The organism is Nocardiopsis sp. NPDC007018, assembly GCF_040635075.1.
In the GTDB taxonomy this organism is placed as follows: Bacteria; Actinomycetota; Actinomycetes; order Streptosporangiales; family Streptosporangiaceae; genus Nocardiopsis.
Map to the genome: position 1 here is coordinate 1 of NZ_JBEYHA010000036.1, position 57,671 is coordinate 57,671.

Annotated in this window: 48 protein-coding genes (1 of these 48 running past the window's edge); 22 read left to right on the forward strand and 26 right to left on the reverse strand. The window is 72.7% G+C overall.

From position 1 onward, the window contains the following. Positions 1–327 precede the first annotated feature (327 nt). From menD to menB, 3 genes are all read right to left on the reverse strand, one after another. The gene (gene menD, locus ABZ635_RS18815; protein ID WP_357766581.1) at positions 328–2,046 is read right to left on the reverse strand and encodes a 2-succinyl-5-enolpyruvyl-6-hydroxy-3-cyclohexene-1-carboxylic-acid synthase; all 1,719 of its coding nucleotides are present in this window, start codon (positions 2,044–2,046) and stop codon (positions 328–330) included. Positions 2,047–2,232: 186 nt separating this feature from the next. Next, positions 2,233–3,219, reverse strand: coding sequence for an o-succinylbenzoate synthase (locus ABZ635_RS18820; protein WP_357766584.1), 987 nt, complete (start codon positions 3,217–3,219; stop codon positions 2,233–2,235). Beyond that, complete coding sequence (gene menB / locus ABZ635_RS18825) at positions 3,216–4,055, reverse strand: 1,4-dihydroxy-2-naphthoyl-CoA synthase (protein WP_357766587.1); 840 nt, start codon at positions 4,053–4,055, stop codon at positions 3,216–3,218. The genes ABZ635_RS18820 and menB overlap by 4 nt, the downstream gene beginning before the upstream one ends. Before the next feature lie 264 nt (positions 4,056–4,319). Between menB and ABZ635_RS18830 the strand changes: the two genes are divergently transcribed. The 3 genes from ABZ635_RS18830 (at position 4,320) to ABZ635_RS18840 (ending at position 7,919) form a co-directional block, all read left to right on the forward strand. Next, positions 4,320–5,507 carry an AMP-binding protein gene (locus tag ABZ635_RS18830; protein ID WP_357766712.1) on the forward strand — a complete coding sequence of 396 codons (1,188 nt, stop codon included), beginning with the start codon at positions 4,320–4,322 and terminating at the stop codon, positions 5,505–5,507. Between the two features lie 503 nt (positions 5,508–6,010). Beyond that, entirely contained in the window at positions 6,011–7,420 is a 1,410-nt protein-coding gene (locus ABZ635_RS18835; protein WP_357766590.1) for an RNA polymerase sigma factor, read from the forward strand. 145 nt (positions 7,421–7,565) lie between these two features. Beyond that, positions 7,566–7,919: a hypothetical protein gene (locus ABZ635_RS18840; RefSeq protein ID WP_357766593.1), complete on the forward strand. Its 354-nt coding sequence runs from the start codon at positions 7,566–7,568 to the stop codon at positions 7,917–7,919. A gap of 75 nt (positions 7,920–7,994) precedes the next feature. Here the strand turns inward: ABZ635_RS18840 and ABZ635_RS18845 are convergent, their stop codons facing one another. The 4 genes from ABZ635_RS18845 to ABZ635_RS18860 form a co-directional block, all read right to left on the reverse strand. Then, complete coding sequence (locus ABZ635_RS18845) at positions 7,995–8,411, reverse strand: hypothetical protein (protein ID WP_357766595.1); 417 nt, start codon at positions 8,409–8,411, stop codon at positions 7,995–7,997. Between the two features lie 70 nt (positions 8,412–8,481). Beyond that, positions 8,482–8,661: a hypothetical protein gene (locus tag ABZ635_RS18850; protein ID WP_357766598.1), complete on the reverse strand. Its 180-nt coding sequence runs from the start codon at positions 8,659–8,661 to the stop codon at positions 8,482–8,484. 491 nt (positions 8,662–9,152) lie between these two features. Next, complete coding sequence (locus ABZ635_RS18855; protein ID WP_357766601.1) at positions 9,153–9,533, reverse strand: GntR family transcriptional regulator; 381 nt, start codon at positions 9,531–9,533, stop codon at positions 9,153–9,155. A 314-nt stretch (positions 9,534–9,847) separates the two neighbouring features. After that, the gene (locus ABZ635_RS18860) at positions 9,848–10,237 is read right to left on the reverse strand and encodes a hypothetical protein (protein ID WP_357766604.1); all 390 of its coding nucleotides are present in this window, start codon (positions 10,235–10,237) and stop codon (positions 9,848–9,850) included. Positions 10,238–10,395: 158 nt separating this feature from the next. Between ABZ635_RS18860 and ABZ635_RS18865 the strand changes: the two genes are divergently transcribed. Then, positions 10,396–11,031, forward strand: coding sequence for a helix-turn-helix domain-containing protein (locus ABZ635_RS18865; protein ID WP_357766607.1), 636 nt, complete (start codon positions 10,396–10,398; stop codon positions 11,029–11,031). Positions 11,032–11,045: 14 nt separating this feature from the next. Here the strand turns inward: ABZ635_RS18865 and ABZ635_RS18870 are convergent, their stop codons facing one another. The 6 genes from ABZ635_RS18870 to ABZ635_RS18895 form a co-directional block, all read right to left on the reverse strand. Beyond that, positions 11,046–12,881: an ABC transporter ATP-binding protein gene (locus ABZ635_RS18870; RefSeq protein WP_357766610.1), complete on the reverse strand. Its 1,836-nt coding sequence runs from the start codon at positions 12,879–12,881 to the stop codon at positions 11,046–11,048. 13 nt (positions 12,882–12,894) lie between these two features. Then, positions 12,895–13,908, reverse strand: coding sequence for an ABC transporter permease (locus ABZ635_RS18875; protein WP_357766613.1), 1,014 nt, complete (start codon positions 13,906–13,908; stop codon positions 12,895–12,897). 245 nt (positions 13,909–14,153) lie between these two features. Further along, the gene (locus ABZ635_RS18880) at positions 14,154–15,962 is read right to left on the reverse strand and encodes an ABC transporter substrate-binding protein (RefSeq protein WP_357766615.1); all 1,809 of its coding nucleotides are present in this window, start codon (positions 15,960–15,962) and stop codon (positions 14,154–14,156) included. A 107-nt stretch (positions 15,963–16,069) separates the two neighbouring features. Beyond that, positions 16,070–17,095 (reverse strand): ABC transporter permease, encoded by a 1,026-nt coding sequence (locus tag ABZ635_RS18885; protein ID WP_357766618.1) that lies wholly within the window; start codon positions 17,093–17,095, stop codon positions 16,070–16,072. Positions 17,096–17,175: 80 nt separating this feature from the next. Continuing rightward, positions 17,176–18,396, reverse strand: coding sequence for an amidohydrolase (locus ABZ635_RS18890; RefSeq protein ID WP_357766621.1), 1,221 nt, complete (start codon positions 18,394–18,396; stop codon positions 17,176–17,178). Between the two features lie 42 nt (positions 18,397–18,438). Then, on the reverse strand, positions 18,439–19,839 hold the full coding sequence (locus ABZ635_RS18895; protein WP_357766624.1) for a DUF3100 domain-containing protein: 1,401 nt from the start codon (positions 19,837–19,839) through the stop codon (positions 18,439–18,441). Positions 19,840–19,985: 146 nt separating this feature from the next. Here ABZ635_RS18895 and ABZ635_RS18900 point away from each other — a divergent pair, with 146 nt between their 5' ends. Together ABZ635_RS18900 and ABZ635_RS18905 are read left to right on the forward strand one after the other, a co-directional pair. Beyond that, positions 19,986–21,470 carry a chlorohydrolase family protein gene (locus ABZ635_RS18900; protein WP_357766627.1) on the forward strand — a complete coding sequence of 495 codons (1,485 nt, stop codon included), beginning with the start codon at positions 19,986–19,988 and terminating at the stop codon, positions 21,468–21,470. A 28-nt stretch (positions 21,471–21,498) separates the two neighbouring features. Further along, positions 21,499–22,164, forward strand: a complete 666-nt coding sequence (locus ABZ635_RS18905; RefSeq protein WP_357766629.1) for a GntR family transcriptional regulator — start codon at positions 21,499–21,501, stop codon at positions 22,162–22,164. Between the two features lie 104 nt (positions 22,165–22,268). Here the strand turns inward: ABZ635_RS18905 and ABZ635_RS18910 are convergent, their stop codons facing one another. From ABZ635_RS18910 to ABZ635_RS18920, 3 genes are all read right to left on the reverse strand, one after another. Continuing rightward, on the reverse strand, positions 22,269–22,610 hold the full coding sequence (locus ABZ635_RS18910; RefSeq protein ID WP_357766632.1) for a hypothetical protein: 342 nt from the start codon (positions 22,608–22,610) through the stop codon (positions 22,269–22,271). Between the two features lie 207 nt (positions 22,611–22,817). Further along, complete coding sequence (gene pgi, locus ABZ635_RS18915) at positions 22,818–24,512, reverse strand: glucose-6-phosphate isomerase (protein ID WP_357766635.1); 1,695 nt, start codon at positions 24,510–24,512, stop codon at positions 22,818–22,820. 157 nt (positions 24,513–24,669) lie between these two features. Further along, positions 24,670–25,566 carry an ion transporter gene (locus ABZ635_RS18920; protein ID WP_357766638.1) on the reverse strand — a complete coding sequence of 299 codons (897 nt, stop codon included), beginning with the start codon at positions 25,564–25,566 and terminating at the stop codon, positions 24,670–24,672. A gap of 163 nt (positions 25,567–25,729) precedes the next feature. Between ABZ635_RS18920 and ABZ635_RS18925 the strand changes: the two genes are divergently transcribed. Continuing rightward, the gene (locus ABZ635_RS18925) at positions 25,730–26,035 is read left to right on the forward strand and encodes a hypothetical protein (protein WP_357766641.1); all 306 of its coding nucleotides are present in this window, start codon (positions 25,730–25,732) and stop codon (positions 26,033–26,035) included. Here the strand turns inward: ABZ635_RS18925 and ABZ635_RS18930 are convergent. Next, positions 26,013–26,711, reverse strand: a complete 699-nt coding sequence (locus ABZ635_RS18930; protein ID WP_357766643.1) for a FadR/GntR family transcriptional regulator — start codon at positions 26,709–26,711, stop codon at positions 26,013–26,015. The two genes, ABZ635_RS18925 and ABZ635_RS18930, sit on opposite strands and share 23 nt — an antisense overlap. 325 nt (positions 26,712–27,036) lie before the next feature. On the opposite strand from ABZ635_RS18930, the gene ABZ635_RS18935 reads away from it, so the two are divergent. From ABZ635_RS18935 to ABZ635_RS18975, 9 genes are all read left to right on the forward strand, one after another. After that, on the forward strand, positions 27,037–27,777 hold the full coding sequence (locus ABZ635_RS18935) for a (Fe-S)-binding protein (RefSeq protein WP_357766646.1): 741 nt from the start codon (positions 27,037–27,039) through the stop codon (positions 27,775–27,777). Beyond that, positions 27,774–29,201 carry a lactate utilization protein B gene (locus ABZ635_RS18940; protein ID WP_357766649.1) on the forward strand — a complete coding sequence of 476 codons (1,428 nt, stop codon included), beginning with the start codon at positions 27,774–27,776 and terminating at the stop codon, positions 29,199–29,201. The genes ABZ635_RS18935 and ABZ635_RS18940 overlap by 4 nt, the downstream gene beginning before the upstream one ends. Then, positions 29,198–29,872: a lactate utilization protein C gene (locus ABZ635_RS18945; RefSeq protein ID WP_357766651.1), complete on the forward strand. Its 675-nt coding sequence runs from the start codon at positions 29,198–29,200 to the stop codon at positions 29,870–29,872. The genes ABZ635_RS18940 and ABZ635_RS18945 overlap by 4 nt, the downstream gene beginning before the upstream one ends. Positions 29,873–30,026: 154 nt before the next feature. Continuing rightward, on the forward strand, positions 30,027–31,217 hold the full coding sequence (locus tag ABZ635_RS18950; protein WP_357766654.1) for an acetylhydrolase: 1,191 nt from the start codon (positions 30,027–30,029) through the stop codon (positions 31,215–31,217). Between the two features lie 122 nt (positions 31,218–31,339). After that, the gene (locus ABZ635_RS18955; RefSeq protein WP_357766657.1) at positions 31,340–32,137 is read left to right on the forward strand and encodes an SAM-dependent methyltransferase; all 798 of its coding nucleotides are present in this window, start codon (positions 31,340–31,342) and stop codon (positions 32,135–32,137) included. A gap of 219 nt (positions 32,138–32,356) precedes the next feature. Continuing rightward, complete coding sequence (locus ABZ635_RS18960; protein WP_357766659.1) at positions 32,357–33,634, forward strand: DUF2786 domain-containing protein; 1,278 nt, start codon at positions 32,357–32,359, stop codon at positions 33,632–33,634. 57 nt (positions 33,635–33,691) lie between these two features. After that, on the forward strand, positions 33,692–34,480 hold the full coding sequence (locus ABZ635_RS18965; protein ID WP_357766662.1) for an RNA ligase family protein: 789 nt from the start codon (positions 33,692–33,694) through the stop codon (positions 34,478–34,480). Further along, entirely contained in the window at positions 34,464–35,588 is a 1,125-nt protein-coding gene (locus ABZ635_RS18970) for an AAA family ATPase (protein ID WP_357766664.1), read from the forward strand. The genes ABZ635_RS18965 and ABZ635_RS18970 overlap by 17 nt, the downstream gene beginning before the upstream one ends. 388 nt (positions 35,589–35,976) lie before the next feature. Continuing rightward, positions 35,977–37,407 (forward strand): MFS transporter, encoded by a 1,431-nt coding sequence (locus tag ABZ635_RS18975; protein ID WP_357766666.1) that lies wholly within the window; start codon positions 35,977–35,979, stop codon positions 37,405–37,407. Between the two features lie 426 nt (positions 37,408–37,833). Here ABZ635_RS18975 and ABZ635_RS18980 read toward each other — a convergent pair whose 3' ends face one another. Together ABZ635_RS18980 and fxsA are read right to left on the reverse strand one after the other, a co-directional pair. Further along, positions 37,834–39,528 (reverse strand): ATP-binding protein, encoded by a 1,695-nt coding sequence (locus ABZ635_RS18980; RefSeq protein WP_357766669.1) that lies wholly within the window; start codon positions 39,526–39,528, stop codon positions 37,834–37,836. Between the two features lie 144 nt (positions 39,529–39,672). Further along, positions 39,673–39,846, reverse strand: a complete 174-nt coding sequence (fxsA, locus tag ABZ635_RS18985; RefSeq protein WP_357766672.1) for an FxSxx-COOH cyclophane-containing RiPP peptide — start codon at positions 39,844–39,846, stop codon at positions 39,673–39,675. A 265-nt stretch (positions 39,847–40,111) separates the two neighbouring features. On the opposite strand from fxsA, the gene fxsT reads away from it, so the two are divergent. Beyond that, on the forward strand, positions 40,112–42,706 hold the full coding sequence (gene fxsT / locus ABZ635_RS18990) for an FxSxx-COOH system tetratricopeptide repeat protein (protein WP_357766675.1): 2,595 nt from the start codon (positions 40,112–40,114) through the stop codon (positions 42,704–42,706). A gap of 39 nt (positions 42,707–42,745) precedes the next feature. Here the strand turns inward: fxsT and ABZ635_RS18995 are convergent, their stop codons facing one another. From ABZ635_RS18995 to ABZ635_RS19005, 3 genes are all read right to left on the reverse strand, one after another. Beyond that, positions 42,746–44,068, reverse strand: a complete 1,323-nt coding sequence (locus ABZ635_RS18995) for an HEXXH motif domain-containing protein (protein WP_357766679.1) — start codon at positions 44,066–44,068, stop codon at positions 42,746–42,748. Next, complete coding sequence (locus ABZ635_RS19000) at positions 44,069–45,238, reverse strand: FxsB family cyclophane-forming radical SAM/SPASM peptide maturase (protein ID WP_357766681.1); 1,170 nt, start codon at positions 45,236–45,238, stop codon at positions 44,069–44,071. 475 nt (positions 45,239–45,713) lie between these two features. After that, positions 45,714–46,199 carry a GNAT family N-acetyltransferase gene (locus tag ABZ635_RS19005; protein ID WP_357766684.1) on the reverse strand — a complete coding sequence of 162 codons (486 nt, stop codon included), beginning with the start codon at positions 46,197–46,199 and terminating at the stop codon, positions 45,714–45,716. Positions 46,200–46,417: 218 nt separating this feature from the next. Between ABZ635_RS19005 and ABZ635_RS19010 the strand changes: the two genes are divergently transcribed. The 3 genes from ABZ635_RS19010 to ABZ635_RS19020 all read left to right on the forward strand — a co-directional run bounded on the left by ABZ635_RS19010 (position 46,418) and on the right by ABZ635_RS19020 (position 50,475). Beyond that, a complete protein-coding gene (locus ABZ635_RS19010; protein WP_357766687.1) occupies positions 46,418–47,998 on the forward strand; it encodes a hypothetical protein in 1,581 nt (526 codons plus the stop codon). 120 nt (positions 47,999–48,118) lie between these two features. After that, positions 48,119–48,856: an SDR family oxidoreductase gene (locus ABZ635_RS19015; protein ID WP_357766690.1), complete on the forward strand. Its 738-nt coding sequence runs from the start codon at positions 48,119–48,121 to the stop codon at positions 48,854–48,856. Between the two features lie 227 nt (positions 48,857–49,083). Further along, positions 49,084–50,475, forward strand: a complete 1,392-nt coding sequence (locus ABZ635_RS19020) for a hypothetical protein (RefSeq protein WP_357766692.1) — start codon at positions 49,084–49,086, stop codon at positions 50,473–50,475. A 48-nt stretch (positions 50,476–50,523) separates the two neighbouring features. On the opposite strand, the gene ABZ635_RS19025 is transcribed toward ABZ635_RS19020, so the two are convergent. Then, the gene (locus tag ABZ635_RS19025; protein ID WP_357766695.1) at positions 50,524–52,008 is read right to left on the reverse strand and encodes a sodium:glutamate symporter; all 1,485 of its coding nucleotides are present in this window, start codon (positions 52,006–52,008) and stop codon (positions 50,524–50,526) included. A gap of 414 nt (positions 52,009–52,422) precedes the next feature. Then, a complete protein-coding gene (locus ABZ635_RS19030; RefSeq protein WP_357766698.1) occupies positions 52,423–54,366 on the reverse strand; it encodes a hypothetical protein in 1,944 nt (647 codons plus the stop codon). Between the two features lie 257 nt (positions 54,367–54,623). Between ABZ635_RS19030 and ABZ635_RS19035 the strand changes: the two genes are divergently transcribed. After that, the gene (locus ABZ635_RS19035; protein WP_357766701.1) at positions 54,624–55,955 is read left to right on the forward strand and encodes a hypothetical protein; all 1,332 of its coding nucleotides are present in this window, start codon (positions 54,624–54,626) and stop codon (positions 55,953–55,955) included. Positions 55,956–55,983: 28 nt separating this feature from the next. Here the strand turns inward: ABZ635_RS19035 and ABZ635_RS19040 are convergent, their stop codons facing one another. Both ABZ635_RS19040 and ABZ635_RS19045 read right to left on the reverse strand, forming a co-directional pair. After that, positions 55,984–56,400: a YchJ family metal-binding protein gene (locus ABZ635_RS19040; RefSeq protein WP_357766704.1), complete on the reverse strand. Its 417-nt coding sequence runs from the start codon at positions 56,398–56,400 to the stop codon at positions 55,984–55,986. A 344-nt stretch (positions 56,401–56,744) separates the two neighbouring features. Beyond that, positions 56,745–57,365: a histidine phosphatase family protein gene (locus ABZ635_RS19045; protein ID WP_357766706.1), complete on the reverse strand. Its 621-nt coding sequence runs from the start codon at positions 57,363–57,365 to the stop codon at positions 56,745–56,747. A gap of 193 nt (positions 57,366–57,558) precedes the next feature. On the opposite strand from ABZ635_RS19045, the gene ABZ635_RS19050 reads away from it, so the two are divergent. Next, positions 57,559–57,671 carry the 5' end (the start) of a class I SAM-dependent methyltransferase gene (locus tag ABZ635_RS19050; RefSeq protein WP_357766709.1) on the forward strand. It continues 619 nt past the right edge of the window, so the window shows 113 of its 732 coding nt (coding positions 1–113); the start codon lies at positions 57,559–57,561; its stop codon lies off the right edge, out of view.

Genomic DNA, 57,671 nt, shown 5'->3' on the forward strand with positions numbered 1-57,671 from the left:
CGTCACTGACTACCAGGGGTCTCTTCTTCCTGCCGCGTTGCGCCATGAGACCATCGTAACCAATTCTTCATCGAATTAACGACTCAGAACACTAGGGCGTGTTTTGTGGATGCTTTCGCCTTCTGGCGGCGGAGCCGCCAGCACCGCGAGCGGCCGCCAGGCCATCTCTCGCAAGACGATGAGCGAAGCTGCCCCCACTGTGCTCTGCTACGCAAGCTCCGCAGTGTCGCACAGCGGGGGCCCGCCCGGGTTTGGCTGTCCGAGCTCCATCGGCGCAGCGAGAGGCAGCCTGGCCACGCGAGCGCGGAATGATCCACAAAACGGGCCCTAGGGCAGGGCGCCGAGCGCGGTGTCCACCGCGTCCTGAACGCGGCGCCGCAGCGCCGCGCTGCCCGCCCTGGTCGTGCGGACCTCCACCATCCGCAGGCCCTCGCCGAGCAGCGCCTTGGGCAGGTCCGTGGCCCACTCGACCCGGGTGTAGGGCAGGTCGGCCACGGCCGCCACCCGCTCCATGGAGACGCCGTGCGGGGTGCCGAACACCCGCTCGAAGTCGGGGTGGCCCGCCTGCTCCAGTCCCGAGAAGATGCCGCCGCCGTCGTTGTTGACCACGATGATCGCCAGGTCCGGGCGCGGCTCGCCGGGGCCGATGATCAGCCCGTTCTGGTCGTGCAGCATCGCGAGGTCGCCCAGCAGCGCGTAGGCGGGGCCCTCGTCCCGCGTCTGGTGGGCCAGGGCCGCGCCGATCGCCGTGGAGACCGTCCCGTCGATCCCGCTCACACCCCGGTTGCCGACCAGGCGCACGCCGCAGCGGGCGAGCATCGTGGCGTCGAGGTCGCGGATGGGCATACTCGCCCCGGCGAAGAGGAGGGACCCGGAGGGCAGCTGGGCGACCAGGTCGCGGGCCAGGCGCGGCTCGGTCAGGGTCTCGTCGGCGTCCAGCACGCCGTCGATGGCCGCCCGGGCCGCCTCTTCGGCGCGTTCCCACGAACGCGACCAGTCGGTGCGGCGCGGGTGCGCCCACTCCAGACCTGCGGGCGGGGCCACCGCCGCGACCACGTCGGTGGCGGTGCGCGCGGGGTCGGAGAAGTCGTCGGCCAGGCTCGCCGCCGGGTCGCCCAGCGCTCGGGCGGTGACCACCACGTGGCGGTCGGCGCGGCGCAGGAAGGCCAGGACCTGCCGGGAGAGGTTGGGCCGCCCCACACTCACGACCAGCTCGGGCGCGTGCGCGTCGGCGAACCCCGGCGCCGCCAGGAGCTGGCGATAGGTGGAGAGCGCGCCCGATCTGCGGGCGTTGGAGGTGGGTTCGGCCAGCAGGGGCCAGCCGGTCACCTCCGCCAGCGCCAGCAGGGGCACGGGGTCGTAGTCGCCGTCACCGCACACGATCACCCCGCGCTCCACGTCCGGCAGAACCAGCGGCGCGGGTTCGGTGAACGGGCCGGGGCGGGAGATCCAGGGGCCGCCGTCCGGGCGGCCGTCCAGCGGCGCCGTCCAGGTCGGGGCCGCGGAGGGCTCGTCCGGAGTGAGGGGGTCGCGGAAGGCCACGTTGAGGTGGACCGGTCCGGGGCGGCCACCGGTCGCCGACGCCCAGGCGCGACAGGTCAGGGAGCGCCAGTACGCCACCATGCCCGGAGCGGGGTCCGGGGTTCCGACCTCGGCGAACATGCGTACCGCGCCGCCGTACAGGCCGATCTGGTCCACCGTCTGGTTGCCGCCGGTGCCGCGCAGCTCCGGGGGCCGGTCAGCGGTGAGCACCACCAGCGGCACCCCGCTCTCGTCCGCCTCCAGCACCGCGGGGTGGAAGTTGGCGGCCGCCGTACCGGAGGTGCACACCACCGCCACCGGTCGGCGCGAGGCGCGGGCCAGACCGAGGGCGAGGAAGGACGCCGAACGCTCGTCCACACGCACGTGGACCCGGACGCCGGGGTGGGCGACCAGGGCCAGCGCCAAGGGCGTCGAACGCGAGCCGGGGGCGACGACGGCCTCGACCATCCCGCAGCGGGCCAGTTCGTCGACGAGGACCCGAGCCAGGGCGGTAGACGGATTCATCAGAGTCTTTCGTTCGTCAAGGTATGTACCAGTATCCCCGGGCGAGGCGGCCCGGTCGAACGGGCCCGGTCCCCTCCAGTGAACCCCGTTCGGTTCCGATCCGCGAGCGAAACCGGCTGTGATCTCCTGCCCACCCGGGTCGGTCGCACGTCACCACGGGGCGCCGGTCACGGGTGCGGGCCGTGCTCAGGACGGGGCGGACGGGGTCCGACCGGCCGCTTCGGCGGCCTCGGCCCGCGCGTGCCAGGCGCCCGGGTCCACCTCGACCGACGCCAGCGCGGCCTCGTCCACCGCCACCGGCCGGACCGGGAGGAATCCGTCCGCGGGCAGGAGCGGGTCGGCGCAGACGTCGGCGGTCAGCATCTGCATGGTCGCCAGACCGCAGGCGTAGGGAAGCTCGGGCAGGCAGGCCGCCAGGGCCACCCCCGCGGCCAGACCCACCGACGTCTCCACGGCGCTGGAGACCACCACCGGCAGTCCGCAGGCCTCGGCGACCCGCAGCGCGGCGCGGACGCCGCCCAGGGGCTGCACCTTGAGCACCACGATGTCGGCCGCCTCGGCGGCACGCACCCGCAGGGGGTCCTCCGCCCGGCGGACGGACTCGTCGGCGGCCACCGGCACGTCCACCCGGCGGCGGACGGAGGCCAGCTCGTCCAGGGACGCGGAGGGCTGCTCCACGTACTCCAGGTCGAACCGGTCCAGCTCGCGCGTCATCCGTACGGCGGTGTCGACGTCCCAGGCGCCGTTGGCGTCCACCCGCACGCGTCCGGCGGGGCCGATCGCGGAGCGGACCGCCTCGACCCTGGCCACGTCCTCGCGCCAGTCCTGGCCCTTCTCCGCGACCTTGACCTTGGCGGTGGCGCAGCCGCCCGCCGCGACGATCGCGGCGGCGCGCTCGGGGTCCACCGCGGGCACGGTCACGTTGACGGCGACCCGATCGCGCACCGGCTCCGGCCACCCCCGGTGCGCCGCCTCAAGGCAGGCCGCCCACCAGCGGGAGGACTCGCGCGGCCCGTACTCGGCGAAGGGCGAGAACTCGCCCCACCCGGCGGGGCCGCGCACCAGCATGCCCTCGCGCACCGTGATCCCCCGGAAGCGGTTGCGCAGGCCGATGGCGAAGGCCCGCCCCCCGGCGGCGGCCGCCGCCGGGTCGGGCTCCGAGGGCCCGGTCACGGGCGACGCGGGAACTTGTCGAACTCCGGACGGCGCTTCTCCTTGAAGGCGTCCCGGCCCTCCTGGGCCTCCTCGCTCATGTAGTAGAGCATCGTGGCGTCACCGGCGAACTGCTGCATCCCGGCGGCGCCGTCGCTCACGGCGTTGATGGCGCCCTTGAGCATGCGCAGGGCCAGCGGCGACTTGTCCAGCATCTCGCGGGCCCAGGAGACGGTCTCCTTCTCCAGGTCCGCCAGCGGCACGACGGTGTTGACCATGCCCATGTCCAGCGCCTCCTGGGCGCTGTACTGGCGGCACAGGTACCAGATCTCGCGGGCCTTCTTCAGGCCGACCGTCTCGGCGAGCAGCCAGGCGCCGTAGCCGCCGTCGAACGAGCCGACCTTGGGGCCGGTCTGGCCGAACTTGGCGTTGTCGGCGGCGATGGTGAGGTCGCAGCAGACCTGGAGGACGTTGCCGCCGCCGATGGACCAACCGGCGACCATGCAGATCACGGGCTTGGGCAGGCGGCGGATCTGCACCTGGAGGTCGAGCACGTTGAGGCGGCCGATGCCCTGCTGGGCCACGGCGTCGTCGCCGATGTAGCCGTCGTCGCCGCGAATCTTCTGGTCGCCGCCGGAACAGAACGCCTGGTCGCCGGCGCCGGTGAAGATGATCACCCCGACCTTGGAGTCGTCCCGCGCGACGGAGAACGCCGTCTGGAGCTCGAAGAGCGTCTGGGGGCGGAAGGCGTTGTGCCGCTCTGGGCGGTTGATCGTGATCTTGGCGATGCCCTCCGCGGTCTCGTAGATGATGTCGGAATACTCGCCCGACCGCTGCCAGTCGATCACGCTGCTCACGGCTTCTGCTTCTCCTCACGGGGACGGGGACGGTGTGGGCGCGGCCGGGGTGACCGTCGCGCCCAGACGTCAACCCTACGCATTGTGCCAGGCGGGCCGGGACGGACGGGCACGCACCCGACACCCGGCCCCACCGGACGCTCCCCGTCCCGCTCGGGCGTACGCTGGGGCACCGTGGCACGAGCAAGCGAATCCCGGTCCCAGGTCCCCGCCGGTGGGGGCGGCCGCACCCTCCAGGCGGTGCGCGGCCTGGCCCCCGACGTCATGCACCGGCTGCTCTCGCGGGCCCTGGACGGTTCCGGACCCGCGCTGCTGCCCGTCCCCGACGGCACTCCCGAACCGCGTGTCCGGGCCCTGCTGTCGGCGCTGCGCCCGGCCTCGCTGCGCACCCCGGAGGGGGTCACGCAGGTGCCCGGCGGCGTTCCGGCGGGCCCGGACGCGGCGCTGGTCGTGACCACCTCGGGGTCGACCGGTGAGCCCAAGGGCGTGGAGCTGTCCGCGTCCGCGCTGCGCGCCTCGGCCCGCGCGTCCGTGGCCCGGATCGGCGCCGTCCCGGGCGACCGCTGGCTGTGTGTGCTGCCCGCCGGACACATCTCCGGTATCCAGGTGATGATCCGCGCCCTGGTGACCGGGGGCGAGGTGGTGCACGCGCCGTTCGACACCGCGACCGTCGCCGAACTCGCCCGGGACCTGCGGCCGCACGTGTCGCTGGTACCCACCCAGCTGCGCCGCCTGCTGGCCGCGGGGGTCGACCTGTCGCAGTTCGGCACGGTCCTGCTCGGCGGCGCCGCCGCCGAACCCCCGCTGCTGGAGGCCGCGCGAGCCGCGGGCGGGCGGGTGGTGACCACCTACGGGATGAGCGAGACCTGCGGCGGGTGCGTCTACGACGGTGTCCCGCTGGACGGGGTCGAGGTGCGCGTGGACGGCGAGGGGGCCCGCCCCGGCGAACCCGGCCGGATCGTGCTGGGCGGGCCGACGCTGCTCACCGGATACCGGACCCCGCCCGGAGCGGGGTCGGACGGCTGGGCCCGGGACGGGGGCGGTGCGGGCCTGGTCCGCGACGCGGACGGTCGGCCGTGGCTGCGCACGAACGACCTCGGCGCGCTGGACGGGCGGGGGCGCCTGCGCGTGCTCGGACGGATGGACGAGGTGGTCAACACCGGCGGCCACAAGGTGGTACCCGGCCAGGTGAACGCGATCCTGGCCGCCCGTCCCGAGGTCGCCGAGTCGGTGGTGGTGGGGCGGCCCGACCCCGAGTGGGGGCAGCGGGTGAGCGCGGTCGTGGTGCCCGCCGACCCGGGGAACCCGCCCACGCTGGAGGATCTGCGGGGGTGGGTCCGCGAGAGGCTGCCCTCCTACGCGGCCCCTCGGGAACTGGACCTGCGCACGGCCCTGCCGATGCTGGCGTCGGGCAAACCCGACCTGGTCGCGCTCCGCCGCCCCGCGGACTGAGCGGCGGACCGGACCGCTCCGTCGCGGCGTCGGTCGGACGCCGCCGCTGGTCGGAGCCGGGATGCCCGAACGGGGGGCCGGGGCACGCGTGTACCGGTGTGCTCCGCACACGTGGGACCCTGGCCGGGAGACCTTGTCCGGTTGGCGGGGAACTTCCGAAAGCTCCCTGGCGTCTACCTGAGTATCCGGTCTCTTCGGCCCCTCTCCCAAGGAGGTCCGCGGTTGGCGGCAGCCATCGACTCCATCGTCCGCTCCCCTGCGCCCTCCCCCGCGCCCGGAACGCCTGTCGCGCGGCGGTTCCCGTACCCGCGCCGAACGTGCGCCCTTACCCGCACGGGCCGGTCAGTCGCCACTCGTGACACAGTGATCCATGCCACCCTCTTCGATATCCAATCGAGACAGGGAACATTTGACTCGCCGACACGTTGGACATATTGGCGCGACCAGTCGGCGGGAACCCTCCGCCGCGCGCCACACGTCCTGGAAGGGAGGGAGGTGCCCACATGACGAGCACTGCCCTGACCGCTTCGGGCTCCGGGCCCGAAGTCCCCGACGGCAACGCTCCGAACGAGGGCCGGGCCGCCGACGCGGCCCTGACCGACCTGATCACCCAGGGGCGCGCCCAGGGACACCTGTCCCTCTCAGAACTACGTACCGCTTTCACCGCGGCCGGAGTCACCTCCAGTGACGGCCGCTCCATCCTGCGTGAACTCACCGAGAACGGGGTCCGGCTCGCCAACGGGGGCGACGACTCCGCGATGGTGGCCGACCCTGACGCCGAGGACGACGTGCTGGAAAACACTCTCATCGCGACGGTACCCGACACCGACGAGGCGCCCAAGACCGCGACCGGCAAGGCCGCCTCGCGCAAGGGCCCCTCCCCCCGGAGGAAGACCCGTACCACGCGGCGCAACAAGAAGGCCGAGACCAACCAGGCCACCACCGATCCGGAGACCGGTGAGGCCGACCTCGACGACCAGTCCCCCGCCATGGGCGACTCGGTCCACACCTACCTGAAGGCCATCGGGCGGCGGCAGCTGCTCACCGCCGAGCAGGAGGTGGACCTGGCCAAGCGGGTCGAGGCCGGACTCTACGCCGAGTACCGGCTCGGACAGCACGGCGAGGTCGACGGCTCCGTCGCGATGGCCGACGCCGAGCGCGAGGAGCTGGAGTGGGTGGCCGAGGACGGCCGCAAGGCCAAGTCCCACATGCTGGAGGCCAACCTGCGCCTGGTCGTCTCCGTGGCCAAGAAGTACAGCGACCGTGGCATGTCCCTGCTGGACGTGGTCCAGGAGGGCAACCTCGGCCTCATCCGCGCCGTGGAGAAGTTCGACTACACCAAGGGCTTCAAGTTCTCGACGTACGCGATGTGGTGGATTCGCCAGGCCATCCAGCGCGGGTTCGCCGACTCCGCGCGCACCATCCGCCTGCCCGTGCACGTCCTGGAGCTGCTGAGCAAGGTCAGCCGTCTGGAGCGCGACATGCACCAGGCGCTGGGCCGCGAGCCCACCCCCGAGGAACTGGGGCTGGAGCTGGACAAGACCCCGGCCCAGATCGAGGAGCTGCTGCGGGTCACCCGCCAGCCGATCAGCCTCGACTCCACCATCGGCGAGGACGGCGAGACCCGGATCGGCGACCTCATCGAGGACGTGGACGCCTCGGAGGCCTCCGAGGTGGTCGACCGCCAGCTGATGGCCGACCAGCTGCGCAACGCCCTGTCGGACCTGGAGCCGCGCGAGGCGACCATCATGTCGCTGCGGTTCGGGCTGATGGACGGCAGACCGCGCACGCTCGACGAGATCGGCAAGCACCTGGGGCTCACCCGTGAGCGCATCCGGCAGCTGGAGAAGCAGTCGCTGTCCAAGCTGCGCCACCCGAGCCGCGCGCAGCAGCTGCTGGACTTCGCGAGCTGACGCGCCGCCGCTCACGGTGACGCGTGGGGCCGCCCTCCCGAGGGGGCGGCCCTTCGTCATGTCCGTCTCAGGGACATCCCCGAACTTCCCCTGGAATCGGGGGCGGAGAGGGGCCGGACGCCCGCCCCGGTGCGACGATGGAGCGATGACGAACAACCCCCACCGCCACCAGGACGAGATCGCCGCCGCGCTGCGCGCCAGTCGAGAACTGGGCCCCGAGTACGACGAGGCGGTGGCCTCCTCACTCGTCGAGCGCGTCGACGCCACCATCGAGGAGCGCGTCAGGTTCCACGTGGCTCGTCAGAGCGGCGAGGACCGGGCCCGGTCCGGGGTGGCCTCCAACACCGTGCGCATGGTCCTGGCGCTGGTGTGCCTGGGGATCAGCCTTCCCATCACGGCCATCGTCGCCTCCCTCGTCGGGGGCGCCGTGTCCGTTCTCATGGTGTGGCTGGGCCTGATCGGCTTCTACCTCGTCGCGGTCCTCGGCCTGCGCCGCTGAGCCGCGTACGCGCGACCAGCGGGGGCGGGAACCCGGTGCTCCCGCCCCCGCTGGCCGTGTGCGGCCGACCACGCCCTAGTAGCCGCAGGCCTCCAGAATCATGCTCTGGGTGTCGGCCTCGAAGTTCAGCGCGTCGGCCAGGGTGTCGTAGTCGCCCTCGTCCAGTTCGACCAGGACGGAGTCGACGGCGTCGGCACGCTCGGCGGCGACGTCCCTGAGGTCTCCGCGCGCGGCGTCCTCCAGCTCCAGGACCACGTCCAGGTGATCCTCCAGCACGGCGCGGTGCTGGTCCTGGTAGGGGATGTCGTCGACGAGGATGTCCTGGTCGATGCCCTGGGCGGCCAGGTCGACCGCGTTCATGTCCCGGTCGATGTCCAGGCAGGCGGCGTCGATCCGCTCGCGGTCACCCGAACACGCGGTCAGGAGCAGGGGGGCGACGAGGGCGGCGGCCGTCAGGGACAGGGCGCGGGCGGGGGTTCGGGGGTGTGACACGGGTGGGTGCTCGTTTCCTTCTCGGGGTTCTTGCCAGGGGATCACGCGGACGCGAGCGGGGACCGCGGGGTCAGAGCAGCAGGGCGACGACCAGCAGGACGGCCAACAGGGCGACGACGGCCCCCAGGCATCCCAGCACCGCTCCCAGGCCGCCGCCGCGCGGGGCGAAGTCGGGGCCGTCGTGGTAGTAGTGGCGGTTCCGGCGGAAGTACCAGCGGTCGCGGGGGCGGCCGGTGTGCGCGGAGCCCACGACGTGGGTGTGGCGGCTGCGGTTGGGCCGGGGGGTACGCGACGGCCTCGATCCGCGCGAGGACCCTCCTCGGGAGGAGAAACCTCCGCCGGCGCGCGCCGCACCGCCACCGCCGCCACGCGAGCTGAAGCCGCCACCGGAGCGCCCGGCCCCGCCACCACCGCCACGCGAGCTGAAGCCGCCGCCACGACGGGCGGCGCCACCGCGCGAGCTGCCGCTTCCTCCGGACCGTCCGCCACCGGACCGTCCGCCACCGGACCGACCGCCTCCGGAACGGCCTCCGCCCGAGCGTCCGCCTGATGACCGTCCGCCGCCAGATCTCCTGCTCATCGGCGCCTCCTTGGGGGTTGTCGTTCGACGCCGCCGGGGGAGGGCAGCGCGCACCACGAGGGTAGCGCCGAACTCCGCAGTTCAGACGAATCGGGAGGGGTGGGGACCGATTGCGGTCATCACGTGCCGGAGAGGGAACCGCACGGTCCCCGTGCGCGTCGTCAGTGACCGGTGCCCGGAGAACCCTCCAGAGCCGCGCGCAGGATCTCGACGGCCTCGTCGTGTTCCAGACCGACGCGGGTGATGACCTCGGCGTAGGCGCGCGCGGCGGCCAGGGCCTCGGCGCGCTGGTCGTCCCCCGCGGCGGCGACGAAGGTGCCCGAGCGGCCCCGGGTCTCCACGACCCCGGCCTGTTCGAGTTCCCGGTAGGCGCGGGCGACGGTGTTCACCGCCACGGACAGGTCCTGGGCCAGGGCCCGGACGGTGGGGAGCCGGTAGCCGACGGGGAGTTCACCGTTGGCCGCGGCGATCGCGACGAGCGCCCTGATCTGTTCGTAGGGCGGGACCTTCGACGTTGGATCGATGCGGAGGAAGTCCGCCATGACCTTCTGTGCTCCCCACGTGAATCGCCGACACACACCCGGCGCGGACCGGGTGGTTGTCCAACCTACCGTTCGCCGTCCCCGCGCCGGACGCTCCGCGTCGCGGCGCCCTCCCTTCGGTCACCTTCCGGCGACCCTCGCACGACACGCTCCGCGCGGTTATCCCCGTTCCTCACCCTCCACCAACCCCGGAAAGGTCACGCTCCGCACACAGTTGGTCTCACCCGTCACTGGCGAACGCGGTGCCACTCGGGCCCCGGGCCCGGACACACGGAGGCCCCGCGGCGCGCGCCGCGGGGCCTCCGTGCCGGGGGTCAGACCGCCACGGAGCGGGGCACCTGCTGGATGCCGTGCAGCCGGTGCGCCTCACGGACCGTGAGCAGTTGCTCGGCGACCTCGGTGGCCCGCCTGACCTCGGGCCGGGCCAGACGCTTACGGCGCCTGATCCGATCCGTGTACCCCTTCGCTCCGACCAGGACGCGCTCCTGGGCGTAGGCGGCGCGCATGGCCTCGGTCAGCACGGTGTCGTACCGCACGCCGTGGTCGTGCAGCTCCTCGACCGGGGTGTCCTGTTCCCGGGCCCGGTCCAGGTCGCGCTTGGCCTCGGCCACCGACCTCAGGAGTTCGGGCAGCCTCCCGGCCCTCTCCTCGTCCAGGGCGAGTTCCTCCCTCGCCCGCGTCCTGTCCTGTTGGTCACGTCCCATGTCCGCTCTCCGGGGGTTGTAGCGTCAGCCCTGTCGAGGCAACTCTATGGGTGACGAAGGTCATCCGGCGCTCCGGACGGTGCGTCGGTGGTGGCGTCGCGGCGGCGGACCTGCCAGCTTGACTCCGTCGACCCCCCTGACCCCCGAAAGGCACCAGAGTGAGCAGGAACTACGCGGGTCTGAGCCGCGAGCGCATCATCGTCGAGGCGCTCCACATCATCGCCGGGCGGGGGCTGGGCGGGTTGTCCATGCGCCGTCTGGGCGACGCCCTGGACGTGGAAGCGATGGCGATCTACCACCACTTCCCCAAGGGCAAGGAACAGCTGTTCAACGCGATCGCCGCCTACGTGACCACCGCGCGGGTGGTCAGCGGTCTGGCCGAGGGGCAGGGCCCGCCCGGGGAGGCCGCCGACGACGAGGAGGCGGCCGGGACCGACCCGGTGGCGGCGGCCGGTGGCGGCGACCTTCCCTGGGACCGGCGGCTGAGCGCCTGGGCCGAGGCGTACCGGGGGCGCCTGCTCGCCTACTCCGGCGCGCTGTCCCTGCTCGTGCACCGGGCCCCGCACACCCTGGGCGAGGAGGACACGCGGGCCCTGCTCCACGGGGCCTTCGCCGAGGCGGGGCTGGCCGGGGACGCCGTGTCCCGGGCCTGCGACGCCCTGAACGCCTACTGCCTGGGCTCGGTCGCCCATCAGGTCCGGCACGAGGACCGCGAGGACGCGCCGCAGGACGCCGAGGCCCTGGCCGGGTTCCGGTTCGGTCTGGAGGCCCTGCTCCGGGGTCTGACCGGCTGACCAGCGCGAGCCCCTCACGCCCCCCGGGCCCGCATCCGCGCCCGTTCGGCGCGCAGGTCGCGGGCCTCGTCGGGGTCGAGCACCGGAGCGGCGGTGAGCAACTGCTTCGTGTAGTCGCTCCGCGGGTTCTCGTAGATGGTGTCGCTGTCACCGAGCTCGACCACCTCACCCTTGCGCATGACGGCGACGCGGTCGCTGACCTGGCGCACGACGGCCAGGTCGTGGGCGACGAAGATGTAGGTCAGGCCGAAGTCGTCCTGGAGCTCGGAGAGCAACCGCAGCACCTGGTCCTGGGTGGACACGTCCAGCGCCGAGACGGGTTCGTCGCACACGATGAGCCTGGGTTTGAGGATCAGCGCGCGGGCGATGGCGATGCGCTGGCGCTGGCCGCCCGAGAAGGCGTGCGGGAACCGGTTGTAGTGGCCCGGTTCGAGCCCGACGCGTTCCAGGAGTTCCTGTACCCGGGCGCGGATCTTCGCGCCGTTGCGCTCGCCCTGGACGCGCAGTGCCGTGCCGATGCTCTCGCCGATGGTCAGGCGCGGGTTGAGCGAGGAGTAGGGGTTCTGGAACACCATCTGCACGTCGCGGCGGAGCGGACGCAGCCCCCGCTCGGACATGTGCGTGATGTCCTGGCCGTCGAACTCCACGGTGCCCTCGGTGGGCTCCAGCAGGCGCATGACCATGCGCGACAGGGTGCTCTTACCGGAGCCGGACTCGCCCACGATGCCCAGGGTCTCGCCCTTGAAAAGGTCGAAACCGACCCCCTTGACCGCCCAGAAGTCCGTGGCCCGGCCCCACATGCCGCCGCGCACCTTGAAGCTCTGTGCGACGTCGCGGACGCGCAGCAGGGGCTCGCCCCGGTCCGGGGTGGTCGGGGCGGCGGGCGCGAAGGCGGAGAAGGGCTCGGGTACGACGGTCTCCCCCTCGTGCGCGTCCTCCGGCCCCGGGGCCCGGCGCTGCTCCCGCCGTGTCCTCTCGGCCCGGTCCGCGCGGTCGCGGGCGCGGCGTTCGGCGCGGGACATCTCCACGCGCGGTACGGCGGCCAGCAACGCCTGCGTGTACGGGTGCTCCGGCTCGGCGAGGACCCGGTGGACGCCCCCGCGCTCCACCGCCCTGCCCCCGCGCATGACCACGACCTCGTCCACCGAACCGGCGACCACCGCGAGGTCGTGGGAGACCAGGATCAGGGCCATGTCGAGGTCGCGGCGCAGCTCGTCCAGCAGGTCGAGGATCTGGGCCTGGACGGTGACGTCCAGGGCGGTGGTGGGCTCGTCGGCCAACAGCACCCTGGGGTCGCACATCAGACCCATGGCGATCAGCACGCGCTGGCGCATACCGCCCGAGAACTCGTGCGGGTAGGAGTTGATCCGCTTCGCGGGCTCGGGGATACCGACCCGGTCCAGTGACTCGACGGCCCGGGTACGGGCCTCGGAACGGGACACCCGGGGCCGGTGCACGCGCAGCGCCTCGATCAGCTGGTTGCCGATCGTGTACTGGGGGTGCAGCGACTGCATGGGGTCCTGGAACACCATCGCGATGTCGTTACCCCGCATCGACCGCAGCCTCTTGTCGCTGGCGGTGACGACGTCGGTGCCCGCGACCTCGATGCCCCCGGTGATCCGGGCACGGCTGCCCCGGTGCAGACCCATCAGGGCCAGCGAGGTCACACTCTTGCCGGAACCCGACTCGCCCACGATCCCGAGGGCGCCGCCCGCGGCCACCTCGAAGGAGAGGCCGTCCACCGCGCGGACGTCGCCGTCCAGCGTGGGAAAGGTGACGTGCAGGTCGTCCACGCGCACGACCGTCGGGGCGGAGGAACCGGCCGGGGGCCCCGGAGGGGTGTCGGTCATCGGAAGGCCTCTCTCAGTGGTGGATGCGCACGCGCGGGTCGATCAGCGGGTAGACCAGGTCGACCAGCAGGTTGCAGATGACGATGAAGAACGCGCCGAACAGGGTCACGCCGAGGATGACCGGCAGGTCGCTCTGGGTGATGGCCTGGACCGCGTACCGGCCGATCCCGTTGAGGGAGAAGACCTGCTCGGTCAGGACGGCGCCGCCGAGGACCAGGCCCAGGTCGAGGCCGAAGATGGTGACGATGGGGGTGAGGGTGGGGCGCAGCGCGTGCTTGAGCACGACCGTGCGCTCGCTCAGGCCCTTGGCCCGGGCGGTGCGGATGTAGTCCTCGTTGAGGGTCTCCAGCATGCCCGCGCGGGTCTGCCGCGCGTACATGGCCGCGTGCAGGAAGGCGAGGGTGAGCCACGGCAGGAGCATGCCCTGGGCCCAGGCGAGGGGGTCCTCGACGAAGGGCACGTAGCGGGGGGTGGCGAACAGGCCCCAGGAGTGGACCAGGAAGGCCAGGGCGAGCAGACCGGTGAAGAAGATCGGCAGGGAGACCCCGGCCAGCGCGACGCCCATGGCCAGGCGGTCGAAGAGGCTGCCCTTCCACACGGCCGAGACCACACCGACGGCCACACCGCCCACCAGCCAGATGATCCCGGCCCCCAAGGCCAGGGAGGCGGTCACCGGGAGGCGGGAGAGGATCTCGGGGAAGACCTCCTGGTAGGTCTGGAAGGAGTAGCCGAAGCAGGGCGCCGAGCATTCGATGGTGTCCCGGCCGAACTGGTACTGGGCACCGAAGAGGATGCCCCGCACGAACTCCCCGAACTGGACCGCGATCGGCTGGTCGAGGCCCAGGCGTTCGATGGTGGCCTGGATCGCCTCGGGGGTGGGAGCCCGGCCCACGTACATCGTGGCCAGCTGCTCGGTGGTGCGGCCCGCCCAGCGCGGGACGACGTAGAAGATGACGAAGGTGACCATGGTGACCACGGCCAGGAGCAGCAGACCGGCGCCCAGGCGGCGCAGGATGTAGGTCAGCAAGGCGTGTGCCTTCTCTCGTCAGGAGCTGGGGCCCGGGTCCGGGGTGGGGCGATTCCACCCCGGAGCCAAACCGTAACTCATGGCAATCACGCGATCACGCCACGAAGTCGGCGTGTACGCGGGGGTGTCGTGACCGCGCCGGGCGGCCACCACGCCGTGCGCGGCGGCCGCCCGCGGCCCGCCCGGGGGTCCGCCCCACGGGTGACGCCGGGTGCGGGCCCGGGGCCGGGCCGCACCCGCCGGGATCAGTTGTTGCTGGTCCCCAGAGCCATGTAGTCGTACATGCTGTAGCCCGAGTGGTAGTACACGTTGGTCAGGTTGGCCGGACGGTAGAGCACCGTCCGCTCGAACACCGCCGGGAGGATCGCGGCCTCCTCCATCGCCCGTTCGTCGATCTTCGTGTAGATCTCGGCGCGCTGGTCCGCGTCGGCGACCGAGACCACCTCGTCGAACCAGTCGTTGATCTGCGGGTCGTCCAGCTCGGAGATGTTCGAGTTGCCCGCCTGCTGGATCGCGTCACCGTCCAGGATCTTGCTCATGAACCCGTAGCCGCTGGCCCAGTCCGGCGCCCAGCCGTACACGGTCAGGCCCAGGTCGTTGTCGGCGACGAAGGACGGCGACCCCGCCTGCGTGTTGGTGTAGGTGTCGGACGGGTACTGCTTGATCTCGGTGTCGATGCCCACCCGGGCCAGGGCCTGCTGGAGCGCCTCGGCCGTACTGACGTCGGAGGGGCGGTCGGCGCGGGCGCCGATCGCGGTGGAGAAGCCGTCGGGCTGGCCGCACTCCTCCAGCTTCTCCCGAGCCTTGTCCAGGTCGCCCTTGTTGTCGTCGGACGGGTACGGGTCGAAGCCCGGGTCGGAACCGGGCAGCGCCGCGGGCATGATCTGCGTGGCGACGTCGCCGCCGGTGTCACCGCCCCAGGCCCGCTGCAGCGCGTCCCGGTCGGCCGCGTACATGACGGCCTGGCGACAGGCCGGGTCGTCCAGCGGCGCCATGACGGTGTTGATGTTGACGTAACGCAGGGTGTTGGTCTGCGGGTTGTCGACGTTGTGGCGCTGCCCCTCGTCGGTGATGACGGTGCCCTTCATCGCCGGGCCCACACCGGCACCGGCCAGGTCCACGTCGAGCTCCCCGTTGACCAGCCGCTGGTCGATCTCGTTCTGGTCCACGCCCAGCTCCACCTCGACGCGGTCCGGCAGCGCCTTGCGGGTCGGGTCGGAGGAGGCGTCCCACTGGTCGTTGCGTTCCAGGTTGAGGGAGACGCCCGGGCGGTAGTCGCCGTCGAACTTGTAGGGCCCAGAGGAGATCACGTGGCTCTGGTACTGCTCGCCCCGGTCCGCGTCGGCGGGCACCGGGGCGGTCTGCGGCTGGAGGAGCACGTACGGGAACTCGGCGAAGCTCTCCTTGAGGTGGAAGACCAGGGTGTGGTCGTCCGGGGTCTCGATGCCGTCGAACCCGGCCAGCGGGTCGCCCTCGTCCGCGTAGGGGCCCTCGTAGTCGTCGCTGTCGGCCAGCAGCCCCTGGAAGTACTTGGGCCCGTTGGGCAGGGCCTGGTCACCGAAGTTGCTGCGGGCGATGGCGTACTTGACGTCCTGGGCGGTGATCTCCGAGCCGTCCTCGTACTTCAGACCCGGCTTGATGCGCACGGTCCACTCGGTGGAGTCCCCGTTGCCCTCGGGCATCGCCTCGGCCAGGTCGGGCTGGAGCTCGATGCCCTGTTCACCGGGTGCCTCGGTGTAGGTGAGCAGGGTCCGCGCGTAGTAGCGGGAGAAGTTCCAGCTGAACGCGTAATAGGTGTTGCCGGGGTCGGGCGAGTCGAAGTCGGAGGAGATGGCGTAGCGCAGGGTGCCACCGGTCTCGTCGGACGGGTTGACGACGGTGGTCTCGCCCTCGTTGAACTCGGCGTCGGACTGTCCGCCGCCTCCGCCCCCGCCTCCGCCGCAGGCGGCCAGCAGGACCGCCGCGGCGGTTCCCGCGGCCATCGGCGCGACGGCTCGTCGGAGCGCACGGCACCGCCGGGGCGGTTCCTGGCGCGGGGAGTGATGGGTGGTCACCTGGGCCTCCTGGTCGGGTTCGCTGGTGGAACCGTGCGGCGCACGGTTCCGGATCGCCGAAGGGTTCGGCTGGACTGTGGGGCCGGGGGCGGGTCGGGCGGGGGCGGTCAGTCGGAGGAGCGCGGGTCGAAGGCGTCGCGTAGGCCGTCGCCGAAGAGGTTGAAGGCGAGGACGGTGACGAAGATGGCCAGTCCCGGGATGATCACGAAGTGCGGTGAGGTGGTGTAGAAGCGCAGGGCGTTCTCCAACATGCCGCCCCAGGTGGCCATGGGCGGGTTGATGCCCACGCCCAGGAAGCTCAGTGCGGCCTCGAAGAGGATGTTGGTGGGGATGAGCAGGGTGGAGTAGACGAGGATCGGCGTGACCAGGTTGGGCAGGATCTCGCGGAAGACGATGTGGGGACTGCCCGCTCCCAGGCTGCGCGCGGCCTCCACGAACTCGCGCTCCTTCAGGGTGAGGGTCTGACCGCGCACGATACGGCCGATGTAGGGCCAGTTGAAGAACCCGATGATGAACACCAGCACGCCGATGCGCAGGTTGTTGCCGGACAGTCCGAAGGCGCCGTCGGGGATGACGCCGACCAGGGCGATGGCGAAGAGCAGCAGCGGGAAGGCGAGGAAGATGTCCATGGTGCGGCTGATGACCACGTCCACCCAGCCGCCGAAGTAGCCGGCGAGCACGCCCAGGACGGTGCCGATGACCACGCACACCACGGTGGCGACGGTGGCGACCAGCAGCGAGGTACGGGCCCCGTAGACGATGCGGCTGAACAGGTCGCGGCCGTTGACCGGTTCGACGCCCAGCAGGTGCTGCGCGCTGATCCCGCCCCAGGGGTCCAGCCCCTGGGCGGGGTCGTCGGGATCACGCAGGACACCACCGGTGAGCGGGTCGACCAGGCCCTGGTTGAACTGGTTGGGAGGGTGACCCAGCCAGGCGGTGAGCAGGGGCGCGAAGATCGCGACGAGGATGAGCAGGACGACCACGACACCGCCGGCCATACCGACCTTGTCCTTGCGGAAGCGCTGCCAGGCGATCTGGCGCAGGGAGCGGCTGGCGGCGTTCCTGGCCCCGGCGACGACCGCTTCTGGCTCGGCGTGCTGGGACGACTCGGGCACGTCCATCGGCGCGGTCATGTACCCCTGCCTCCCGCTGTCTCTGCGTGTGGCCACACATCGCCATCAATGTGTGGCCACTTGACTACGCAGAGTTTGCCCTAGTGGAGTGGGGCGTTTCCACCTTCCGCGCCGACGAGGACACCGTCGCGGGCGACGACCGCCCCGGCCCTGAGCACGAGGTCGCGGGCGGGCACCTTCGCCACCGCCTCGGCGGCCGATCGGGCGCCGACGACCACCAGGTCGGCCGGGCCCCCCACCCGAAGGCCGTGGTCCTCCACGCCCAGCACCCGGGCGGCGTTGGTCGTCACGGTGTCCAGGGCGAGGAGCAGTTCGTCGTCGCACCGACTGGAGTTGCGGTAGGCGATGAGCATGGCCCGCCGCAGCATGTCGCCGTCGCCGAAGGGACCCCACAGGTCGTTGATGCCGTCCGTGCCGCCCGCGAGGAGCACCCCCCGCTCCGCACAGGCCCGCAGCGGCGGCACCGGGGCGTCGTAGACCGCCGCGCTCACCAGGGCGACGCCGACCTCCGCGAACCGTTCCAGGAGGCGCTCCCGGGTGGGCGGATGGGCGATGCCGAAGGCGTGCGAGACCGCGACGCGCCCGCCCAGGCCGTACTCCTCGGTCATCCGCGCGATCAGGCCCATCTCCCAGGCGCCCAGTGAGCCTCCGTCGTGCAGGTGGACGTCGATACCGGTTCCCGTGGACGCGGCCAGGTCGAAGACGGCGTCCAGGTGGGCGTTGGGGGCGTCGTCGAACCCCGCGGGGTCGAGCCCGCCGATCACCGAGGCCCCCGCGTCCACCGCGTCGCGCAGGAGGTCGAGGGTGCCCGGGTTGGTGATCAGTCCGCCCTGTGGGAAGGCCACCTGCTGGACGTCGATCACCCCCCGGTAGCGGCGCGCGACCTCCGCGACGGCGGCCACGCCCCGCAGACCGACTCCGGGGTCGACGTCCGTGTGGGTACGCAGGTGTGTGGTACCCGCCGCCACCATGGCCTCCACCAGGGCGGAGGCGTACTCCGTCGAGGGAAGCCCGTGGGCGTCCCGGTGGCGCCGTTCGTGGGCGACCCGCTCGGCCACGGTCTCCACCTGTGGCGCGGAGACCCACGGTCCCCCGAACAGGGTCTTGTCGATGTGGGCGTGGGCGTTGACCAGCCCGGGCAGGACGGTGCGCCCCGCCGCGTCGATGTCCTCTCCTCCCCCTCCGCCGGGCGGGGCGGGGACGTCGGACGCGTCCTCGATGGCGGTGATCCGGCCGTTCTCGAAGAGGATGGTGGCCGGGGCCGCCCGGCCGGGCAGGACGGCGTTCGTGACACGCGGCATGCGTGGGGTTCCCTTCCTCCGGTCGCGGGGACCGGACGCGGGCTAGAGGTGGATGAACAGCTCGGCGAGCGTGGCGGAGGCGACGATGGTGGTGGTGAAGGTCAACACCGCCGCGACGACGATCTTCCAGCTGAGCTGGGAGAAGGCCTGGCGGTCGCGGCCCATGGTCATGCCGACGAGCGCGAGCTGGGGCAGCCCGATCAGGAGTACGTTCAGGTTCTGCACGAGGTCGGCGATCAGCCCCGCGACCGGGGAGAGGGGTGTGGTCACGATCGTCGCGATCGCCAGGACCCACACCGTGGCCGGGATGGCCCTCACCTTGTGGGACAGCAGGATCGCGACCCAGGTCATCGCCAGCAGCACCGCCATGCCCACCGCGTCCCGCGGGTGGAAGGAGCCGGTGCCCAGCCAGTTGAGCAGCAGCCCGCTCACACCGGCGAAGGCGTAGGCGGCCAGGCCGGGACGCCAGCCCCGGGGGATGTCCGGGTCCCGAGGGCGCTCCGCCCCGGGCGTCGCGTCCCCGTCCTCCTTGGCGCGCACCGAGGCGTCGCCCTCGGGGACCCTGCCCCTGGCGACCAGCCGCGCCTCCTCGATCTCGGGGGCGGGGCGGCGGAAGACGCGGCACCAGAACCCGTAGAGGCGGCGGGCGACGGGCAGACCGATGAACACGCCCGCGTAGAAACCGACGATGTTCGTGACCAGGTTGGACAGCGCGGCCAGCGCGGCGATCTCGGCCGCCTGGTCGGGGTAGAGCAGGGCCAGCGCTCCCACGCCGCCGAGCATCATCGAGGTGGAGCCGACGCCGAGCGCCAGGGCCAGCGAGAGCGGGTTGTACAGCCCCGTACCCCCCAGGACACTGGTGATCAGGGAGATGAACACGGCGCCGAACATCGAGCCGATGATCCAGACGCCGAACACGCCCCGGTACTCGGGGGAGGAGGTCCCGAACCGGTCGATGGCGTAGGCCAGGTAGGACTCGCGGTCGATCGCCCAGGTGGCGCCGATGGCCGCGCGCCCCATACCGAGCAGGACGGCGATGGGCAGCGCGAGGATGATCGTCCCGAAGAGCTGGCCCACCTCCTGCATCAACAGGGCCGGACCGACCCGTTCGACCATGCCGATCGACGGCCCGATCCCCGTACCGAGCATCGCGAGGAAGAGGACCATGCCGACCGGGATGAGCGCCTCTCCGGCGGAGCGGGCGCCCCCGCGCAACGGCAGCCACCGCTGGAGTCCGACGACGGCGCCCAGGAGCACCACCCAGACCAGGGGGAACAGCACGATGGCGGCGGGGCCGACCCGGAACTGGTGTTCTCCGACCAGGACGGCCGCGACACTGATCAGCAGGCTCGCGCCGACCGCGACCACCCAGTCGCCGCGCCCGACCGAACCGCGGTCCGACGCGTCCGCGCGCGTCTCCGCCTGCTGCCTTCTTGCCCTCATCTGGGATACCAATCAGTGAGCCGCTGTATTTTTGAGGAGCCTATGGTTGGCACAAAACCGCTTTCAAGAGCGTTATGAACCCAGTTTCCGCACTCCTCGCGACCGCGAACATTCAACGTTCACACGTGAGTGGTATACAAGTTCTCATGGATCAGGTCATCAGGGCACGGTACGTGCTGGCGCATTCCGAGGGTTCCCACGTCTGGCTGGAGAACGGCTACGTCGCCCACTCCGACGGAGTCGTCACGGAGGTGGGCACCGGAATCCCCGCCTCCACCGCCCCCGTACTGGACCTGGGCGACACGGTCCTCACCCCCGGCCTGATCGACCTCGACGCCCTGGTGGACATCGACCACCTCATCCTCGACGCCCACCACTCCACCGAGCACGCCCGATCCCTGGTGGGCTCCGTCGAGCACTGGCGCGACCGCCCCGCCGACGTGCTCACCCCCCGGCAGCGCGACACCCTGCGCCGCTTCGGCCTCGCCCAGCTCGCCCTGCACGGCATCACCACGTACATGCCGATCGCCTCCGAGATCCACCTGGAGTGGAACGAGTCCGCCGACGAACTCCGACGACTCGCCGACCTCACCCGGGAGTGGGGGCTCCGCGGCTACCTGGGCCCCTCGTACCGCTCCGCCGTGGGCGCGCTCGACGACGACGGGCGCACCTTCGTCGAACGCCCCGAACGCGGCGAGGCCGGACTCGACGCGGCACTGGAGTTCGCCGACGAACTCGCGGAGAACGACGACGACCTGGTCCGTCCGGTCCTGCTCCCCTGCCGTATCGAGACGCTCACGCCCGAACTGATGGAGCGCACCGCGCGCGAGGCCGCCCGGCGCGGCCTCCTGGTGCGGCTGCACTCCCTCCAGCAGCCGTGGGAGCGCGAGGTCGTGCTCCAGCGGCACGGCGTCACCCCGCTGGACCTCATCGAGCGCACCGGCCTGCTCAACGACCGCCTGCTCATCCCGCACGCCCTGTGGACCGACCGCAACTCCCAGCTCACCGGGCCGGGCGGTGTCGACCTCGCGCGGCTGGCCGGGGCGGGCGTCAGCGTCGTCCACTGCCCCCTGACCATCTTCCGGTACGGGGACGTGCTGGAGACCTTCAACGACTTCCTGGAGGCCGGGGTCACCATGGCCCTGGGCACCGACTCCTTCCCGCCCGACCTCGTCCGCGGCATGGACGTGGGTCTGCACGCCTCGCGCCTGCTCCACGGCCACGGCTCCGTGAGCCTCGGCGACTACATGGAGGCGGCGACCACCGGCGGCGCCGCCGCGCTCAAGCGCCCCGACCTCGGCCGCCTGGAGGTCGGTGCCAGCGCCGACCTGAGCGCGTTCTCCCTGGACGACTTCCGCGACGGCGTCGTCGAGGACCCCCTGCGCACCCTCGTACTCAACGGCACCGCCCGCAACGCCACGCACACCTTCGTGGCCGGGCGGCCCGTCGTCACGGACGGCGCCCTGCCCGGGGTGGACCTGGTCGAGCTCAGGAAGCGGGCGCAGGAGGTGTTCGAGGAACTCCGGCGCGGCTACAGTGAGCGGGACGGCCTCCACCGACCGGTCGAGGCCCTCTTCCCCCCGTCGTTCCCGGTTCGCGGCGCCCAGTCCCCGGAGCCCCGGCAGGGGTGACCAGGCACGCACGGCGGGAACGGGTCTCATGGCACGGACATCGGGTGGTTCGGCCCCTCTGACGGAGGCGGCCGAATCCGCCATCCGCGAGGGGATCATCTCCGGCCGCTATCCCCCGGGCGCGCGACTGCGCGAACGCGAGCTGTCCGAGGAGCTGGGCGTGTCCCGGCTCCCGGTACGGGAGGCGCTGCGCAACCTGCGGCACGACGGGTTCATCATGACGAGCGCCCACAGGGGCGCGACCGTGCGGACCATGTCGACCACGGGCGTGGACGAGCTCTTCGACCTGCGGGTCCGGTTGGAGCCGTTCGCCGCCGAGCGGGCGGCCCACCGGTACTCCGAGGGGCACGCGCACCCGGGGCTGGAGGAGGCCATGGAGGCCACCGCCCACGCCACGGAGACCGGTTCGCTGGAGCACATCATGACCGCCAACGCCCACTTCCACGCCCAGGTGGTGGAGGCGGCCGGTCACGAGCTGCTGTCCGAGCTCATGGTCCCGATCCTCTCGCGTTCCCGCTGGCTGTTCGCGATGACGGCCTTCCGCGACCCGCACCTGGAGTTCCAGGCGCACCACGAGATCTACGCGGCGGTCAGCACCGGCAACGACCGGCTCGCGCGACTGACCATGGCGGCGCACATCGAGGCCGGGCGCGGACCGTCGCTCCAGGCGGTCAGCCCCGACCCCGAGGACTAGAACCGGGAGGCGCGTACGCGGGCACGGCGTACGCGCCTCCCGCAATTCCGGTTCCCAGCGGAATTCCCTTTCGGGAAGTCACTGCTGGATTCCGGGAGAATACGCTAGTTCAGGCAGTTAACGTCGAGTTTCGCCAGGTCGGAAACGGGAATCCACTCCCCCTCCCTGAGATACCGAAAACCGTTCGTCTGCGCCTCAGTCGCGAGGACCGTGTGGTTTCTGTACAGATAGCGCACAAAGGGGGCAGTCTTGCTGGGCCGTTCCTTGATGGCAGACACGTCCACTTTCACAATGTAGCGACACAGGACAGCCTGGGTTTCCACCTCCCGCACCTGTTCGGCCTGGGCGGGCACCGCGGTCAGCAGGGTTCCCCCCACCAGGGTGGCGGCGGCCAGTGCCAGGGTGGCCACGGCCCGGGACACCCGTCCGGTCTGTCGTGAACGCAAGGCGGACTCCTTCGGTCAGACGGTCAGGGAACACCTCGGCCGAGGAAGGGCTCCGGCGAAGGGCGCTCTCCTCCATTCGCCGAACCCAGGAAAACCATAACCGGGGAATTCCCCGACCGCACTGATCAGACCGAATGCGGTCACCAGGGGGCCGCCCGAGCCGTTTCCACCGGAAAACGTCCGAGAGGAGAACGGCCCTCTTGGCGCTCAGCGCCCGCGCAGGTCCCGGTAGCGCCGGACCAGGGCGGCGGTGGAGGCGTCCAGGCCCGGCACCTCGGCCCCCTCGGTCAGGGCGGGGCGCAGCCGCGTGGCCAGGACCTTGCCCAGTTGTACCCCCCACTGGTCGAAGGAGTTGATGTTCCACACGGCTCCCTGGACGAACACCTTGTGCTCGTAGAGCGCGACCAGTTGGCCGAGCACCGACGGGTCCAGCCGGTCGGCCAGGATCGTGGTGGTGGGCCGGTTGCCGGGGAACGTCCGGTGCGGGACCAGGTCCGCTGGCACACCCTCGGCGGCGACCTCCTCGGCGGTGCGGCCGAAGGCCAGCGCCTGCCCCTGCGCGAACAGGTTCGCCATGAGCAGGTCGTGCTGGGGAACCAGCCCCTCGGGCAGGTCAGGCGCCGGGCGCGCGAAACCGATCAGGTCGGCCGGGACGAACCGGGTGCCCTGGTGCAGCAGCTGGAAGTAGGCGTGCTGGCCGTTGGTGCCCGGGGTTCCCCACACCACGGGGCCGGTCTGCCAGGCCACGGGACGTCCGTCGCGCTGCACCGACTTGCCGTTGGACTCCATGTCCAACTGCTGGAGGTAGGCGGTGAACCGCGACATCTGGTGGCTGTAGGGCAGCACCGCGTGGGCCTGGGCGTCGAAGAAGCCGCCGTACCAGACCCCGAGCAGGCCGAGCAGGAACGGCAGGTTGCGCTCGGCGGGGGCGGTGGCGAAGTGCGTGTCCATGAGGTGGAAGCCCGCGAGCATCTCGCGGAACCGCTCCGGGCCGAGGGCGACCATCAGGGACAGGCCGATGGCGGAGTCGTAGGAGTAGCGTCCGCCCACCCAGTCCCAGAACCCGAACATGTTGGCGGTGTCGATCCCGAAGCGCGCGACCTCCTCCTCGTTGGTGGAGACCGCCACGAAGTGCCGGGCGATCGCCTCCTGGTCCGCCCCCAGACCGGCCAGGAGCCAGTCACGGGCGGCCGTGGCGTTGGTGACCGTCTCCAGGGTCGTGAAGGTCTTGGAGGCGACCACGAACAGGGTCCGCTCGGGGTCGGCGTCGATCAGCGCCTCGTGCAGGTCGGTGCCGTCGACGTTGGAGACGAACCGGAACTCCAGACCCCGGTCGGTGTAGGGGCGCAGCGCCTCGTAGGCCATGGCCGGGCCCAGGTCGGAGCCGCCGATGCCGATGTTGACCACCCGGGTCACCGCCCTGCCGGTGTGGCCCAGCCACCCGCGGGCGCGCACGCGCTCGGCGAAGACGGCCATCCGGTCCAGGACCTCGTGCACCCCGGGCACCACGTCGTGTCCGTCCTCGCGGATCACCGCACCGCGCGGGGCCCGCAGGGCGGTGTGCAGGACGGCGCGGTCCTCGGTGAGGTTGACGTGGTCCCCGCGCAGCATGGCGTCGCGCAGCGAGGCGACCCCGGTGGCCTCGGCCAGGTCGGTGAGCAGGCGCAGGGTCCGGTCGGTGACGAGGTTCTTGGACAGGTCCGCGCGCAGGTCGCCGACGTCGATCGAGAACCGGTCGGCGCGTGAGGGGTCGGCGGCGAACAGGTCCCGCAGGTGGCTCCCGCCCCACGCCTCGCGGTGCTCGGCGAGGGCGCGCCACTGCGCCCGACGGTCGAGGGGGACGGCCGCACCCGACCGGTTCCCGACGTCCTCGGCCCGAGGAAGGGGTGTACTCGCAGACATCGGGTGGCTCCTCGTCGTCCAGGATCGGCTCGGGGTCCGTCCGGTGGGGCCCGGACACCGTCGACGCCGCGTGCGGCTGTCCCCCTACCCTCCCACGAAAGCCGTCAACCACCGGCCTTTCCGCGCACGTCAGAGCGACGACGAGCCCGCCCCGTCCCTAGATGCGCCCGCGCTCGCTCCGGAGCAGTTCGCGCTCGTCCCTCAGCGAGGCCACCTCCGCGCGCAGCGCCCTCAACTCGGCGAGGATCTCCCCGTGCGCGTCGTCCGGGCCACGGCCCGCCCCGGCGTCGGGGGAGTCGCCCGACCCGCCGTCGGGGCCCGCGCCCTCGGCCCCCGGCGCGCCGCCCTGGCCGGGGTTGCCGTACTGCTCCTCGTGCCCGGCCTTGTCCAGCGCCTCCACGGCCACCGCGATGAACAGGTTGAGCGCGATCAGCGTGGACACGAGGACGAACACCACGAAGAACACCCAGGCGTAGGGCTGGTTCTTCATCACCTCCGCCGCGATGTTGCTCCAGCCGTCCGCGGTGAAGATCTGGAAGAGGGTGAACAGCGAGGTCCCCAGGTCGCCGAAGTACTGCGGGGCGTCCGTGGAGAAGAGCCGGGTGGCCATCACCGCCGAGACGTACAGCAACAACACCACCAGGACCATGATCGACGCCATGCCGGGCATCGCGCGGAACAGCCCCGCCACCACGTGGCGCAGAGACGGGATCACCGACAGCAGGCGCAGGACCCGCAGGACCCGCAGGACGCGCAGGACCGCGAACGGCCCCGAGGCCGGGAGCAGGGCGACGCCGATGATCACGATGTCGAACCAGCTCCAGGGGTCCCGGAAGAACTCCCGGCGGTGGGCGAACATCCTCAGGCCCATCTCGACGACGAACAGCGTCAGGATCACCCGGTCGACGGCCTTGAGGAGGTCGCCGTGGTGGTCCATCATCCGCTTCGACGTCTCGAAGCCGAGGACCACGGCGTTGATCAGGATGAGGGTGATGACGCCGGCCTGGAACCAGGGGGCCTCGACGAGGGCGCGGACCCGTTCACGCGTGGTCACTGGGAGGAGGGCTCCGTCTCTTTCTTCGGCAACGGCGCAAAAGCCTACCGCCGGCGGCGGTGACCCGTTTCGTCCTCGTCGCCGCCGATACGTCCCCTACTGGCGTCTCCCGCCGCGACCAGGCATGATCGAAGACAGGGAAACCGAGGCGAGGGGGCCGCCGGTGACGGAATCCGCCGATTTCGACAGGGACGCCACGGACATCGACGACGTCGACGCCGCGATGGACGTGGGCGCCCCGGACCAGGACTCCGCCGTGGCGGAGTACCTGGAGGACCACCCCGAGGACTACCGGATAGCGGAAATCGAGGATCACGAGGTACTCGGTATAGACGCCGAACTCGGCCAGGAGGTTCCGGACGGGGAGGAAGAGCCCGACGCGGCCTCCCCCGCCGGGCGGGAGAACCTGTCGCGGGTGCTCCGGGCCGAGGGGTACGCCGACCGGGTCAACCGCCGCCTCGAAGGCTGAGCCAGCGCTCCACCCGCAGCACGTGCGCGGCGGCCGCCGCACCGGCCGCCTCGGGGTCGCGGGCCAGGAGCGCCTCGTGGACGCGCCGGTGGTCCTGGAAGAGCGTGTCGGTCAGCCCCTCGTCCGCCAGCCCGGCCCAGACGCGTTCGTTGAAGGTGCGTGAGGACAGTCCGGCGTGGACGGCGGAGAGCGTGGCGTTTCCGGCGCAGGCCACGACGGCCCGGTGGAAACCGAGGTCGTCCGCGCCGTGGTCGGCGGTGGTCCGCCCGCCCTCCTCCATCCGGTCGAGGAGCCCGCCGATCCGGTCGAGTTCCTCGGGGGTGGCGCGCGCGGCGGCCAGGGCGGTGGCGGCCGGCTCGATCATGCGGCGGACCTGGAGGACCTCCAGCAGGGTCTCGTCGCGGGAGACCTCGGCCAGCACGGAGAAGGCCTCCAGCAGGTCGGCCGGGCGCAGGGCGGTGACGTAGACGCCCGCCCCGTGCCGGACCGACAGCACGCCCAGGGTGGTGAGGGAGCGGATCGCCTCGCGCACCGACCCCCGGGAGACGCCCAGTCGGGCGGAGAGCTCCCTCTCGGTGGGGAGCCGCTGCCCGGGTCCGACCTCGCCATCGGCGATCATCTCCTTGATCCGCTCGACGGCCCGCTGGGCCACCGGGGTCCGCACACCCTCGACCACGCCACTCCCCCGTCTCCGCCGCGAACACGGCGATTCTACCCTCGGCGATGGTGGTGGCGCCCCAAGACACTCCGATTGGTCGGACCACTGTGCGGCCGAACGGTCAACGGGAGGACGGGGCCGCGACCCGGTCCACACCTCCGGGTTGAGGAGCTATCCCTACCTTGATCCGCCCACGCGGCGACGGCATGGACTGGAGACCGAACCTCCCGCACCCGCGCGGGGTGCTTGATCGTCCGCGCACCCCTGTGCGAAAGTGGTCGGACCACTCGCCCTGGTTGCGAGGTCCGGACGCTCCGCCCGGTCCGGGGCGCGAAGGAGGACCATGCGGATCGCCCTGTTCGTCACCTGCGTCAACGACACGCTCTTCCCCGACACGGGACGCGCGGTCGTGCGGCTCCTGGAGCGGCTGGGCCACGAGGTGGTCTTTCCCACGGGGCAGACCTGTTGCGGTCAGATGCACTACAACACGGGCTACCGGCGCTCCGCCGCCCGCCTCGCGGTGCGCTTCGCCCGGACCTTCGACGGCGCCGACGCGGTGGTGGTCCCCTCGGCCTCCTGCGCCTCGATGGTCCGCGACCACTATCCCCGGCTGGGCCGGGAGGGCAGCCGCCTCTCCCGCAGGATGGCCGACCTGGGGCCGCGAGTGTACGACCTCACCGAGTTCCTCGTGGACGTCCTGGAGGTCACCGACGTGGGCGCCTACTACCCGCACCGGGTCGTCTACCACCCCACCTGCCACGGACTGCGCTTCCTCGGCCTGGGTGACCGCCCCTACCGGCTGCTGCGCGCCGTGCGCGGCCTGGAACTGCTCGAACTCCCCGGGGCGACCGAGTGCTGCGGGTTCGGAGGCACGTTCTCGGTGAAGAACGCCGACGTCTCCGCCGCGATGGGGTTCGACAAGGCGCGCCACGTGGCCGGGACCGGGGCCGAGGTCCTGTGCGCGGTGGACAACTCGTGCCTGGCGCACATCGGCGGCACCCTGTCCCGCCAGCGCTCCGGCGTCCGGATCGCCCACATCGCCGAGATCCTGGCCAGCACCGAGAAGGAGTACGCGCACACATGAGCGCCACGTTCCTGGGTCTACCGCCCTTCCCCGAGGCCGCCCGATCAGCGGTCGGCGACTCCCGCACACGCCACAACCTGCGCGAGGCCACCCACACCATCCGGGGCAAGCGCGACGCCGTCGTCGGTGAGCTGGGCGAGGACTGGCTCCGCCTGAGAGCGGAGGGCGAACGGATCAAGACCCACACCCTCCGCCACCTGGACCACCACCTGGAACGGCTGGAGGAGTCGGTGCGCCGGGCGGGCGGCACCGTCCACTGGGCGGCCGACGCGGCGGAGGCCAACGCGATCGTCACCCGCCTGGTGCGCGAGACCGGCGAGACCGAGGTGGTCAAGGTCAAGTCCATGGCCACCCAGGAGATCGAGCTCAACTCCGCTCTGGAGGCGGCGGGGATCACCGCCTACGAGACCGACCTGGCCGAGCTGATCGTGCAGCTCGGCGACGACCTGCCCTCGCACATCCTGGTCCCCGCCATCCACCTGGCCCGCTCCCAGATCCGGGAGATCTTCCTGGAACGGATGGCCGAGTGGGGGGTGCCCGCCCCGCCCGGACTGACCGACGACCCGCGCGCCCTGGCCGAGGCCGCCCGCGTCCACCTGCGCGAACTGTTCCTGCGCGCCAAGGTGGCGGTGTCGGGCGCCAACTTCGCCGTGGCCGACTCCGGAACGCTGGTCGTCCTGGAGTCCGAGGGGAACGGCCGCATGTGCCTGACCCTGCCGGAGACGCTGATCTCCGTGGTGGGGATCGAGAAGGTCGTGCCCACCTGGTCGGACCTGGAGGTGTTCCTGCAACTGCTGCCCCGCTCCTCCACCGGGGAGCGGATGAACCCCTACACCTCGACCTGGACGGGGGTGACCCCGGGTGACGGCCCGCGAGAGTTCCACCTGGTCCTGTTGGACAACGGGCGCACCGACGTGCTCGCCGACACCGTGGGCCGCCAGGCACTGCGCTGCATCCGGTGCTCGGCCTGCCTGAACATCTGTCCCGTGTACGAGCGGACCGGCGGCCACGCGTACGGGTCGGTCTACCCGGGGCCGATCGGCGCGATCCTCACTCCCCAGCTGCGGGGGACGTCGTCGGAGGTGGACCGGGCGCTCCCGTACGCGTCGTCGCTGTGCGGCGCCTGCTACGACGTGTGCCCGGTGGCCATCGACATCCCGGAGGTGCTGGTGCGCCTGCGCGAGCGGGTCGCCGAGGGCCCGGGGCACCTCGGTGAGAGGGCCGTGATGGCCGGGGCGGAGGCGGTGTTCGGTTCGTCCGGGGCCCTTGACGCCGTGCAGCGGGCGGCGGGTCTGGTCGGCGGCGCCCTGCCCCGGCACCTGCCGGGGGCGGCGAGCGGGTGGACCGACACCCGGGACGTTCCGGACGTGCCCGAGGAGTCGTTCCGGCAGTGGTGGAAGCGGCGCGGAGGGGAACGGCGATGAGCGGTACGGAGGCGGGGGCGCGGGGCGGCGGGGACTCCCGTGCGAGGGTGCTGGCCCGAGTACGGGCGGCGCTGGCGGACGTACCCGCCGACGAGCCCGTGGAGCCTCCCCCGGGCGGGGGGTACGCGGAGTGCCACGCCGAGGGCGACACCGTGGACGTGTTGGTGGACCGCCTGCTCGACTACCGGGCCCTGGTGGAGCGGGTGCCCGAGGACGCGTTGCCAGAGCGGATCGCGGCCGCCCTGGAGCGCCGTGCCGCCCCCCGGGTGGCGGCCGCCCCGGGGGTCGCGCCGGAGTGGTTCGCGCGGACCGGTGCGCGGCGGCTCACCGACTCCCCCGAGGAGCCGCTGTCCGTGGCCGACCTGGACTCCTGCGACGGAGTGGTGACCGGGTGCGCGGTCGCGGTCGCCGAGACCGGCACCATCGTGCTCGACGGAGGGCCGGACCAGGGGCGCCGGGCCCTCACACTGGTCCCCGACTACCACCTGTGCGTGGTGCGCGTCGACCAGGTGGTGGACGGGGTCCCGCAGGCCGTACGGCTCCTGGACCCGGGGCGGCCGCTCACGTGGATCAGCGGCCCCTCGGCCACCAGCGACATCGAGCTCGACCGGGTGGAGGGCGTCCACGGCCCGCGCACCCTGGAGGTGTTCGTGGTGGAGCCGGGCGGCTGAGGCGCCGGTGGGAGCGCCCGGGTTCGTGCCCGCCCCACCGGACGGCTCGGGCCCGCCCCCACCGGGGATTGCCGGTGCGCACCCTCGTGCCGGGTCCGCCCCGTTCCTACCGTTGTCGGAGACGGTTCGCCGACCACGACGGGAAGGTTCTCCGATGCCCCACCCCTGTGTTTCCCCCGCGCCCCCGCGACGGCGGTCCGCGCCGCTGGCGCTGAGCCTGGCCCTGCTCCTGGCCGCGGGATGCGCCCTCACCGCCGGTCCGGCGGCCGCCGCGGCCTCCGCCGAACGGCTCTTCGCCGCGCTGCCCGCGCCCACCGGCGCCTCCCCCGTGGGAACCACCGACCTGCACCTGGTGGACACCGGGCGCGAGGACCCGTGGTCGGGAGGCGACCGGGAACTCATGGTGACCCTGTGGTACCCCGCCCGCACGGACGCGGGACGACCGGCCCCCTACCTGACCGAAGCCGAGTCCGAGGCGATCCTCTCCCAGGACGGCTACGACCACCTGCCCTCCGACGCGTTGGCGCGCGTGCGGACCCACGCCGTGGAGAACGCGCCTCCGGTGCGTGTCGGCGGCGGTCTCCCCCTGGTGGTGCTCTCCCCCGGCGCCGGGGTCTCGCGGACCTGGATGTCCTCCCTCGGCGAGGAGCTGGCCAGCCGGGGATTCGCGGTCGCCGGGATCGACCACCGCAACGAGGCGGCGCCTGTGGAGTTCCCCGACGGCCTCGTCGAGCGGTGCGGGGCCTGCGCGACCCAGCGTTGGGAGGACGGAGCCGTCAACCGCGCCGACGACGTCTCCTTCCTCCTCGACGAACTGGAGGAGGGCCGCGCCTGGCGCTGGTCCGAGCTGGTCGTGACGGACCGGACCGGCATGGTGGGCCACTCCTGGGGCGGGGCCGCCACCGCGCAGACGCTGCTCACCGAGGAGCGTGTGACGGCCGGGCTCAACCTGGACGGCCCCTACTACCCGGCGCAGCTGATCGGGGAGATCGATCGGCCGTTGGCCCTGCTCGCCAACGGCCAGGGACAGCCCTGGGAGGGCTGGGAGGAGCGCTGGGCGGACCTGACGGGCTGGCGTCAGTGGATCACCGTCACCGGCTCCGGGCACTCCACCGCCCTGGACCGGGGCGTACTCATGGAGCAGCTCGGGCTGCGGGACACGCTCACCCCGGAGCAGTGGCGCGCGCAGTTCGGCGACCTCCCGGTGGAGCACGGGGTGGGCCTGGTGCGGGCCTACTCCACCGCGTACTTCGACCACCACCTGCGCGGGGGCGAGCAGCCGCTGCTGGACGACCCCGAAGGTGTCCACCCCGAGCTGGTCGTGGTGGACCCGGATCGCGCCTGAGATCCGTTCCGGGAACGGCTCCCGGGCCCCGGAACCCCCGGGGCCCGGGCACCGGTTGCGCCCGGAGGCGGTGCGCCACGATACTTCGGCTGAGCCTGGAAGCCCCCCACCGGAAGGCCCCCATGACGGACACCCCGAGCACCGCCCCCCTGGACACGACCGTGGCGCACTCCGCGCGCGTGTTCAACTACTGGCTGGGCGGCAAGGACCACTACCCGGTCGACCGGGAACTGGGCGAACGGGTGGCGAGCTCCTTCCCCGAGATCGTCGAGCTCACCCGCGCGGACCGACAGTTCATCGTCCGCACGGTGACCCATCTGGCCCGGGAGGAGGGGGTCCGGCAGTTCCTGGACATCGGGACGGGGCTGCCCACCGCCGACAATACCCACGAGGTCGCCCAGAGGGTCGCCCCCGACACCAGGATCGTCTACGTCGACAACGACCCGATGGTGCTCACGCACGCCCGCGCCCTGCTGACCAGCACTCCCGAGGGCGCCACGCACTACGTCGACGCCGACCTGCGCGAGCCGGAGGCCCTGTTGGAACAGGCCCGACGGTACCTGGACTTCAGTCAGCCGATCGGCCTGAACCTCATGGGTACGCTCGGGCACTTCCCCGCCGACGAGCACACCTACGAGCTGACCCGCGCCTACGTGGACGCCCTGCCCTCGGGGAGCTTCCTGGCGCTGTGCGACAGCACCGACACCAGCCAGCAGATCGTCGACTCCGCCGCCGTGTGGAACGAGAACGCCGCGCTCCCCATCCACCTGCGCACCCCCGAGGAGATCGCCCGCTTCTTCGACGGGCTGGAGCTGTTGGAGCCCGGGGTGGTCTCCGTCCCGTTCTGGCGTCCAAGCCCCACCGAGGTCGGCCTGGCCAGCGAGGTGGCCCACTACGGCGGCGTGGCCCGCAAGCCCTAAGCCCGCGTCGCGGGCTCTGGCCCCGGGGCACGGCCCCGGGGCGCGTCGCCCCCGGTCGGGAAGCCGTGGGGCGGACCGGACCGCGGGGCGGCCGGGGGTGTCCGCTCCCACTCGACGGACGAAGCCGCAGGCCACCGCGGGCCGGTAGCATGTCCAGTCGGCCCGGAGGGGGTCGCACGGCCGCAGGGCCCGACAGTGTCTCGAACGGGGAGTACCACCGTGAGCAGGAAGGGCCGCAGACGCGGCGACGCGCGGGCCGGGGCGGAGTGGGCGGGCCCCACCCCCTCCGACACCCCCGTCGAGGTGGTGACCGGCGCCGTCGAGGCGCTCGTGCGCGATCAGGACGGCGGCGGCGTCGACCTCGCCGCCGCGCGGCTGGCCGACGCCGAGGACCCGGCCTGGGCGGGAGCGTCGGGCCGCGCGCTCCTGGACGCCCTGCTCTTCGCGATCGCCGACGCCTGGGCGCGGGGCTGGCAGCCCACGGAGACGGTCCGGCACGTGGCCCGCGAGTCCGGTCCGCTGGCCGCCTCCGTCTGCGCCGACGCCGTCACCGCCGACCTCGAACGCCACTCGGCGGCCACGGTGGACCCGCGCTGGACCGAGCAGGTGCGTGCCCTGTCGGGCCGCGCGCCGTCCTCCGGCGACCAGCACCTGACCCGTCTGGGTTCCGAACACGGACTGCTGCGGTTCGAGGCCGTCGAGGTGGTCCTGCGGCTCCTGGCACTGTTGCGCGTCCTGCCGCCGATGCGGCGTCTGGTCCCGCCGCCGGGCACCTACCGTCCGGGGGCGAGCCTGTCCGCCCCGGTGGACCGGGGGCGGCTCCAGCGCGTGCGGGCGCTGCTCGCGAAGGCCGAGTCCACGGAGTTCCCGCAGGAGGCGGAGGCGCTGACCGCACGGGCCCAGGAGATGATGGCCCGGCACAGCATCGACCTGGCCCTGGTCGAGCACGACCCCGGGGAGCCGGAGGCCGCGTCGGCCCGCAGGCTTCCCGTCGACTCGCCCTACGACGAGCACCGGGCCGTGCTCCTGAACGAGGTCGCCGAGGCCAATCACTGCCGTGCCGTGTGGCACCGCGAGCTGGGGTTGAGCACCGTCATGGGGTTCCCCGGCGACGTGGAGGCGGTCGACCTGCTGTACACGTCCCTGCTGGTGCAGGCGGACGCCGCGATGCGGGTCAGCGGGGCCCGCCGGGACCGCTCCGGGCGGGGGGCGCGCAAGGACTTCCGCGCGTCGTTCATGTCCGCGTTCGCGGTGCGGGTGGGCGAACGGTTGAACGAGTCCGCGCGTGCCGCCGAGGAGGCCGTCACCGCCGAGACCGGCACGGACCTGGTCCCGGTGTTCGCCGCGCGGGAGAGGGCCGTGGAAGCCGCCGTGGACGAGGCCTTCGGCGCGCTGACGTCGTCGCGGGTCCGCGGGCCCTCCGACGCCGAGGGCTGGCACGAGGGCCGGGCCGCCGCCGACGCCGCGTCCCTGGGCACCCGCGCGCGCCTGACCTGACGGGCGCGGCGGGGAAATCCGCTGGCGGCGGGGACTCCCGTTGTGTAGAACCATCACATGCTTCACAAGTACCCCCGGACCCGGCACATCCGCGGTTCGCGGCTCCAGCACGGTGACCACGACCTGTCGGCCGAGCCGTTCGCGCGTCTGGCCGGGCGGCACCTGGTCGTGGAAGAGAAGCTGGACGGCGCCAACGCCGGGATCAGCTTCGGACCGGACGGGCGGCTGCGGCTCCAGAGCCGGGGCCACTATCTGGGCGGCGGGCCGCGCGAACGGCAGTTCGCGCCGTTCAAGGCGTGGGCGGCGACGGTCGCGCCCGTGCTGCGCCCCGTCCTGGGCGACCGGTACGTGCTCTACGGCGAGTGGCTGTACGCGCGGCACACCGTCTACTACGACGCGCTGCCGCACTACTTCTGCGCGTTCGACGCGCTGGACACCAGTGACGGGACCTTCCTGTCCACGCCACGCCGGAGGGAGCTCCTGGCCGGTACCCCGGTGGTGTCGGTGCCGGTGCTGCACGAGGGGCCGCTGGCCTCCCTCACCGCACTCACGGCGCTGGTGGGGGCCTCGACCTGCCGTACCCCAGGCTGGCGCGCGGCGCTGGCCGCCGCCGCCCGGGCCGGTGGAGCCGACCCCGAGCGGGCCCTGGCCGAGACGGACGGCTCGGACCTCATGGAGGGCCTGTACGTCAAGGTCGAGGAGGACGGCCGCACGGTCGAGCGGTTCAAGTGGGTGCGCGCGGAGTTCACCTCGGCGGTGCTGGACTCCGGCACCCACTGGCTGGACCGGCCGCTGGTCGCCAACGCCCTGGCCGACCCGGAGGCGGCGTATGCGCCCGTTCGATGAGCTGTGCCCCGCGCCGCCGCACTGGGACCTGGACTGGCCGCGCGTGCGCGAGGCCTTCCCGTGGGTGCGGGAACTGGCGGGGGTGGAACAGGACCCGGTGCACCACGCCGAGGGCGACGTGGAGGTGCACACCCGCATGGCCTGCGAGGCGCTCGCCCAACTGCCCGCATGGCGCGCCCGCCCCGTCGGGGAGCGGGTCCGGCTGTTCGCGGCGGTGCTCCTGCACGACGTGGCCAAACCCCGCTGTACCCGGCGCGGCGCGGACGGGCGGGTGACCGCGCACGGGCACTCGCGGGCCGGTGACCTGACGGCCCGCCGCCTCCTGTGGGAGGCCGGGGCCCCGATCGGGTGGCGCGAGCACGTGGCGGCGCTGGTCCGCCACCACCAGGTGCCCTTCTGGGCCCTGGAGCGGCCCGACCTGCGCCGGATCGCCTTCCGGGTGAGCCTGCTGGCCCGCAACGACGACCTCGTGCTGCTGGCCACCGCCGACATCCTGGGGCGCCGCTGCGGGGACGCCTCGGAGGTCCTGGACCACATCTCGCTGTACGCCGAGTACTGCGCTGAGCAGCGCTGCCTGGACGCGCCGCGCGCCTTCCCCTCCGACCACGCCCGGTTCTGGTTCTTCCGCAGGCCCGACCGCGACCCCGACTACGCCGCCCACGACGACACCCGGTCGACCGTGACGCTGATGTCCGGCCTGCCCGGTGCGGGCAAGGACCACTGGATCGCGGAGCACCGCCCGGGCGTCCCGGTGGTGAGCCCGGACGCGCTGCGGGCCGAACTGGGGGTGCGTCCCACCGCCGACCAGCGCCCGGTGGCGGCGGCCGCGGTGGAGCGTGCGCGCGAGCACCTGCGCGCGGGCCGGTCCTTCGTCTGGAACGCCACCCACCTCTCCCGTGACCTGCGCGGACGGTCGGTGTCCCTGGCAGCCGACTATCGGGCGCGCGTGGAGATCGTGGCCCTGGAGGCGCCGCCTCGGGTGCTGCGCGAGCGTGTGGAACGCCGGGCGGCTCCGGTTCCGGCGGCGGCCGTGGAGCGGATGGTGCGGCGCTGGGAGTGCCCCGACCCCACCGAGGCCCACCGGGTGGTCCGGCGGGTCACCGGGTAGCGCGCGGCCGCGGTGCCTCCGGCCGTGTTAGGGCGGGGGCCGATCCGCACCGGAACCGTCACCGGCGGTTCGCGGACCCCGGGTCGGTGGGCACCCGAGGAGTGCGCGGCCTGGACCACGATTGAGGCCAAGCGGAGGAATCACCATAAATCGGCCTGTCACTCTTTACCCTGTCGACACTCTCGACCCACGGGCCCATGTCGAACACCAACAGGCCGAGTCGGACGGCCTTTCCGGTTAGCATGTTCCGGGACCCTCAGAACCGCGTGGACCACGCCGATCGGGTCGACGCAAGCCCGACACAGCAGGGTTTGTGGCATTCGGATTCTTCACCCGGCACCGCTCGCGGTGTTGTCGTCACCCACGTTTTCCATCTGTATTGAGAACGATGTCAACAACGGAACCCCGTGTCGGGGAGACCTTTCCGAAACACGACACCGGACGCTGGCGACGCCATTTCGCACTGCTCTGGAGCAGTGTGGCACTGGCCGGCCTCGGGACCATGACCTTCGGCCTGGCCGTCCCCCTGCTGGCCCTCTTCCACACCGGGTCACCCGTCCTGGCGGGCTGGATCGCCGCGGCGGGCATGGTGCCCCGCACCGTCCTGCACATCCCCGTCGGCCTCGTGGTGGACCGGCACGACCCCCGCACCGTCATGGTCGTCGGCCTGGCCGCCCGGATCGCCTGTGTGGTCCTGTTCGTCGCCCCGGTGCTGCTCCTCGACGCCCCCGTGGTCCTGCTCGCCGCGGCCTCGGCCCTGCACGGCGTGTGCGGCACCCTGCACGCCACCGCCGGAGCCGCCGCCGTACCCCGGCTGGTCCCCCGGGACGAACTGGCCGGTGCGGCCGCCAAGAACGAGGCCCGCACCGACGCCACCCAGATGCTCGGCCGCCCCCTGGGCGGCGCCCTGTACGGGCTGGCGCACGGTCTGCCCGCGCTCTTCGACACCGTTGTCTCCGCCCTGGGCCTGTGGGCCGCCTGGCTGCTGCCCCGCTCACGGCCGCTGCCCCGGCGCGAGGGCCCGCGGGTCGGGGTCGTCAGGGAGCTGGCCGGGGGCTTCCTCCTCCTGCGCGAGGACCGCTTCCTCCTGCGCTCGCTGTTCGTGTGCACGATCACCAACGCGCTGTTCCAGTCCGTGTGGCTGATCGTCATGCTGACCGCCACCGAGGAGGGGTTGTCCGCGTTCCTGCTCGGCCTGGTCCTGGCCGCCACCGGAGCCGGGGGGCTCCTCGGCGCCCTCCTCGCACCGGTCCTGGTCCGCCGGCTGACCCCCACCCGGATGGTGGTGCTGTGCCTGTGGTCGTGGCTGGCGCTGACCGTACTGCTGGCCGCGGCCGAACGCGCCGGTCCGGGCTGGCTGCTGGCCGTACTGCCGCTGGTGTGGGGCGGGATCGGCTTCGTCGGCGCTCACATGAACGTCACCGTGGCCACCTACCACACCACGCACGTCCCGCCCGAGCTCCTGGGAAGGCTCACCGGGACCGTCCGCTTCCTCAGCGGAGGCGCCCTGCCCGTGGGGATGCTGTGCGGCGGCTACGCGCTGGAGGCGCTGGGCGTGCCCGGCACCGTCCTGCTCGTGTGCGGGACCACCGGAGCGCTGGCCCTGGGCTTCACCCTGGCTCTGTCGCTGCGTCCGGGGCGTCCGGCCCCGTGGCGGACCCGGTCGCTCCCCCGGTCGCGGCCGCGCGCCGGGCGACCGGTCCCCCCGCTTCCAGCACCCACTCCGTCGGAACCGCCTCCGCCAGCGCCCGAAGACCCGACGCCAAATCCCGGTGCACCCGGTCGGCGCTCCGGTCGGTTCGCGCCTGGACGTGGTTGAACACCCGGTCCACCGCGTCGCGCAGCTCGTCGACCCGGTCCTGGTGGTCCGGCGGCAGCACGTCGCGCATGCGCTCCACCGCGATCACCGCCTGGTAGATGTCGGTCCGGGCCTGGCGCACCAGTACGGAGAGGTCGTCGCCGCCCTGGCGGGGAGGTCCGTGCGCGCGGGTGCGTGCGATGTTGCGCATCCCGATGTCGAGCCGCAGGACGCTGGCGCGCAGGTCCTCCAGCCGCGAGCGCACCTCCCGTTCCCTGGCCCGTTCCCGCTCGTATCCCCGCTGCTCGCGCTCCCGCTCCAGCTCGTGCTCGGCCCGCCAGCGCTCGACCTTGGCGTTGCGGTACCCGGACAGCGCCGTGGCGCCCAGGGTGCTGACCGCCGTGACCACACCGGTGATCAGGGCGACCAGGACGGTGGGGTCCAGACTCATCCCCTCCCCCCGTCGGGCGCCGCCGCCCCCTGTTCGGCGCGGATCTGTCCGCGCGTGCGCCGCGCCTCGGTGATCCCGCCGCCACCCACCATCGCCCCCTCCAGGACGTCCAGGGCCGAGTTCCCCTGGCCCGCGAGCCAGAGCACCTGGCCGATCCCGGCCCGCAGGCTGGGGTCGTGGTGCACCCGCCCCTCCGCCGCGGCCAACGCCGTCAGGCCCGCGGACCGCTCACCTGCCATCAGGCGGTTGCGTGCCTCGGCGACCAGCAGGCGGGAGACGGCCGCTCCGTCCCCGACCGCCTCGCGCTGGCGCGCGGCGTCGGCGTAGTACCCGGCCGCCGCCGGGTGGTCTCCGCGTTCGAAGGCGAGGTCGCCCAGGAGAGCGGTGAGGAGCGCCCGCTCCCTCGGAGCCGGGGCGGGCCGGGCCGCCAGCGCGCGCCGGGCGTGCGCCGCGGCCAGCTCCGTCTCACCCCGGGTGTGCGCGGCGCGGGCCGCGGTGAGGGGGTCGAAGCCGCCTCCGTCGGACGGCCGCCCTCCACCGAACGGGGACAGCGCCGCCAGGGGGCCGGCCAGACCCGGATGGCACAGCAGGTAGGCCGAGCCGTCCCGGTTGGCGGTCACCAGGTGACGATCCTCCAGGGCGTGCACCACACCGGGGGTGAGCGCGTTGCCGGGCTCCTCCCGTGCGGGCCTGCCCACGCCCCGCGCCCCGGCCGCCGCGACCGCGCGCAACCAGTCGAGCGGGACCCGCGCCGACACGAGGTGTTCGTCGGCCACCTCCGCCAGGACCTCCGTCAGGCGCCCGGTGAGGACGCGGTCGACGTCGGCGCCGGAGTCCGGGACCAGGGGGGCGCGGGACCCCTCGGCCGCCTCCCAGAGCGCCCGTCCCAGGAACTGGAGGAAGGCCGGGCCGACCGAGGCCCCGCGAACGCGGGACGGATCGGACGACGGTGCCGCGTCGCCTGCCAGGCCGACCAGCGCCGCGGCGTCCCGGGCGGCGGTGCGCGAGCCGCCCAGGGCCAGGCCGCGCGTCACGGCCTCGGCCGCGGTGTCGGCGGTGAGCGGGGCCAGGGCCACCTCGGCGTGGTCGACCTCGCGTTTGTCGACGAGTCTGCGGAGCTCGTCCAGGTGCTGGGTGCGCACGGTCAGCAACAGGCGCAGGTCGGGACGGTGCTCCACGGCGGTGAGCAGTTCGTCCAGGAAGTCGCGGCGGACCGGCTCGGGCGCGCAGGAACGCCGCAGGAGGAGTTCGGTCTGGTCCAGGACGGCGAAGACCGGCCGGGGCAGGCCCTGCCGGTCGGTGCTCTCGTGGGTGCGCAGGTAGTCGGTGATCGAGGTGCCGGGGCCATGGGTGGGGAACTCGGCGGGGCTCCACAGCGCCAGCAGTGCGCGGCTGTAGGGGTTCTGCCCGGGCAGGATCGCGGCCGGGAAGGCCGGGTCGAAGCGGAGTTCACCTCGGGGCAGGACGGTGCTGCCGCGGTCGGTGAGGGCGGGGACCGCGCCGGCGTCGACCAGGGAGGTCTTGCCCACCCCGTTGTCCCCGTGCAGGACGGTGAGCCGGTGGCGGCTCCAGGAACGCACCAGTTCCTCGGTCTCGGAACGGCGGCCGAGGAAGTGTCGCCGGTCCCGGGCGCCGAAGGACCGTGTCCCGACGAAGGGTCCGTGCGCGTGGACGATGGCGGCCCGTGTCATGAAGCAGCTCCCGGCCAGCGATAATGGGGACGGCACCGGGTACGGGCCCAGTCCGTGGTGTCACGGTTCGGGGCTCGGCCCCGAGCCCCGGCGACATTCCTGTTTCCTTTTCGCCGCACCGACGACGTGCGCCGCCACACGGCCCTATTCGGGGTCGTTGACGAATCCGGCCACCGCCTCGGCACCCGCCTCGCCGGGGTCGAGCACCGTACGCAGTGCCTCGGCGATCGCCGAGCCGCCGATTCCGTCCAGGTCGCGCAACGACAGTCCGCCCACGTCCACCAGCGCCGTTCCACCGGTGGAACCGTGCTCACCCATGTGCTCGCCTCCGCGTGCTCGTGGCCGCCCTCGCGCGACCGGCCGCGAAAGGACGGTGGGGTCCGCCCTTTCGCCCCGGCGTTTCTCGATTCGCCGTACAGAAGTTCCTACCACACACCTGTCGTTCCCTAACCTCTTCGCCTACGCTGATGGCGTTGACGAATCCCTCAGGCAACAGCCATCGACACGAGACGACACCGGGATTTCCTGAGTTGTGTGAGAAAGGAATTCCGAGTGGGGCCTATGTGAAACCGGAGGACAACGCGTGACCGATTCCCAAGGCAACCCCCCGGGCCAGACCAGGAACCGTTTCGCGGAGGGTCCCGGTCACGTCGGGAACAGGTTCCCGGAGGTGTGGGGCCGCATTCCCCCGCGCCACAAGAACTTCACCGGCCGCGACGAACAGATCAGCGAACTGCGCGCGGGCCTGCTCAACCAGGTCACCGCCGTCGTCCCCCACTCCCCCTCGGACCCGGTGGTCCCGCACACGCTCCAGGGGTACGGCGGTGTCGGCAAGACCCTCATGGCCGTGGAGTACGCCCACCGGTACCGCGGCGAGTACGACCTGGTCTGGTGGATCATGGCCGACCAGCCGGGGCTGGTGGACTCCGCGCTGGCCCACCTGGCGCCGCACCTGGGGCTGCCCGGACCGGCGGTGACCGGGGTCGAGGACGCCGCGGACGCGGTACTGGAGGCCCTGCGCAAGGGCGAGCCGTACGCGCGCTGGCTGCTCATCTTCGACAACGCCGACGAGCCCGAGGAACTCACCGACGTCATCCCCCAGGGCCCCGGACACGTGCTCATCACCACCCGCAACCACCGGTGGGAGGGCGTGGCCGAGACGGTGCCCGTCAACGTGTTCAGCGAACACGAGAGCGTCGAGTTCCTCAGGAAGCGCATCCCGCGCGGCATCACCCATGAGGAGGCCGTCCAGCTGTCCGAGGCGCTCGGGCACCTTCCGCTGGCGCTGGAACAGGCCGGAGCCCTGCAGTCCGAGACCGGCATGTCCACCCAGGAGTACCTGCGGCTGCTCTCCGAACGCACCGGACCGCTGCTGCGCGAGGGCAAGCCCCCGGAGTACCCCAAACCGATGACCGCCGCCTGGCAGCTGTCCGTGGAGAAGCTCAAGGAGAACCTGCCCGAGGCGATGGAGTTGCTGCGCTGCTGCGCCTTCTTCGGCCCCGAGCCCATCCCCCGCGACCTCTTCTTCCCCGTGGACGAGGGCACCATCCGCCCGGAGATGGCCGCCCTGATGGACGATCCCATCCGGTTGAGCAAGGCCATCGGCCAGCTGGGCCGGTACGCGCTGGTCCGCCTCGACCAGGCCAACCGCACCATCCAGGTGCACCGGCTGATCCAGGCACTGCTGCGCGAGGAACTGGACGAGGCCACCCAGGAGTCCATCCGGGTCGAGGTGTGGTCGCTGCTCAGCGCGGCCGCCCCGAAAACCTTCACCGACCCCGCCTCCCAGGCGCGCTACCTCGAACTGCTCTCCCACATGCGCCCGGCCGGGGTCGCCGAGTCCGAGCGTCCCGAGGTGCGGCGCTTCGCCCTGGACATGCTCACCTTCCTCTACGTGTCCGGGAACTACGAGACGGCGGGCAGGTACGCCGAGAACTTCATCGAGAAGTGGACCGCCGACTCCGGGGACGAGGACTCGTTCGTCCTGGAGGCCCAGGCCAAGTACGCCAACCGGCTCCGGGACATGGGGCGCTACGTCGCCTCCCACGACCTGAACCTGGCGATCCTGCCCAAGATGCGCCGCACTCTGGGGCCCGCGCATCCCGAGACCCTCTCGGTGCTCTCCGGTCTGGGCGCGGACTACCGGGCGCGCGGCGACTTCTGGCAGGCCCGCGAGCACGACGAGGAGGTGCTGCGCCAGTACCAGGAGGCGTTCGGTCCCAACGACACCGCCACCCTGCGCGCCATGAACAGCCTGGCCCTGGACCACGCGCTCACCAGCGACTTCGCCGGCGCGCAGAGCAAGCACGAACGCGCCTACATGCTCTTCAAGCGCAGTGGTCCGGCGGGGGGTTCGCCCACCCTGTTGGCCTTCTGGTCCGGTCTGGCCCAGGTGGTGCGACTGGCCGGTGACTACACCGAGGCCTGCGACCTGGGCGAGGACGCGCTCGCCTACGGCCGGGAGCACCTGGGCGTGGACGACCCGCGCACCCTGCGGACCCAGGTGGACCTGGCGATCGCGCGTCGGCTCTCGGGCGAGCTGGACGAGGCCCTCGAACTCGGTCAGGACGCGCACTCCCGCTACCTGAGGCTGCACGGCATCAACCATCCCAGCACGCTGGCGGCGGCGATGTGCCTGGCCAACCTGTGGCGGATGACCGGCGAGCTGGCCGGCGCGCTGGAACTGGCCGAGGACACCGACATGCGCTACGCCCAGGCCTACGGCGCCGACCACCCCTACAAGCACGGCTGCACGAGCAACGTCGCACTGCTCTACCGGCTGATGGGGGACCCGGCGCGGTCCCGCGCGATGAACGAGTCGGCGCTCACCGCCCTGGAAGCCCGGCTCGGGCGCAACCACCACTACACGCTCGCGGCCGCCACCAACCTGGCCAGCGACCTCGCCGCCCTCGGAGAGGCCAAGAACGCCACACGGTTGGGCCGGGGCACCGTGCGCCGGTTCCGGGCCCTGTTGGGCGAGGACCATCCGAGCACCCTGGTCAGCGCGTCCAACCTGGTGCTGGACCTGCGCGCCGAGCGGGAACCGGAGGAGGCCGAGGAGCTGGCCGAGCAGACCTTCACGGGATTCCTGCGCGTCCTGGGCCGTGAGCACACCTTCACCACCGCCGCGGGCGAGGGCCGTCGGCTGGTCGCCGACTTCGACCCTCCCCTGCTGTGACCCGCGAACGCGCGTAGCCCGGGGGCGTCCAGGGCACGGTCAGCCGTGGAGCTCGAGCCAGCGGGCACGGTGGGCGCGGGCCGCGGCTCCCGCGGCCGTCTCCGCCTGGGCCGGGACCGGCTCGGTCAGCCACGAGCGCAGGGTGCGGTCGGTGAGGGCCAGGAACCGCTTGCCCTCGGGTGTGAGCCGACCCGAGTCGGCCAGGGCCGCCGCGGCGTCCGCGGTGGACCGCCGCCAGTGCGCGAAGTCGGCGTGGGCCCGGGCGGCCGCCTCCCCGTGCACGGTGTACCGGTGCCTGCGCCAGAACCCGGCCACGCCCAGGTGGGCGTAGACCCCCTGGAACAGCCCGGACGCGGGGCGGGGGTCGGGGCGCCAGGGGGCGTAGAAGCGGCTGCCGTCCTCGGGCAGGGTCAGCTCCACCAGGTCGAGGAGGGCGGTGAGCTTGGCGTGCTGCACCTCGTGGGCGAAGGTGAGGGCCAGCAGCGTCGCCCCGGGAGGGGTGGACAACCCCAGGTTCCCGAAGGCGTGCCGGGCGGTGGCGCTGGTGTGGGCGCGCCCTCCCGGCGAGGTGATGGGGGTCAGGGTGACCACGGTCCCGACCGTCTCGGCCGCCACCGTCCAGTGGTGGTCCACCAGGAGCCGCCAGGCGTCGGCGAGGGTGGCGCGCCAGTGGGCGAGCTCGGCCGGGCCGAGCCGCCGGGCCACGAGGTCGGCGCCGGGCATGCGGTCGGGGTCCTGGTCGTCCAGGAGGAGGCTGAGGCGCCGCCCCCGGTGCTCGACGGCCAGCCGCCGCAGGGCGTGCCAGCCGGGAGCGTCTTCGTGGGGGTCCTCGGGGACGAGGATCTCGGGGCCGCGCCCGGCGCGCAACACGGCCCGTCCTCCGGCGGTCTCGAACAGGACCCTCCCCCCGCCCGAAGGCCCGGCCCCGGTTCCCACAAGCGCTCGCCCCAGCGAGGGCAGTGGAGCGGTGGGGCCGTCCGCCGGTACCTCCAGGCGCGCCTCGGCACCACCGCGCAGGGCGGCGGCGGCCGCGACCGCGACCAGTCCGCTCACCCGGGGAGGTTCGGGCCGGTGCCCGGCCAGTGACAGGGCGGTCCGCCGGGCCCACACCCCCACGCCTGGGTGGCGCAACACCGGTCTGACCCGTGCGGGCGCGAGTTCCTGGACCCGTGCGAGGAGGTCGTAGGCGTCTCGCGCGCGGTCGGCGTCGGGATGGCCCGCGCCCCGGGCGGCGTCCACGACCCGGCGCAGCAGCAGGAGGTGCTTGCCGAACTGGGCGGCGCGCAGGTGGGCCGCGGCCGCGTCCCCTCCGCCGCCGCGGGCCAGGGCATCGAACACCGGCTCCGGGACCGGATCGGCCATTCAGGGCCCCTTCCTGATCCGGGCCACGTCCGCGGCCACGGTCTGGTGGATGTGGGTGATCAGGTGGAAGAGGTCGGCGCAGTACACCGAGGGGTTGCGGAACCCCGTGCCCCTCCGGTAGCGGTGCGGGTAGAGGCCCCCGCCGCAGATCCTGGCCAGCGGGCAGGCGGCGCAGGTGGCCCCGAGCGCGCGGGCCCCGATCTGGCGGGCGGCCACCGCGGGCAGGTACAGGGCGTCGTCGAAGGTGTGGGTGAAGGTGTGCAGCGGTGTGCTCGCGGCGCCCTCGAACGCCGACTTGAGGCTGTCGACCTGTTCCACACTGCCGTCGGTCTCCACGACCACGAGGGCGGCCGGGGACAGCCCGACGCTCTCCGTGCGCGAGGGGCTGCCGAGCACGAGCCGGATGATCTCGTTGAACATGCGGACGTTGGTCTCGCGCTCGTCCGAGTGGTACCAGCGGTCGAACACGGACACCAGCCAGGCGCCGTAGCGCGGCTCACCCGCCGACCAGCCGGGGGGCGGCTCGTCCCAGTTGCCGTGCGGCAAGAGGAAGTCGACGCCCGGGGGGTCGTATTCCAGGAGGTGCTCGAAGGTGGCCACCGGGTCCGACTCCAGGTCGACCGTGGTGAGGAGCCCGGCGAGGAGGCGTCCGTCCCGGGCGTTGAGCCGTTCGATACCGGCGCGCACCTCGGCGTGGGTGCCGCGCCCGTTGGCACGTGTGCGGTGGCGGTCGTGGTCGGCCTCGGCGCCGTCGATGCTGACCCCCACACGGATGCCGAGTTCCTCGAACAGGTCGAGGAAGTGGGAGTCGATCAGGACACCGTTGGTCTGCATCCTGATCGCCACGTGGACGTCGGGCTCGCAGGTCTTGCGCAGGGCCTGGACGGTGTACCGCAGGTGGTCGAGGCCGACCAGCAGTGGTTCGCCGCCGTGCAGGACGACGTCCACCCGCTCACGGCCGTGGGCGCGCGCGTGCTCGGCGACGCGCTCGGCGACCCGGTCGACGGTGGGCCTGGCCATGCGGCGGGGCTGGGAGCGCCAGCCCTGGTCGGCCATCTCGTACATGTAGCAGTAGTCGCAGGCGAGATTGCAGCGGCTGTGGATCTTGAGAATGAACTCGCGAAAGGGTGTGGGGCGCCAGCCCTGCCCCAGGAGCTCTTCGACATCCATGTCATCGGGCCATTCAGGGCGTCTTACGGGTTCGGTGCTCCGTGCCACGCGGGCGACCTCCTGGGATGACGGAAAGGGCGAAATCCGGTGGATTATCGCCTTTGTCGTTCTATGTACTCCCCATAGGTATCCACAAACCTCAGGCCCGGACGGCCCTTCCCGTCACGGCCCGGTCCGCACCTCCGACCGGCGCCCGATCGCCCGCGCACGGGCCCCTTTGACCGCCTCCGGCGATTGTTCCCGACACACGAACACCAAACATCACAGCATCCGACGAAATGACCGATTCCGGCCAGCGAAACGGTGATTGGCTCCGCCTCGAAGGAGCACCTCGAAGCCGAACGAGGCCAACGGAAATGACGGCGTCCCCGTTTTCTCCGGGCCCTTTCACCACGTCGGCGGCGCCCGAGACCCAGAACCGGCCCACTGGTCCGCCGTCCTTTCGGGGCCTTTCACGCGACGCGGTCCCGGGGCGTCAGACCTTGAGTACGAGTTCGTAGGCGAGCAGGTCGACACCGGGGACCGGGACCCAGTCGCGTTCGGGCACACGGACGAACCCCTGGGCCTCGTAGAGGTACTGGGCACCGGTCATCACGGTCCGGGTGCACAGCACCAGACGGCTCACCCCCTCCGTGCGCGCACGGTCCACCACGGCGCGCACCAGGGCGGCGCCGACACCGCCGCGCCGGGCCGCGGGGTCCACCGCGAGCGCGCGGACCTCGGCCTCGTCCGGCCCCCGGGCGACCTCGCAGCGCGGCCCCCAGGGGACGTAGACGACCGTGCCGACCACGCGGCCCCGTTCCTCGGCCACCAGGACCAGGTCACCGCTCTCCCAGCCCAGCTCCCGCAGGGTGTGCGCGTAGGAGGGGCTGGCGGACAACAGGCCCTGGTGCTCGTAGGCCCGGACGCGGAGTTCCGCGACGGTCCGTCGTTCGGAGCGCGGCGCGGTGCGGATCAGCATGGGCGTATTCAACCAGGGGTCGCGCTGGCCTTCCACCGGGTGTCGCCCGGTACCCCACGGACGTTCACCCCCTCCTCCTCCCAGCGCGCGAGACTGGGTTGTCCACAGGCCCCCGGCACGCGATCGCGACCTGACCGATGATGGAGGGGCGACCGCGTCACCCCCGGTGGTGCCGACGGCGCCGCCGCCCCGCCCCCGGGAGACCAAGCGAGGACGCCATGACCGTTTCCGTTGCCGTCGCCGACGCCGTCCGCTCCTGCCTCGGCTGGGCCCGCTCGACCGGCCGGGAGCACCTCGTCGACCCGGCCTCGCTCACCCGTCTGCTCACCGTCCACGGCCAGCTCCGTTCCGACCCGGGGGACTGGGACCGCGACGACGTCACCCGGGTCGTCCTCACCCTGTCCGCAGGGGGAGCCCTGCCCGAGGGGTGGCGCGACACCTGGCTCGCCTGGTTCGACCACCTGGTGGACCGCGGTCTTCTGGGCCCCGGGGAGAGCCCCCGTGCCCTGCGGGCCGCGGTGGCCGCCATCGATCCCCTACCCGTCGGGCGGGCGCCCTGGCCCACCGTCGGGGACGACGGCCCGTGGTGGGGGCCGCCCTGGGAGCCGGATGACCTTCCGCGCGTCCACCTCCTGCCCGCCGCGCCCTGCGCCCCGAGGGCGCGGGACTGCGCTGACCTGGAGCGGGCCCTGCGCCTGGCCGAGTGGGCGGGTGACGGACTGCCGCTGGCGGAGGGGGCGGCCGAGGCCCTGCCCGAACCCGCCGCGGACGAGGCCGCGACGCACCTGGGGCTGGCCCGGGAGGAGGTGGAACGGCTGCTGGAGGTGGCCCTGCGCGCCGGGTTCCTGCGCGCGACCTACACCGAGGTGCGCCCGGGTCCGGCGCTGCTGGACTGGGACGACGACACCCGCGTCGTCCGGGCCTGGGTCCGCGCGCTGCCCGCGATGACGGAGCGGCACGGCACGCTCGGGTCCCGGATTCTCGGGGAGCTGTTCACCTCCGGGGGCGTGTGGTCCGTGTCCGACCTGGTGGAGGTCCTGGCCCCGTGGCCCGCCGCGCCCCCGGCGGTCCCGGCGCCCCGGGCAGCGCCCCCGGCCGGGGCGCGGCCGCTCCGCTCCGCCGAGGAACGGGTGACGGCCGTGGTGGCGGACCTGGTCCGGCTGGGCGCGGCCGAGGAGGTCGCCGGCGCGGGGCTGCGCATCACCCCCCTGGGCGACCACGCCATGGTCCACCGGTGGCGGCGCTGGGGCGTGCGCCTTCCCGGGTACCCGCCCACCGGGGCGATGACCGCGCGGGAGCTGCTGTTCCAGCTCTGGGAGGGCCGTCCCGTGGACGCCGGGGTCCTGGGCCGCGCATGGTTGGCCGGACGCGGCGCCACCGGCGTCCGCGAACTGCTGGAAGTGTGCGCGGAGCTCGGTTCGTGGCGCCAGCGTCTGGAGGTCTTCCGGCTCCTCGACGGCCTCGGGGAGGGGTGCGAGCGGGAGTTCGAGGTGTGGCGGGACCACCCGGTGCTCGGCGGGTGGATCGCGCACGCCCGCGCCGAACCGGGCCGGGTCCGGCTGGAACAGCTGGTGGTGGTCCTGCTCGACACCTACGCCCTGCGGGTGGAGCTGGGGGCGCCGCTGCCCGCCGACGCTCCGCTCTGGCGGGACCCCGAGGCGGTGACGGGGCTGATGTGGCGTTCGGGGCATCCGGCGGCCGACGGCGTGCTGACCGCCATCGCCCGCGGTGCCCTGGGGTCGGACGCCGCGCGGGCCGCCCGCCGGGTCCGTCTCGGGCCGGTGGCGGCGGGCACCTGACCCGACACGCGGGAGGCGATCGCCGCCGCGTGGTTCGGGGGAGGCGGGGAGCCCGCCTCCCCCGCCGAGTCCGGCCACCGGTAGCCTCGGGGCGCCGTCACTCCGTCGAAAGGTCACACCATGAGTCGCGACGTGCTGGTCACGGGTGCCGCCCGGGGCATCGGTCGGGCGGTGGCCACCGCCTTCGCCGCGCGGGGAGACCGGGTCGCCGTGCACTACGGATCGCGGCGTGAGGAGGCCGAGGCCACGGTGGCGGCGCTGCCGGGCGAGGGGCACGTGCTGGTCGGTGCCGACCTGGCCGCACCGGAGTCCGTGTCAGTGCTGGTGGACGAGGTGGTCTCGCGTCTGGGTGGAGTGGACGTGCTGGTCAACAACGCGGCGGTCAACGTCGCGCACCCGGTCTCCGAGACCTCGCTCGACGAGTGGCGGCTGGCCTGGCGCACGACCATGGACGTCAACGTGTTCGCCGCGGCCGACCTGTCCTACCTGGTCGCGCGGCACATGATCGGTCGGGGGCGGGGCGGGCACATCGTCAACGTCGGCTCGCGCGGCGCGTTCAAGGGCGAGCCGGACCACCCGGCCTACGGCGCCAGCAAGGCCGCGCTCCACGCGCTCGGCCAGTCCCTGGCGGTGGCCCTGGCCCCGCACGGCATCGCGGTGGCCTCGGTGGCCCCCGGGTTCGTGGAGACCGAGCGGGTGTCCACCCGCCTCACGGACGAGGTGCGCGGTCAGAGCCCGTTCGGACGGGTGGCCTCACCGGAGGAGGTCGCCGCGGCCGTGTGTTACCTGGCCTCACCCGAGGCGGTCTGGTCCTCCGGGACGGTCCTGGACGTCAACGGGGCCTCCCACCTGCGTTGATCTGCGAATCCACCCTGTACGATCCAGGATTCCAGGGTGACGAATCCCGGACAGATCGTTAACGGAAGCCGAAGAGGGGTTTTTCCGCCGAGATTCCCGGCTTCTCCCCCATCCGCAACCCACTTTCGACGGCAGCACGCCCACGATGTCCTCGAAAACGCTCCGCCGCCCCCGTTGCCGCTGTAAAAGTGAGAGAAACTCGGAGCGAGGAGAAGTCAGGGGCACAGATGTCATCCCACCATCCGGAGGCGCCGTCCCACCGCCGCTTCGCGGCCCGTCCGGTGTCCCTCCTCCCCATCGAGGAACTCGCCCACAGAGCCCGCTCCAGCCGCCTCATGCGCGCCACCGTCGACCTCGCCCGCTGGTGCGGTCCGGTCACCCCCGTCGACGTGGACGGCCTGCCGGACCCCTCCGACGTCCGCGCGGCCGTCGCGGCCTTCGGGCTGTGGCCGCGCGCGGTCAGCCACGACCCCGCGCGGCGCGGGGCCTGGACCGACGCGATCACCTCGGTGCCCCAGGCGGAGGACTTCGTGATCGCCTGGCGCAACGCCCAGCACCTGGGCATGGTCGAGTGCGAGACCGGTCAGGCCCGGCCCGCCCCGGACCTGGAGCGCTGGCTCACCTCGCCCGGCCGCGTCCTGCGGTGGTGGACCCTCGCCTTCCACGCGTGCGTCGAGAGGTCCCTGCGCGGCACGGCCGGGCTCGAACCCCACACCGCGCTGGCCCGCCTGTACGAGTCGCCCAACGGTGCGCGGGTGCCGCTGAGACTGGTCACCCAGGAGATCCTGCCCGCCCGCGAGGCCCATTACCTCCCCACCCGCTGCCCCGCCTGGAGCACCGTCCTGCTGACGCGCGCCCTGTGGCAGCTCGCGGACACCGGGGCGGTCTCCCTGGGCTGGCACACCCCTCGTTCCGAGGGTTCCGGGGCGCACGCCCACCGGGCGGCCCCTGCCTGGGTACGCCTGACCGACCTGGGGCGATTCGGTATCCGGCAGATCCTCCTGGCGCAGGAACAGCACGCACCCCTGACCGAGGAGTTCGTCCGCCTGGACGCCGACGAGTTCCTGGACGCCCTGGCCGAGTTCTCCCCGGACGGCCAGCTCGTCGCCCTGACCGCGTGGCTGGACGCGCGCGCCCCGGAACAGGCGCTGCGCGAGATCGTCTCCGTCTGCGCGGGTCCGGGCCGGGCCCTGCGCCGATGGAACGCCACCCTGGCCCTGGGCACCATCAGTTCACGGGTGGAACCCCAGTTGCACGGCCTGCTCCGGAGCGACGACCCCACCGTGGCCAGTCTGGCGTCGGTGGTCCTGCTGGCCTCGCGGATGCTCACGGACCGCGAGCGGGCCCGGCTGACCGCCGAGTACGGCCACTGGACCGCCATCGACATGTTCGCGGCCGCCACCTGCCTGGGAGAAACCGGACTGAAGTCGTTCCTGGTCTCCGAGGCGGCCGAGGGCATCGACCGCTTCCTGCTCGGCGACGTCGCCCGGCTGTGGCGGCGCGAACACCCGGACACGCGCTCGGTCCTGCGGCTCCTGGGCCAACACCACCCGGACCCGTCGATCGCGGCCAGGGCGCGAGCCGCCGCGGCCCACGCACCGTCCGCGCCCCGGTCCTGAGTGCCGGTGTTCCGGGGCGCCCCGAGGGAGCGCCCCGGAAAGCGGCCGCTAGGCCGCCGTGAGTTCCTCACTCCGCTCGGCCGCGCGCTGCTGCTCCTTCAGGCGCCGGCGCCGGAGGACGACCAGACCGAAGAAGAGTGAGACGACCATCGTCGCGGCCATGATGGCGAGGAAGCCCCAGGGGCCGACCAGCGGGCTGACGATGAGCGGGATGGCGGCGGCGGTGACCAGGCCACCGCCGAAGAACGGCTCGAACACCAGCTGCTTGTACCCGAAGGCCGGGTAGGCGGGGGTCTTGACCTCGGGGTCGACCACGCGCATGAGCACCATGCCGGTGGCGGTGACGCCCAGGGACTGGCCGAACTCGCCGATACCGCGCTCGAACCAGTAGTTCGGCATGATCTTCGGCGCGAGGAAGAGGAAGGCGAACAGGCACCAGAGGATGCCCGACACCGACAGGATCGCGAAGGTGGCGAAGTTGTCGGCGATGGCCTGGAGGGACAGCGTCGCCATGGCGGCGATGACCAGCACGTCCAGGGACAACCCCTGGATGCGCTCGATCGACTGCTCGTCGACGATCTCGTTCTTGTCGAACCGGTCGATGAACAGCTGCACGATGATGCCGCCGATCATCGCCAGCGGGAACAGCGGCACGTAGGCCATGATCTCGATGCTGTCGGCCCACACCAGCTGCTCCACCCACTGGAGGGCGGACAGGATGAGCTGGCCGATGAGCACCGCGAGGCCGACCAGGCCGAAGTGCAGGGTCAACGGGTCCATGGAGGAGGGGTGCACCGTCATCATCGAGCCGGCGGTGCGGTTGTCCCGCTCGACCAGACCGGCCTGCTCGCGGTCGGTGCCCCTGTTGCCGGAGCTGATGACGCTGGTCTTGCCGCGCCGCACACCCCAGTTGATCAGGATGATCCCGATGACCACCCCGGAGAGCAGGCCGACCGTGGCCATGCCCAGCGCCAGGTCCTGGCCCTCGGCCCAGCCCACCTGCTCGAAGGTGTCGCCCAGGCCCGCGGCGGTGCCGTGCCCGCCCAGGAAGCCGATCTCGATCAGGGCGCCGGAGATCAGCGGGACCCCGAAGAAGGGCGCCAGAACCAGCAGGGCCAGCAGCAGACCGATCACGTACTGGCCGCTGGCCACGGTGATGCCGAAGGAGAGGTTGGGTCCGGCCAGGTCGACCGCCTCGCGCATCTTCGGCATGCGTTTGCCCAGGAAGAGGCTGGCGAAGACCACCGAGATGAGGAGCCCGGGGAGTGAGGACCAAACGGACATGATGTCGACGCCGAAGAGCCCGCCCTCGGCGGCGCGTTCGGCGAACCGCACCGCGATACCGCGGTCGGCCAGTGCTCCCATGGCCCGACCGAAGAGGTCGGGGCCGAGCAGCAGCGCGATGCCTCCGCCGATGATCGAGCTCGGCAGGTACAGCCTCTGGGTCAGCTTCCAGCGGACCCGGACGAGTTTGGAGACCAGGAGCAGCACCCCCAGGAGGAGAAGTGCCAGTCCTACGGTGTTAGGGGACATGCCTGCCTTTCATGACGCTCCCGTGGCCGTGCAGGGGGTCAGGCCACGCCAACGAACGCGACGAAGCGCGATCAGGGCATGCGGACGCACAGGTGGTGTCGCTGGAGTGGGTGGAACGCGCAGGAAAGGGTCAGATAACGCGAACCCGGGGGAAATCCTACACACAGTCACGACTGCTCTGAGACACCCCTCGATCACGCAGGCAGACATGGAGCTCGGATAACGGTCGCCTCGCCCGCGGACCCCCTGGTCAGTGGAGGGGACCCCAGATCCACGGATCGGCCGCCACTGGCGCGTTCACGGTCCGTCGACCCGTTCGGGCGCGACCGGGCGCCACCCGATACCCGTGGCCTCACACACCGTGCTGGACGGTGGTTCCGGTGAGGATGATCATGTCCGGTCCGTGCCGCGCCGTCAGGTCCGATCGGCTCCGAAGACGTCCCTGGCCACGTCGCGCAACCTCCGGTGGCGCAACTCCGCCGGTCCGGTCACACCGTGACCGTCGTCCCGCTCGGGACCCGCGCCCCGGTCCGGTCCGGCACCGTCCGAGCCCGTGCGCCCCCGCGCCTCGGCGGACCGCCGCGCGCACCCTCCGGCCCCCTCGGTCCCCGCCACGGGGGCACCCGTGCCCCGGGGCGGGGCACCCTCCGCCGCGTGCTCTGGCCCGGTCCCCGGCTCCGCATGATGCTCGGACCGACGCGGGCCGAGGGCGCGGCGGACCGCCGCCACCGTGTCCGCGCTTCCGTGCGGCCAGACCTGCCACCGGCCCCGGCAGCGCCGTGACAGCGCGCGTCCCACCTCGGTGGTCGCGCCGCCGAAGACCGCGCCCAGCAACTCCGCCTCCCGCGACGCCCGCACGACACGCCCCACCGTGTCGGGCTCGGACTCCACCGAAGGCTGGTACCACGTGACGGCCGCGACCAGCCAGCGCGTGCCCGTGTGCGGTTCCCGGCCCTTGGCCCGCTCCTCCAACGACCGCCGTCCCACCACCCCGGTGCTGGTGCCCCAGGGCAGGTCGTTGAGCGCGCAGGCCACCGCCCACCTGGTCCGTGCGCGCCCCGACCTGTCCCGGGGGGCGTCCGCCGTCTCCGGACTCGGCCACCACAGGGAGGCGTCCTCCATACCCGCCCAGGCCTCCGCCAGCGCGGCCAGACGGCGCTCGGCGCCCAGACGCCGCCAGGCCCCGGCCTGTTCGGAGAGCACGACGCGACCCCGGCGGGCGCCGAGGAGGCCGAGGACCGCACCGGCCTCCAACCAGACCCGGGCCAGGTCCTCGTCGCCCTCCACCACCCGGGAGAGGCGCCGCCGCTCACGTGGGGCCAGCAGGCCGTCACCGCGCAGGGCGGGCGGCTGCTCGGCGACCGCGTCCAGCAGTCGGACGTCGGCCCGGGCCAGCGCGGTCAGGGCACGCCGTGCCCCCTCGACCACGTCCGCGCCGCCGCCGGGCATCACGTGTTCCACCGGGACCCCCACCACCGCCTGCGGCCCGGGGTCGAACGGCCAGGGGTGGGTGGAGCGGACCGCCAGCGCCACCTCCCTCGGCATGACGAACCCCGTTCCGGGAGACTCCGCGGGCAGCAGGAGTCCGCGCTCGAACATCCAGTCGAGGTCGGGGTCCCCGGTGCCGTTCGCCGGGAACCGGATCGGCTCCCCGCCGACCCGGGTGAGGAACGCGGGGGCCTCCCTGCCGAGGAAGGCGTGGTCGAGCAGTAGGTGCGCCACGTCGCCGTCGGCCGTGCGGCACAGGTCCCGGACGCGCCCGGTCGTGCCCAGCACGCGCACGATCGCCTCGGTGAGGGCCCCGCGCCCGCCCGTCGGGTCCAGACCGAGGGTGAGGGCGATCCGGCGCACCCCGGCCAGGTCGAGTTCTCCCAGTCCCACGGCGGCCGGGGGCGGAACCCGGGGCAGGCCGAACTGCTCGAACGCGTCGTCGGGCAGGTGGTAGCCGCCACGACCGTCCGGCCAGAGCAGTGCCAGGCCGACGAGGTCGGCGACGGTCTCCTCGGCGCGCACCCGCGCGAGGCCCGGACGGTCCGCGTCCAGGCGTGCCAGCAGCGTCTCGTGGTCCACCGGCGCCGGCAGTCGGGGCCGGGGCTCGCCCGCACCGGCCCTCGTGGCACGGAGGCGCTGCCTGTCCTCCGCCGCGCCCACGGCCGCGTAGAGGACCTGGTGGTGGGCGAGGGTCAGCCGTTCGAAGGCGCCGGGCCGGTAGGCCAGGATCGGCAGCAGGTACAGGAGGGTCTGCGGGGTGGCGCGAGCGTAACGGACCACGCCCTCGGAGAGGGTGGCGAGGAGGTCGGCGATCCGTTCGGCGGACAGAGATCGGACATGCGACTCCAGCGCTGCGCGACGGTCCATCCCACCAGCCTAGGCATCACACGGCCGCACCGCCTCCCCCGCGTCCGGTCTGTGGACGACCACCTCCCGGGTTCGTACCGATCTGCGCGAAACGGCCCCGCCGCACCGCGCCCGGACGGTACAAGAGGGGTCACGAGGACCTGCGGAACACTCCCCCGACCGAAGGTCCGCAGACGACCCCCGAAAGGAAACCGGGAGCGGACATGCCCTCTCATGACCCGTCGAACCCGGAGCACCCACCCCTCGCCGCAAGGCCCGTGTCACTGCTCCCCTCCGACGCCCTCGCCCGCATGGCGCTGGACTCCCCCCTGCTGTGCGACGCCCTCAGCCTGGCCCGCTGGAGCGCCCCGGCCATCCCCGTCACACCGCACGGGGTGCCCGGCATCGACGACGCCCGGACCGCCATCACCCGGTTCGCGCTCTGGCCGCCCGATCTGCCCTGCCTCATCACGGAACGGGCCACCTGGCTGGGCGGACTCCACTCGGTGGCCGAGGTCGCCCACTTCGTGGTCCCCTGGTCCGCCGCGCTGCGCCTAGGCCTGGTGGAGATCGACGACGCCCACGCCCGCCCGGCTCCTGAGCTCGAACGCCGGGCGCGCGATCCCGAGCAGGTCCTGGACTGGTGGTTCCGGGAGTTCGAGCACACCATCGAGCACGCCCGCGGCGACCTCGATCGGACGGAACCGCCCGTGCCCGGCACCACCGGCCCGGACCTGCTCCCCGGGGTTCTGCGCCACCTCTACGAGGCCCCGGACGGCTCCCGCCCCGACCTGGACACCCTGGCGCGCGAGGCCCTGCTCTCCCCGGCACGGCCGGCCCGGGCGGCCGAACGGCTCCTGCACGTTCTGTGGCAGCTCTCCGACACCGGGGCGGTGGCCCTGGACCACCGCCCCTCCGCCGCACAGGGTCCGGGCGGGCACGGTCACTGCACCGTGGAACTCACCGCGCTGGGCCGCTACGGGGTCCGCCGGCTCCTACTGGAGGTCGGCATCCACGCCCCTCTCGTGGACACGCTCGCCGAGGCCGGGGCCGCGCGCTTCCTGGACGCGCTGTCCGTCCTTCCGTTCGAGGAGCGGCTCACCGAGGCCGGCCCCTGGCTGGACCGGCGCGGGCCCGCCGAGGCGCTTCGGCAGATCAGCGAGGTGGTCTCCGGTCCCGGTCTGGCCCTGCGACGATGGGTGGGCACGCAGATCCTCAACACCACCAGTTCCGAGCTCGAACCCGAGCTGCGGTCCCTGCTGCACTCACCGCGCCCGGCCGTGGCCAGCATGGCGGCGGTGGTACTGCTCTCCTCGGGGATGCTCACCCAGCGCGGTATCGACCGGGTGCTGGGCGAGCACGGCCCGTGGGTGGTGATCGACATGATCGCCGCGGCGATGACCCCCGACAACGAGGACCTCACGGAGTTCCTGACGGCGCGGGGGACCCCCGACGTCCAGCGGAGCGTGCTGGAGGCCCCGGACCCGGTCCGCCTGGCCGCGCACCCGGACACCCTGCCCGTCCTGGACGCCCTGGCCCGGCACCATCCCGACCCGGGCACCGCCGCCCGGGCGCGCGAGTTGGCCCGGCGCCTGCGCGAGCGGCGCTGACCGCCGGGCGTCCGCCCCGGGGCGGACGTCAGTCACCGAGGGCGTCGAGATAGACCCAGGCGCCCTCGTGACGGCGGAACCGGCTGTGCTCGCGCAGCTCGTGGTCGCGACCGTGCTCCCGGTAGAGGGCACGGAACTCGACCGTCCCCTCCTTGTGGAAGGGGGTGCCCTCACTGGTGCCGACGACGTCCAGTCGCACCCACTCCGTTTCCGGGTCCAGTTCGACGTCGTCCGGCCGGGTGTCGGGGTGCCAGGAGCGGAGCAGGTAGGCCGCGTCGCCCACGGCGAAGGCGCTGTACCGGGAGCGCATCAGTTCCTCGGCGGTGGCCGCCGTCGCCAGCCCCGCGTGCAGTCGTCCGCAGCACCGGCCGTAGGTCCCGTGCCCGCAGGGGCAGGGCCGGTCGGCGGGCGGGGGCGACGGCGGGTGTGGCTTGCGCTTCGACATGCCTCCATTGTGGCGGTACTCCGGTTCCCGCGCGGCCGGGAGCCGCCGCCCGTCGCGGAGCTTCGGAGAGAGGCCGGGGCGGGAGGCGGGGTGTCGTCCGGTGAGGTGGGGCTGGCCGTGCCGGGAGAGGTTCCGGCACGGGCGGCCCGGTGAGCCTAGGCTCCGGGGCGGTGGGGGTGGCGCGGGTCGTGGGGCGGGAGCGAGCGGGGAGGAGGACCGTCATCGGGTGCCGGTCGCGGACGTGGGATCGGGAGTACTTTTCCTGTGCTCGTTTGCGTGTCCATCCATGGGAGCCGTACCCAGAACACCCGGGTGCATAAAACCCGATATCACCTCTTCCCCTCCTACCCTCCCTTTTCCGATACGGAGGAGGACTGCTCCCGGAAACGGTTCCATGAGGTCAGGACGGGGCGCCCGTGTTCCGTTCCGAGAGTGCTGATCGCCCCGGTGTCGAGTCGGAACAGGGCCCCTGCGGCGGGCGGAAGCCGCAACCTCCTCGCGGTGAGCACCCGCAGGAGGTGGCCGTGGGCCACCAGCACGACGTCGCCGTGTTCGAGGGCGGGAGCGACGGCGTCCAACACCCGGTCCGCTCGCACGCCGACCTGCTCCGGGCCCTCTCCCGGGAACCCCTCGCCGCCGGCCGGCACCCCGTCGGTCCACAGGTTCCAGTCCGGCCGTTCGCGGCGGACCTGGGCGGTGGTGATCCCCTCGTAGGCCCCGTAGTCCCACTCCACCAGGTCGGGATGGGTCGCGGCACCGCTGAGCCCGGCCAGTTCGGCGGTGCGCGCGGCCCGACCCAGGGGGCTGCTGAGCACGAGGGCGAACCGGCGGCCCGCCAGCATCGGGCGTACCGCCCGCGCCTGGCGCTCGCCCTCCTCCGTCAGGGGGAGGTCGGTGCGCCCGGTGTGCCGCCCCGCCCTGCTCCACTCGGTCTGACCGTGCCGTACCAGTACCAGTTCTCCCATTCCGGCCTCCTTCCCGACCCCCGGTCAGCGGATTCCCCCTCGTGGGGAAAACCTCCGTGGCCATCGTCGGAAGAAAAGCCGCGACAGCGACCGAAAACGATCCATCACTGCGAAAGGGGCACCCTTCTCGGACGCCGATAGGATTCGGCTCGACGCACCGGCACGAACGCGGGACACCCCGGGAGGAAAAGAAATGCCCACCGTTGACTGGAATCGCCGGACCTGGGGCGGAACGCACTCCTGGGAACGGAGCGGCGACGAATGGGCGCACATGGCCGCCTACTGCGGCCAGCCCTACGAGGAGTG

Bases quoted from the DNA above. Each gene is read 5' to 3' on its own strand.
- pgi (WP_357766635.1), bottom strand. From the start codon at position 24,512: ATGTCTGCGAGTACACCCCTTCCTCGGGCCGAGGACGTCGGGAACCGG.
- ABZ635_RS19030 (WP_357766698.1), bottom strand. From the start codon at position 54,366: ATGGACCGTCGCGCAGCGCTGGAGTCGCATGTCCGATCTCTGTCCGCC.
- ABZ635_RS18885 (WP_357766618.1), bottom strand. From the start codon at position 17,095: ATGACCGCGCCGATGGACGTGCCCGAGTCGTCCCAGCACGCCGAGCCA.
- ABZ635_RS18970 (WP_357766664.1), top strand. From the start codon at position 34,464: ATGCGCCCGTTCGATGAGCTGTGCCCCGCGCCGCCGCACTGGGACCTG.
- ABZ635_RS19040 (WP_357766704.1), bottom strand. From the start codon at position 56,400: ATGTCGAAGCGCAAGCCACACCCGCCGTCGCCCCCGCCCGCCGACCGG.
- ABZ635_RS19045 (WP_357766706.1), bottom strand. From the start codon at position 57,365: ATGGGAGAACTGGTACTGGTACGGCACGGTCAGACCGAGTGGAGCAGG.
- ABZ635_RS18860 (WP_357766604.1), bottom strand. From the start codon at position 10,237: ATGGGACGTGACCAACAGGACAGGACGCGGGCGAGGGAGGAACTCGCC.
- ABZ635_RS18980 (WP_357766669.1), bottom strand. From the start codon at position 39,528: ATGACACGGGCCGCCATCGTCCACGCGCACGGACCCTTCGTCGGGACA.
- ABZ635_RS18935 (WP_357766646.1), top strand. From the start codon at position 27,037: ATGCGGATCGCCCTGTTCGTCACCTGCGTCAACGACACGCTCTTCCCC.
- ABZ635_RS18835 (WP_357766590.1), top strand. From the start codon at position 6,011: ATGACGAGCACTGCCCTGACCGCTTCGGGCTCCGGGCCCGAAGTCCCC.
- ABZ635_RS18830 (WP_357766712.1), top strand. From the start codon at position 4,320: ATGCACCGGCTGCTCTCGCGGGCCCTGGACGGTTCCGGACCCGCGCTG.
- ABZ635_RS19020 (WP_357766692.1), top strand. From the start codon at position 49,084: ATGTCATCCCACCATCCGGAGGCGCCGTCCCACCGCCGCTTCGCGGCC.
- ABZ635_RS18950 (WP_357766654.1), top strand. From the start codon at position 30,027: ATGCCCCACCCCTGTGTTTCCCCCGCGCCCCCGCGACGGCGGTCCGCG.
- ABZ635_RS18955 (WP_357766657.1), top strand. From the start codon at position 31,340: ATGACGGACACCCCGAGCACCGCCCCCCTGGACACGACCGTGGCGCAC.
- ABZ635_RS19010 (WP_357766687.1), top strand. From the start codon at position 46,418: ATGACCGTTTCCGTTGCCGTCGCCGACGCCGTCCGCTCCTGCCTCGGC.
- ABZ635_RS18965 (WP_357766662.1), top strand. From the start codon at position 33,692: ATGCTTCACAAGTACCCCCGGACCCGGCACATCCGCGGTTCGCGGCTC.
- ABZ635_RS19015 (WP_357766690.1), top strand. From the start codon at position 48,119: ATGAGTCGCGACGTGCTGGTCACGGGTGCCGCCCGGGGCATCGGTCGG.
- menD (WP_357766581.1), bottom strand. From the start codon at position 2,046: ATGAATCCGTCTACCGCCCTGGCTCGGGTCCTCGTCGACGAACTGGCC.
- ABZ635_RS18975 (WP_357766666.1), top strand. From the start codon at position 35,977: ATGTCAACAACGGAACCCCGTGTCGGGGAGACCTTTCCGAAACACGAC.
- ABZ635_RS18905 (WP_357766629.1), top strand. From the start codon at position 21,499: ATGGCACGGACATCGGGTGGTTCGGCCCCTCTGACGGAGGCGGCCGAA.
- fxsA (WP_357766672.1), bottom strand. From the start codon at position 39,846: ATGGGTGAGCACGGTTCCACCGGTGGAACGGCGCTGGTGGACGTGGGC.
- ABZ635_RS18870 (WP_357766610.1), bottom strand. From the start codon at position 12,881: ATGACCGACACCCCTCCGGGGCCCCCGGCCGGTTCCTCCGCCCCGACG.
- ABZ635_RS18900 (WP_357766627.1), top strand. From the start codon at position 19,986: ATGGATCAGGTCATCAGGGCACGGTACGTGCTGGCGCATTCCGAGGGT.
- ABZ635_RS18940 (WP_357766649.1), top strand. From the start codon at position 27,774: ATGAGCGCCACGTTCCTGGGTCTACCGCCCTTCCCCGAGGCCGCCCGA.
- ABZ635_RS18995 (WP_357766679.1), bottom strand. From the start codon at position 44,068: ATGGCCGATCCGGTCCCGGAGCCGGTGTTCGATGCCCTGGCCCGCGGC.
- ABZ635_RS18840 (WP_357766593.1), top strand. From the start codon at position 7,566: ATGACGAACAACCCCCACCGCCACCAGGACGAGATCGCCGCCGCGCTG.
- ABZ635_RS18890 (WP_357766621.1), bottom strand. From the start codon at position 18,396: ATGCCGCGTGTCACGAACGCCGTCCTGCCCGGCCGGGCGGCCCCGGCC.
- ABZ635_RS19025 (WP_357766695.1), bottom strand. From the start codon at position 52,008: ATGTCCCCTAACACCGTAGGACTGGCACTTCTCCTCCTGGGGGTGCTG.
- ABZ635_RS18855 (WP_357766601.1), bottom strand. From the start codon at position 9,533: ATGGCGGACTTCCTCCGCATCGATCCAACGTCGAAGGTCCCGCCCTAC.
- ABZ635_RS19000 (WP_357766681.1), bottom strand. From the start codon at position 45,238: ATGGATGTCGAAGAGCTCCTGGGGCAGGGCTGGCGCCCCACACCCTTT.
- ABZ635_RS18895 (WP_357766624.1), bottom strand. From the start codon at position 19,839: ATGAGGGCAAGAAGGCAGCAGGCGGAGACGCGCGCGGACGCGTCGGAC.
- ABZ635_RS19005 (WP_357766684.1), bottom strand. From the start codon at position 46,199: ATGCTGATCCGCACCGCGCCGCGCTCCGAACGACGGACCGTCGCGGAA.
- ABZ635_RS18945 (WP_357766651.1), top strand. From the start codon at position 29,198: ATGAGCGGTACGGAGGCGGGGGCGCGGGGCGGCGGGGACTCCCGTGCG.